51 protein-coding genes, 1 tRNA gene and 1 other RNA gene (2 of these 53 only partly in view) are annotated in these 56,767 nt (G+C 68.0%); 31 read left to right on the top strand and 22 right to left on the bottom strand.

The window, feature by feature from the left end:
- From ABTU82_RS00815 to ABTU82_RS00795, 5 genes are all read right to left on the bottom strand, one after another.
- Positions 1-271 carry the start of an ACP S-malonyltransferase gene (locus tag ABTU82_RS00815; RefSeq protein WP_407173266.1) on the bottom strand. The gene continues 650 nt to the left of window position 1, outside the view, so only the first 271 of its 921 coding nucleotides appear in the window; its start codon is at positions 269-271; its stop codon lies off the left edge, out of view.
- 111 nt (positions 272-382) lie between these two features.
- Positions 383-1,582 carry a PucR family transcriptional regulator gene (locus tag ABTU82_RS00810; protein WP_116646505.1) on the bottom strand — a complete coding sequence of 400 codons (1,200 nt, stop codon included), beginning with the start codon at positions 1,580-1,582 and terminating at the stop codon, positions 383-385.
- 31 nt (positions 1,583-1,613) lie between these two features.
- The gene (gene aceE / locus ABTU82_RS00805; protein ID WP_407171042.1) at positions 1,614-4,340 is read right to left on the bottom strand and encodes a pyruvate dehydrogenase (acetyl-transferring), homodimeric type; all 2,727 of its coding nucleotides are present in this window, start codon (positions 4,338-4,340) and stop codon (positions 1,614-1,616) included.
- Positions 4,341-4,458: 118 nt separating this feature from the next.
- Entirely contained in the window at positions 4,459-5,151 is a 693-nt protein-coding gene (locus tag ABTU82_RS00800) for an ABC transporter ATP-binding protein (protein ID WP_116646507.1), read from the bottom strand.
- On the bottom strand, positions 5,148-6,215 hold the full coding sequence (locus ABTU82_RS00795; RefSeq protein WP_407171038.1) for an ABC transporter permease: 1,068 nt from the start codon (positions 6,213-6,215) through the stop codon (positions 5,148-5,150). The genes ABTU82_RS00800 and ABTU82_RS00795 overlap by 4 nt, the downstream gene beginning before the upstream one ends.
- 173 nt (positions 6,216-6,388) lie before the next feature.
- Here ABTU82_RS00795 and ABTU82_RS00790 point away from each other — a divergent pair, with 173 nt between their 5' ends.
- Together ABTU82_RS00790 and ABTU82_RS00785 are read left to right on the top strand one after the other, a co-directional pair.
- On the top strand, positions 6,389-7,573 hold the full coding sequence (locus ABTU82_RS00790) for a sensor histidine kinase (RefSeq protein ID WP_407171035.1): 1,185 nt from the start codon (positions 6,389-6,391) through the stop codon (positions 7,571-7,573).
- Positions 7,570-8,196, top strand: coding sequence for a response regulator (locus ABTU82_RS00785; protein WP_116646510.1), 627 nt, complete (start codon positions 7,570-7,572; stop codon positions 8,194-8,196). The genes ABTU82_RS00790 and ABTU82_RS00785 overlap by 4 nt, the downstream gene beginning before the upstream one ends.
- A 31-nt stretch (positions 8,197-8,227) precedes the next feature.
- Here the strand turns inward: ABTU82_RS00785 and ABTU82_RS00780 are convergent, their stop codons facing one another.
- Positions 8,228-9,073, bottom strand: a complete 846-nt coding sequence (locus ABTU82_RS00780; RefSeq protein WP_407171034.1) for an SDR family oxidoreductase — start codon at positions 9,071-9,073, stop codon at positions 8,228-8,230.
- Positions 9,074-9,852: 779 nt separating this feature from the next.
- A tRNA-Val gene (locus tag ABTU82_RS00775) sits at positions 9,853-9,928 on the bottom strand.
- A 75-nt stretch (positions 9,929-10,003) separates the two neighbouring features.
- On the opposite strand from ABTU82_RS00775, the gene ABTU82_RS00770 reads away from it, so the two are divergent.
- The 3 genes from ABTU82_RS00770 to rnpB all read left to right on the top strand — a co-directional run bounded on the left by ABTU82_RS00770 (position 10,004) and on the right by rnpB (position 12,881).
- Positions 10,004-10,735: a zinc ribbon domain-containing protein gene (locus ABTU82_RS00770; RefSeq protein ID WP_407171032.1), complete on the top strand. Its 732-nt coding sequence runs from the start codon at positions 10,004-10,006 to the stop codon at positions 10,733-10,735.
- 93 nt (positions 10,736-10,828) lie between these two features.
- Positions 10,829-12,472: a bifunctional 3'-5' exonuclease/DNA polymerase gene (locus ABTU82_RS00765; RefSeq protein WP_407173265.1), complete on the top strand. Its 1,644-nt coding sequence runs from the start codon at positions 10,829-10,831 to the stop codon at positions 12,470-12,472.
- 26 nt (positions 12,473-12,498) lie between these two features.
- Positions 12,499-12,881, top strand: an RNA gene (gene rnpB / locus ABTU82_RS00760) — RNase P RNA component class A.
- A 97-nt stretch (positions 12,882-12,978) separates the two neighbouring features.
- Here rnpB and ppgK read toward each other — a convergent pair.
- Complete coding sequence (gene ppgK, locus ABTU82_RS00755; protein WP_407171029.1) at positions 12,979-13,770, bottom strand: polyphosphate--glucose phosphotransferase; 792 nt, start codon at positions 13,768-13,770, stop codon at positions 12,979-12,981.
- Between the two features lie 102 nt (positions 13,771-13,872).
- Between ppgK and ABTU82_RS00750 the strand changes: the two genes are divergently transcribed.
- The 5 genes from ABTU82_RS00750 to gdhA all read left to right on the top strand — a co-directional run bounded on the left by ABTU82_RS00750 (position 13,873) and on the right by gdhA (position 20,203).
- Positions 13,873-14,082: an SPOR domain-containing protein gene (locus tag ABTU82_RS00750; protein WP_116646521.1), complete on the top strand. Its 210-nt coding sequence runs from the start codon at positions 13,873-13,875 to the stop codon at positions 14,080-14,082.
- Between the two features lie 25 nt (positions 14,083-14,107).
- The gene (gene glnA, locus ABTU82_RS00745) at positions 14,108-15,448 is read left to right on the top strand and encodes a type I glutamate--ammonia ligase (RefSeq protein ID WP_116646522.1); all 1,341 of its coding nucleotides are present in this window, start codon (positions 14,108-14,110) and stop codon (positions 15,446-15,448) included.
- Between the two features lie 31 nt (positions 15,449-15,479).
- Positions 15,480-18,476, top strand: coding sequence for a bifunctional [glutamine synthetase] adenylyltransferase/[glutamine synthetase]-adenylyl-L-tyrosine phosphorylase (locus ABTU82_RS00740; RefSeq protein ID WP_116646523.1), 2,997 nt, complete (start codon positions 15,480-15,482; stop codon positions 18,474-18,476).
- Positions 18,477-18,569: 93 nt separating this feature from the next.
- Positions 18,570-18,701 carry a hypothetical protein gene (locus tag ABTU82_RS00735; RefSeq protein WP_276308329.1) on the top strand — a complete coding sequence of 44 codons (132 nt, stop codon included), beginning with the start codon at positions 18,570-18,572 and terminating at the stop codon, positions 18,699-18,701.
- Positions 18,702-18,844: 143 nt separating this feature from the next.
- Positions 18,845-20,203 carry an NADP-specific glutamate dehydrogenase gene (gene gdhA, locus ABTU82_RS00730; protein WP_407171023.1) on the top strand — a complete coding sequence of 453 codons (1,359 nt, stop codon included), beginning with the start codon at positions 18,845-18,847 and terminating at the stop codon, positions 20,201-20,203.
- A 63-nt stretch (positions 20,204-20,266) separates the two neighbouring features.
- On the opposite strand, the gene ABTU82_RS00725 is transcribed toward gdhA, so the two are convergent.
- Complete coding sequence (locus ABTU82_RS00725; protein WP_407171022.1) at positions 20,267-20,614, bottom strand: DUF7882 family protein; 348 nt, start codon at positions 20,612-20,614, stop codon at positions 20,267-20,269.
- Between the two features lie 144 nt (positions 20,615-20,758).
- Here ABTU82_RS00725 and ABTU82_RS00720 point away from each other — a divergent pair, with 144 nt between their 5' ends.
- Entirely contained in the window at positions 20,759-21,127 is a 369-nt protein-coding gene (locus tag ABTU82_RS00720) for a hypothetical protein (protein WP_407171021.1), read from the top strand.
- 173 nt (positions 21,128-21,300) lie between these two features.
- Here the strand turns inward: ABTU82_RS00720 and ABTU82_RS00715 are convergent, their stop codons facing one another.
- The 3 genes from ABTU82_RS00715 to ABTU82_RS00705 all read right to left on the bottom strand — a co-directional run bounded on the left by ABTU82_RS00715 (position 21,301) and on the right by ABTU82_RS00705 (position 24,330).
- Positions 21,301-22,065 (bottom strand): SDR family NAD(P)-dependent oxidoreductase, encoded by a 765-nt coding sequence (locus ABTU82_RS00715; RefSeq protein WP_407171019.1) that lies wholly within the window; start codon positions 22,063-22,065, stop codon positions 21,301-21,303.
- 295 nt (positions 22,066-22,360) lie between these two features.
- A complete protein-coding gene (locus tag ABTU82_RS00710) occupies positions 22,361-23,032 on the bottom strand; it encodes a response regulator transcription factor (protein ID WP_407171017.1) in 672 nt (223 codons plus the stop codon).
- A complete protein-coding gene (locus ABTU82_RS00705; RefSeq protein WP_407171015.1) occupies positions 23,023-24,330 on the bottom strand; it encodes a sensor histidine kinase in 1,308 nt (435 codons plus the stop codon). Before ABTU82_RS00705 ends, ABTU82_RS00710 begins: the two co-directional genes overlap by 10 nt.
- Positions 24,331-24,459: 129 nt before the next feature.
- Between ABTU82_RS00705 and ABTU82_RS00700 the strand changes: the two genes are divergently transcribed.
- The 5 genes from ABTU82_RS00700 (at position 24,460) to ABTU82_RS00680 (ending at position 27,725) form a co-directional block, all read left to right on the top strand.
- Entirely contained in the window at positions 24,460-25,356 is an 897-nt protein-coding gene (locus tag ABTU82_RS00700; protein ID WP_407171014.1) for an ABC transporter ATP-binding protein, read from the top strand.
- A complete protein-coding gene (locus ABTU82_RS00695; RefSeq protein WP_407171012.1) occupies positions 25,353-26,129 on the top strand; it encodes an ABC transporter permease in 777 nt (258 codons plus the stop codon). Before ABTU82_RS00700 ends, ABTU82_RS00695 begins: the two co-directional genes overlap by 4 nt.
- 422 nt (positions 26,130-26,551) lie before the next feature.
- Positions 26,552-27,154 (top strand): helix-turn-helix domain-containing protein, encoded by a 603-nt coding sequence (locus tag ABTU82_RS00690; protein ID WP_407171010.1) that lies wholly within the window; start codon positions 26,552-26,554, stop codon positions 27,152-27,154.
- Between the two features lie 140 nt (positions 27,155-27,294).
- Entirely contained in the window at positions 27,295-27,471 is a 177-nt protein-coding gene (locus tag ABTU82_RS00685; RefSeq protein ID WP_407171007.1) for a hypothetical protein, read from the top strand.
- Positions 27,468-27,725, top strand: coding sequence for a hypothetical protein (locus tag ABTU82_RS00680; RefSeq protein WP_407171005.1), 258 nt, complete (start codon positions 27,468-27,470; stop codon positions 27,723-27,725). Before ABTU82_RS00685 ends, ABTU82_RS00680 begins: the two co-directional genes overlap by 4 nt.
- 100 nt (positions 27,726-27,825) lie before the next feature.
- Here ABTU82_RS00680 and glnA (ABTU82_RS00675) read toward each other — a convergent pair whose 3' ends face one another.
- The gene (gene glnA / locus ABTU82_RS00675) at positions 27,826-29,250 is read right to left on the bottom strand and encodes a type I glutamate--ammonia ligase (RefSeq protein ID WP_116646533.1); all 1,425 of its coding nucleotides are present in this window, start codon (positions 29,248-29,250) and stop codon (positions 27,826-27,828) included.
- Positions 29,251-29,382: 132 nt separating this feature from the next.
- Between glnA (ABTU82_RS00675) and ABTU82_RS00670 the strand changes: the two genes are divergently transcribed.
- Complete coding sequence (locus ABTU82_RS00670; RefSeq protein WP_116646534.1) at positions 29,383-29,775, top strand: RDD family protein; 393 nt, start codon at positions 29,383-29,385, stop codon at positions 29,773-29,775.
- Between the two features lie 7 nt (positions 29,776-29,782).
- Here the strand turns inward: ABTU82_RS00670 and ABTU82_RS00665 are convergent, their stop codons facing one another.
- Positions 29,783-30,493 carry a DUF4191 domain-containing protein gene (locus ABTU82_RS00665; protein ID WP_116646535.1) on the bottom strand — a complete coding sequence of 237 codons (711 nt, stop codon included), beginning with the start codon at positions 30,491-30,493 and terminating at the stop codon, positions 29,783-29,785.
- A gap of 118 nt (positions 30,494-30,611) precedes the next feature.
- Here ABTU82_RS00665 and ABTU82_RS00660 point away from each other — a divergent pair, with 118 nt between their 5' ends.
- Positions 30,612-31,865, top strand: a complete 1,254-nt coding sequence (locus ABTU82_RS00660; protein ID WP_407170999.1) for a hypothetical protein — start codon at positions 30,612-30,614, stop codon at positions 31,863-31,865.
- 37 nt (positions 31,866-31,902) lie between these two features.
- On the opposite strand, the gene sucB is transcribed toward ABTU82_RS00660, so the two are convergent.
- Genes sucB through ABTU82_RS00645 form a run of 3 tightly spaced genes read right to left on the bottom strand, consistent with a single transcriptional unit; the run spans position 31,903 to position 36,551 of the window.
- The gene (gene sucB, locus ABTU82_RS00655; protein WP_407170998.1) at positions 31,903-33,657 is read right to left on the bottom strand and encodes a 2-oxoglutarate dehydrogenase, E2 component, dihydrolipoamide succinyltransferase; all 1,755 of its coding nucleotides are present in this window, start codon (positions 33,655-33,657) and stop codon (positions 31,903-31,905) included.
- 54 nt (positions 33,658-33,711) lie between these two features.
- Positions 33,712-35,085, bottom strand: coding sequence for a dihydrolipoyl dehydrogenase (gene lpdA, locus ABTU82_RS00650; protein ID WP_116646538.1), 1,374 nt, complete (start codon positions 35,083-35,085; stop codon positions 33,712-33,714).
- Positions 35,082-36,551, bottom strand: coding sequence for a leucyl aminopeptidase (locus ABTU82_RS00645; protein WP_407170996.1), 1,470 nt, complete (start codon positions 36,549-36,551; stop codon positions 35,082-35,084). Before ABTU82_RS00645 ends, lpdA begins: the two co-directional genes overlap by 4 nt.
- Before the next feature lie 83 nt (positions 36,552-36,634).
- Between ABTU82_RS00645 and ABTU82_RS00640 the strand changes: the two genes are divergently transcribed.
- The 3 genes from ABTU82_RS00640 to ABTU82_RS00630 all read left to right on the top strand — a co-directional run bounded on the left by ABTU82_RS00640 (position 36,635) and on the right by ABTU82_RS00630 (position 39,808).
- Complete coding sequence (locus ABTU82_RS00640; RefSeq protein WP_407170993.1) at positions 36,635-37,564, top strand: proteasome assembly chaperone family protein; 930 nt, start codon at positions 36,635-36,637, stop codon at positions 37,562-37,564.
- A gap of 213 nt (positions 37,565-37,777) precedes the next feature.
- Positions 37,778-39,097, top strand: a complete 1,320-nt coding sequence (locus ABTU82_RS00635) for an RNA polymerase sigma factor (protein WP_116646541.1) — start codon at positions 37,778-37,780, stop codon at positions 39,095-39,097.
- Positions 39,098-39,109: 12 nt separating this feature from the next.
- Positions 39,110-39,808, top strand: a complete 699-nt coding sequence (locus ABTU82_RS00630; RefSeq protein WP_407170990.1) for a coenzyme F420-0:L-glutamate ligase — start codon at positions 39,110-39,112, stop codon at positions 39,806-39,808.
- A gap of 66 nt (positions 39,809-39,874) precedes the next feature.
- Here the strand turns inward: ABTU82_RS00630 and ABTU82_RS00625 are convergent, their stop codons facing one another.
- The gene (locus tag ABTU82_RS00625) at positions 39,875-40,897 is read right to left on the bottom strand and encodes a sugar-transfer associated ATP-grasp domain-containing protein (protein WP_116646543.1); all 1,023 of its coding nucleotides are present in this window, start codon (positions 40,895-40,897) and stop codon (positions 39,875-39,877) included.
- Between the two features lie 45 nt (positions 40,898-40,942).
- Here ABTU82_RS00625 and ABTU82_RS00620 point away from each other — a divergent pair, with 45 nt between their 5' ends.
- Together ABTU82_RS00620 and ABTU82_RS00615 are read left to right on the top strand one after the other, a co-directional pair.
- Entirely contained in the window at positions 40,943-41,617 is a 675-nt protein-coding gene (locus ABTU82_RS00620; RefSeq protein WP_407170988.1) for an alanine racemase C-terminal domain-containing protein, read from the top strand.
- Complete coding sequence (locus tag ABTU82_RS00615; RefSeq protein WP_407170987.1) at positions 41,614-42,663, top strand: alanine racemase; 1,050 nt, start codon at positions 41,614-41,616, stop codon at positions 42,661-42,663. Before ABTU82_RS00620 ends, ABTU82_RS00615 begins: the two co-directional genes overlap by 4 nt.
- On the opposite strand, the gene ABTU82_RS00610 is transcribed toward ABTU82_RS00615, so the two are convergent.
- On the bottom strand, positions 42,660-42,884 hold the full coding sequence (locus tag ABTU82_RS00610) for a DUF7455 domain-containing protein (RefSeq protein ID WP_121149441.1): 225 nt from the start codon (positions 42,882-42,884) through the stop codon (positions 42,660-42,662). The two genes, ABTU82_RS00615 and ABTU82_RS00610, sit on opposite strands and share 4 nt — an antisense overlap.
- A 168-nt stretch (positions 42,885-43,052) precedes the next feature.
- Between ABTU82_RS00610 and ABTU82_RS00605 the strand changes: the two genes are divergently transcribed.
- Positions 43,053-45,149: a DNA gyrase/topoisomerase IV subunit B gene (locus ABTU82_RS00605; protein WP_407170983.1), complete on the top strand. Its 2,097-nt coding sequence runs from the start codon at positions 43,053-43,055 to the stop codon at positions 45,147-45,149.
- Between the two features lie 99 nt (positions 45,150-45,248).
- Here the strand turns inward: ABTU82_RS00605 and ABTU82_RS00600 are convergent, their stop codons facing one another.
- On the bottom strand, positions 45,249-47,714 hold the full coding sequence (locus ABTU82_RS00600; protein ID WP_407170980.1) for a DNA gyrase/topoisomerase IV subunit A: 2,466 nt from the start codon (positions 47,712-47,714) through the stop codon (positions 45,249-45,251).
- 71 nt (positions 47,715-47,785) lie between these two features.
- Here ABTU82_RS00600 and ABTU82_RS00595 point away from each other — a divergent pair, with 71 nt between their 5' ends.
- Positions 47,786-48,913, top strand: a complete 1,128-nt coding sequence (locus ABTU82_RS00595) for an alkaline phosphatase family protein (protein ID WP_407170979.1) — start codon at positions 47,786-47,788, stop codon at positions 48,911-48,913.
- A 1-nt stretch (position 48,914) separates the two neighbouring features.
- On the opposite strand, the gene sepH is transcribed toward ABTU82_RS00595, so the two are convergent.
- On the bottom strand, positions 48,915-49,931 hold the full coding sequence (gene sepH / locus ABTU82_RS00590) for a septation protein SepH (protein ID WP_407170977.1): 1,017 nt from the start codon (positions 49,929-49,931) through the stop codon (positions 48,915-48,917).
- Positions 49,932-50,137: 206 nt separating this feature from the next.
- Here sepH and ABTU82_RS00585 point away from each other — a divergent pair, with 206 nt between their 5' ends.
- On the top strand, positions 50,138-50,431 hold the full coding sequence (locus tag ABTU82_RS00585; RefSeq protein WP_116646549.1) for a DUF4193 domain-containing protein: 294 nt from the start codon (positions 50,138-50,140) through the stop codon (positions 50,429-50,431).
- Here the strand turns inward: ABTU82_RS00585 and ABTU82_RS00580 are convergent.
- Positions 50,406-50,876, bottom strand: a complete 471-nt coding sequence (locus ABTU82_RS00580; protein ID WP_407170974.1) for a DUF3093 domain-containing protein — start codon at positions 50,874-50,876, stop codon at positions 50,406-50,408. The two genes, ABTU82_RS00585 and ABTU82_RS00580, sit on opposite strands and share 26 nt — an antisense overlap.
- A gap of 33 nt (positions 50,877-50,909) precedes the next feature.
- On the opposite strand from ABTU82_RS00580, the gene dut reads away from it, so the two are divergent.
- From dut to dxs, 5 genes are all read left to right on the top strand, one after another.
- The gene (dut, locus tag ABTU82_RS00575) at positions 50,910-51,365 is read left to right on the top strand and encodes a dUTP diphosphatase (protein ID WP_116646551.1); all 456 of its coding nucleotides are present in this window, start codon (positions 50,910-50,912) and stop codon (positions 51,363-51,365) included.
- Positions 51,362-51,958 carry a DUF3710 domain-containing protein gene (locus tag ABTU82_RS00570; RefSeq protein ID WP_116646552.1) on the top strand — a complete coding sequence of 199 codons (597 nt, stop codon included), beginning with the start codon at positions 51,362-51,364 and terminating at the stop codon, positions 51,956-51,958. The genes dut and ABTU82_RS00570 overlap by 4 nt, the downstream gene beginning before the upstream one ends.
- Positions 51,955-52,716 carry a DUF3159 domain-containing protein gene (locus ABTU82_RS00565; RefSeq protein WP_407170970.1) on the top strand — a complete coding sequence of 254 codons (762 nt, stop codon included), beginning with the start codon at positions 51,955-51,957 and terminating at the stop codon, positions 52,714-52,716. The genes ABTU82_RS00570 and ABTU82_RS00565 overlap by 4 nt, the downstream gene beginning before the upstream one ends.
- A 133-nt stretch (positions 52,717-52,849) precedes the next feature.
- Positions 52,850-55,678, top strand: coding sequence for an aconitate hydratase AcnA (gene acnA / locus ABTU82_RS00560; protein WP_407170969.1), 2,829 nt, complete (start codon positions 52,850-52,852; stop codon positions 55,676-55,678).
- 180 nt (positions 55,679-55,858) lie between these two features.
- Positions 55,859-56,767: the start of a 1-deoxy-D-xylulose-5-phosphate synthase gene (gene dxs / locus ABTU82_RS00555; RefSeq protein ID WP_407170967.1), read on the top strand. 1,047 nt of this gene lie beyond the right edge of the window; the window shows 909 of its 1,956 coding nt (coding positions 1-909); it begins with the start codon at positions 55,859-55,861; its stop codon lies off the right edge, out of view.

The following is a 56,767-nucleotide window of genomic DNA, read 5'->3' as shown; positions in this document are numbered from 1 at the left end:
CCACCGAGTGACCAGCGAATCCGGCCGCCGGCCGTCCGACGCGCGACTGCAGGGCCTCCCAGGAGATGAGGCTCGCCGCGACGATCAGCGGCTGGGCGACGCGGGTGTCGCGGATGCGGTCGGCATCCCACTCGGTGCCGGCGGCGATCAGATCGACCTCGGAGTGCTCGGAGAACGCCTCGAGACGCTCGCGCACTCCGTCGAGTTCGAGCCACGGGGCGAGGAAGCCGGGGGTCTGAGAACCCTGCCCGGGGAAGACGGCGATGATCACGGGATCCATCCTGTCAATATTCGTGGGGAGACATCTGTCGGAAGCGGGACAACAATGCCACGATCCGTTGTCGAGTGTCGATAAGGCGCGCGCCGTGTCGACTCGCTGCGGTCAGGGGGCGTGGCGTCGAAGCGTCGACGGGCGGCGGCGTGTCGCGTCTGTGCCGATGGAACCGAGGATGAGCGCTGTCTGCAGAATGAGTGCCTCGCGGGGTCCCGTCGCATCCCACCCGATGACCTCCGAGACGCGCTTCAGTCGATAGCGCACCGTGTTGGGATGCACGAAGAGTTCGCGCGCGGTGGCTTCCAGCGATCGACCGTTGTCGAGGTAGCTCCAGAGCGTCGCCACGAGGTCGGGGCTGTGCGTGTGGAGTGGACGGTAGATGCGCTCGACCAGAGTGTGCTTGGCGACCGCGTCGCCGGCCAGCGCGCGCTCGGGCAGCAGGTCGTCGGCCTCGACCGGTCGGGGTGCGTGTCGCCATGCGCGGGCCACGGCGAATCCGGCCAGCGCGGCGCGTGCGCTCTGACTGGCTTCGACGAGGGCGGGCACCGTAGGCCCCAACACGAGGTGGCCGTCACCGAACCCTGGTTCGAGGCGGCGGGCGATCTCGTCGAAGGGCAACTCGACGGTGGTCTCGTCGACGCGGCCCGCGAGCTGGGCGCGCCCCACGACCAGAACGAGACGAGATCCCTGCACGCCGATGAGAACGTCGACGCCCAGCTTGCGCGCTGTGCGTCGCACCTGGTCGACATCGAGCTGCGGGGGAGTCGTGCCCACCAGCACAGCGACCTCGCCGTGACCGTGCCACCCGAGGGCTGCGATGCGGCTGGGCAGCTCCTCGTCGGTCTCGCCCGTGAGGATCGAATCGACGACCAACGCCTCGAGCCGGGCGTCCCAGAGCCCGCGCGCCTCGGCGGCACGGGCGTAGACATCGGCGGCGGCGAAGGCCACATCGCGCGAGTAGAGCAGGATCCCTTCGCGAAGCTGACCGCCCTTGCCCCTCACCCGTTCCTCGGTCACTTCGACCGTGACCCGGATGAGCTGCAGCGTCTGCTGCAGGCTGACGCTTCGCAGCAGCTCACGAGGAGCCGCCGCGAAGATGTCGGCCGCGACCCACGGCGTGGAGGTGGGGTCTTCGTACCAGGTGATGAACGAGGTGATGCCCGCCTGCGCGACGAGGCCGACGGCCGATCGTCGCGCAGGCGGCATCTCCGCGTACCAGGGCAGCGATTCCTCGAGCCTGTTCAGAGTCGCGGTCGCCAGGTCGCCCGAGATCCGCTTCAACCAGGCGAGGGTCTCGGTCTTGTCCATCGGGGCGACTCCGCCGCGCGTCACGGGTGGATCAGCTCTCGCCGCCCGCGTTGCCGCTCGTGCCGGCGGTCACATCGTGCAGCTTGTACTTCTCGATCGCCTGCGCGACGAGACCACGGTCGACCGTGCCCTCCTGCGCGAGCGCCTGCAGCGTGCGGACCACGATCGACGGGCCGTCGATCTTGAAGAAGCGACGCGCGGCCGCGCGGGTATCGGAGAAACCGAACCCGTCGGCACCCAGGGTCGAGAAGTTGTGCTGGACCCACGGACGGATCTGGTCCTGCACCGCGTGCATGAAGTCGCTCACGGCGACGACCGGGCCCGGCGTTCCCGCCAGCTTCTCGGTGATGTACGCCTGTCGCGGCTCCTCGTCGGGGTGGAGGAAGTTGTGCTCATCAGCGGCCAGACCGTCGCGGCGCAACTCGGTCCATGAGGTGACCGACCACACGTCGGCCCCCACGCCCCAGTCGTCCTTCAGCAGCTGCTGGGCTTCGAGTGCCCACGGCACACCCACGCCCGAGGCGAGGATCTGGGCGCGTGCGCCGTCCCCCTCACCGGTGGAGATGCGGTGGATGCCGCGGATGATGCCATCGACGTCGACATCGGCCGGCTCGGCGGGGTGCACGATCGGCTCGTTGTAGACCGTCATGTAGTACATGACGTTCGGGTCGGGGTGCTGTCCGCCGTACATGCGATCGATGCCCGAGCGCACGATGTGCGCGATCTCGTACCCGTACGCGGGGTCGTACGACACCGTCGCCGGGTTGGTCGAGGCCAGCAGGTGCGAGTGACCGTCGGCGTGCTGCAGGCCCTCGCCGGTCAGGGTCGTGCGTCCGGCCGTGGCGCCGATGATGAAGCCTCGGGCCATCTGGTCGCCGGCTGCCCACTGGGCGTCGCCCGTGCGCTGGAAGCCGAACATCGAGTAGAAGACGTAGACCGGGATGAGCGGCTCGCCGTGGGTCGAGTACGAGGTACCCGCCGCGGTGAACGCCGCGACGGCGCCCGCCTCGTTGATGCCGACGTGGATGATCTGGCCCTGCGGGCTCTCCTTGTAGGCGAGCAGCAGCTCACGGTCGACCGAGGTGTAGTGCTGACCGTTCGGGTTGTAGATCTTCGCCGTCGGGAAGTAGGCGTCCATACCGAACGTGCGCGCCTCGTCGGGGATGATCGGCACGATGCGGTGGCCGAAGTCCTTGACGCGGAGGAGGTCCTTCAGCAGTCGGACGAACGCCATCGTCGTGGCGATCTCCTGCGTTCCGGAGCCCTTCTTGGGCAGCGCGTAGGCCGCATCACCGGGGAGCTCGAGGCCCACGTGGTGCGTGCGGCGCTCGGGGAGGAAGCCGCCCAGCGCGTTGCGGCGCTCGAGCATGTACTGGATCGCCTCGTCCTTCGGCCCCGGGTTGTAGTACGGGGGAAGGTAGGGGTTCTCCTCGAGCTGCGCATCGGTGATCGGGATGTGCATCACGTCGCGGAACGACTTCAGGTCGTCGAGGGTCATCTTCTTCATCTGGTGGGTCGCGTTGCGACCCTCGAAGTGCGGACCGAGGCCGTAGCCCTTGATGGTCTTCGCGATGATGACGGTCGGCTGACCCTTGTGCTCCTGTGCCGCCTTGAACGCGGCGTAGACCTTGCGGTAGTCGTGGCCGCCGCGCTTGAGGTTCCAGATCTGGTCGTCGCTGTAGTCCTTCACCAGGGCAGCGGCGCGCTCGTCGCGGCCGAAGAAGTGCTCGCGCACGTAGGCGCCGCTCTCGGCCTTGTAGGTCTGATAGTCGCCGTCGGGCGTGATGTTCATCAGGTTCAGCAGCGCACCGTCGGTGTCGCGCTTGAGCAGGTCGTCCCATTCACGACCCCAGACGACCTTGATGACATTCCAGCCCGCGCCGCGGAAGAAGCTCTCGAGCTCCTGGATGATCTTGCCGTTTCCGCGGACCGGGCCGTCAAGGCGCTGCAGGTTCGCGTTGATGACGAACGTCAGGTTGTCGAGTCCTTCGTTCGCGGCGACCTGGAGCTGGCCACGGCTCTCGACCTCGTCCATCTCGCCGTCACCGAGGAACGCCCACACGTGCGAGTCGGAGACGTCCTTGATCCCGCGGTTGGTGAGGTACTTGTTCGACATCGCCTGGTAGATGGCGTTGATCGGGCCGAGTCCCATCGACACGGTCGGGAACTGCCAGAACTCCGGCATCAGACGCGGGTGCGGGTATGACGGGAGGCCGTTGGGCGCCGCGGACTTCTCCTGGCGGAATCCGTCGAGCTGCGCCTCGGTCACACGACCTTCGAGGTACGCGCGGGCGTAGGTGCCGGGGGAGGCGTGGCCCTGCACGAAGATCTGGTCGCCGCCGGACGGGTGGTCCTGGCCGCGGAAGAAGTGGTTGAAGCCCACTTCGTAGAGGGCGGCCGACGAGGCGTAGGTCGAGATGTGACCGCCGACGCCGATGCCGGGGCGCTGCGCCCGGTGCACGGTGACAGCCGCGTTCCAGCGGATCCACGCGCGGTAGCGGCGTTCGACCTCTTCATCGCCGGGGAACTCCGGCTCGTTCTCGGCCGCGATCGTGTTGATGTAGTCGGTCGTCGGAACCATCGGCACCCCGAGGTGCAGGTCCTTCGACTCCTTGAGGAGACTCAGCATGATCTCGCGCGCACGCTGGGGGCCCTTGGCCTCCACCAGCTGCTGGAGCGATTCCTGCCATTCCGAGGTCTCTTCGGGATCGCTGTCCTGCGGCCCCTGCGAGTACGGATCCTGGTCGTGAACAGTCACAGAAGACCTTTCTTCGGCTGGCAGATCATGCCAGACACTCACCATGGCAACGCGGATCGCTTTGTTCGATCCGCACAACGCACCATCGACCAGCCTAGCGAGTCGTGAAGCATCCGGATCATCGCGACAGGTGTGCCGCCTCGACGAGTCGTCCGTCGACGATGTTCTTCACGTCGTGCATGCGGGGCAGATGCACGAGATCGTGGGTCACGAGAAGCGTCGAGGTGCTCGTCTCCCCGCTGAGCTTGAGGATGAGCTCGATGATCTCGGCGCCACGCTCCTGGTCGAGGGCGCTGGTCGGTTCGTCGACCAGCAGAACGCGTGGATCGTTCATCAGGGCGCGCGCGATGTTGACCCGCTGGCGCTGACCTCCCGACATCTGGTGGGGACGCTTGTCGACGTGAGAGAGGAGCCCGACGGCCTCGAGCAGAGCGTCGGCCTTCGTGCGCGCCGCGCTGCGGTTCTTCCGGCCGCGACCGCGGAGTTCGTCCATCACGACGAGCTGCTCGCGCGCCGTGAGCGAGGGGATCAGGTTGGACTGCTGGAAGACGATGCCGATCTTCTCGCGCCGCAGAGCCGTGGCCTCGCTGGCGCTGAGTGCTGTCGCATCGACGTCGTCGATGAGGACGAGACCCGAATCGGGGCGGATCAGCGTCGCCGCGATGGCCAGAAGGCTGGACTTGCCCGAGCCGCTCGGTCCGGTGATCGCGGTCACGGTGCCGGGGCGTGCCGAGAGTGTGACGTGATCGACCGCGGTGATGCGGGAGTCTCCGTCGGGGAAGGTCAGGGTGACGTCGTCGAGTCGGATCATCGGTTGCTCCCGAGTGCTGTGAGGGGGTCGGCGGAGGTGACGGATCGCAGGGCGAACGCCGCCCCGGTGAGACCGAGGGCGATCATGATCACGCCCGGCACGATGGTGGTGAGTGGGCTGAGCAAGAACGGCAGGGCAGAACCCGCCAGGCCGCCCAGGAAGGCGACGAGAGCGAGTCCGACACCGATCCCGATCACGAGCACCACGAGCGCCTGCCCGAGGGCGTCGCGGATGAGCGAAGGCGTGCCCGCGCCGAGGGCTTTGAGAACGGCGATATCGCCCTTGCGCTGCATCGTCCACACGGTGAAGAACGCCCCGATCACGAGCCCGGAGATGCCGAACAGCAGTGCGACCATCAGCAGCAGGGAGCCGATCTCCGAGCGGAACGACGCCAGGGCGGTCAACGATTGCAGCGTCGTCGTCGAGACGGTTGCGGTGGCCGCATCAGCCGCTGCCCAGTCGGGATCGCCGGTGACGGCCATCACCGTGGCGTACGCACCGGGGCTGCCCGTGGCAGCCGACAGCGCCTGCCAATCGTGGAGCGTCATCTGCACGACCGGGGTGTGGCTGTACCAGAGGTCGGCGACGACCGACCCCACGGTGTACGACGTTCCCGCGATCGAGAGGGCGTCGCCCGCGGACACATCGAGCGCCTCGGCGACCGTCTCCGAGACCACGACGGAGCCGTCGCCCCCGACCTGGGCGCCATCGATACCCGCCTGCACACCGAACACGGCGACAGCGGTGCGCGCGTCGCCGGACTCGGCACGGGTCTGGCTCACACCGATCGGCTCGACCCTGTCGACACCGGCCGTCGCCGACCACTCGTCGACGATGCGGGAGCTGACCGCGGAGTCGGCGAACGTCGGTTGCGCATCACCCGACGGCGCCGCGAAGACGATCCGGTCGCCCGGAAGCGCCAGAACGGCAGAGATGTTCTGGGTGGCGAGACCTCCCGTGAGGCCGCTGAGGAATCCGACGAGCACGGTGATCAGTGCGACCACCGAACCTATGAGAATGAACCGTCCGCGAGCGAAGCGGAGGTCGCGGAGAGCGACGAACATGGCAGTCCTTTCCTGCCGCACACGGCGTGAGGGTGCGGCGACGCATTCCACTCTCGCGACCCACGACGCCGTCGACATCGCCCACGGGCACAGCCTCGTCGGGCTGAAATGCCGTCTTCCGGATCGTCCTTTCGAAGGATGCGGGCAACACCCCGCTGCGTAGGATTTCGACCATGCCCCACACCGCGCTGACCCCGGTCTTCGTGGGCTTGCGCGTCGGATTGCATGTCGTCTTCGGGGCACTGACCGTGCTCGTGATGGCGCGAGCGGTGCTGACGCGCGCCGACGCCGAGGCCGCGATCATCGGCATCGCTCTCCTGCTTCTCACGACGTACGCGCTCGGCGCGCTGATAGCTCGCCGGGCACCTCGTCGCCGAACGGGCGGCGCGATCTGGCTGGGCCTTCTCTCCGTCGAGTGGATTGCGCTTCTCTGGCTGACCCCGGAGGCGTCGTATCTCGTCTTTCCGCTGTTCTTCCTCTACCTGCATCTCCTCGGCCGGTGGTGGGGCTCCACCGCCATCGTCATCGCGACGGTGGTCGCGATCTGCGCCCTCGGTCTCCACGGCGGGTGGAGTGTCGGCGGGGTCGTGGGGCCTCTCGTGGGCGCTGCCGTCGCACTGTTGATCGGGCTGGGCTATCAGGCTCTGGCCCGGGAGGCTGAGCAGCGCGACGCGCTCATGCGCGAGCTTCTCGCCACGCGCGACCAGCTCGCCGCCACCGAGCACGAGTCGGGCGTTCTCGCCGAACGAGCCCGGCTCGCCCGTGAGATCCATGACACGGTCGCGCAGGGCCTGTCCAGCATCCAGATGCTTCTCCATGCCGCAGAGCGCGCCGATGCGTCGCGACCCGGCGTCGAACACATTCGTCTCGCGCGGGAGACGGCCGCCGACAATCTCGCCGAGGCCCGCCGTTTCATCCGTGAACTCACTCCGCCCGACCTCGAGGACAGAGGTCTGGGCGGGGCACTGCGTCGCCTCGCCCGCACGCAGTGGTCTGTCGAAGGACTGACGGTCGACGTGCGGGTGGCCGACAGCGTGTCGTTGCCGATGCACGTACAGACAGCCCTCCTACGGGTGGCGCAGGGCGCCGTCGCGAATGCGATCCAGCATGCGGAGGCCCACCACGCCACCATCACCCTTACCGCCGATCGGGAGCGGTTGCGCTTCACGATCGAAGACGATGGCACGGGCTTCGACGCCGAAGAAGCGGCGAACGCATCGCGGAGTCGCTCGGACTCGTTCGGACTGCGCGCGACCCGCGAACGCATCGACCAGCTCGGCGGCACCCTGTCGATAGATTCCGCGCCTGACCGAGGCACGACCCTCGCTGTCGATCTCGTTTTGGAGGGGACCGCATGATCCGGCTCGTGATCGCCGATGACCACCCGATCGTGCGGGCGGGAATGGCTGCTCTGTTCGACCTCGAGGATGATCTCGTGATCGTCGGCGAGGCCGCCACGCCCGACGACGCCGTCGCCCTGGCGGAGAGCATGAACCCCGATGTCGTGCTGATGGATCTGCAGTTCGGGTCGGGTTCACAGGGGTCGGGCGCCGAGGCGACGCGCCGCATCCGTGCCCTCGACGCCGCACCGTACGTGCTCGTCGTGACCAACTACGACTCGGACGCCGACATCCTCGGTGCCGTGGAGGCGGGAGCAAGCGGGTATCTGCTGAAGGATGCCCCGCCCCACGAGCTCATCGGAGCCGTGCGGGCCGCAGCGGCGGGGGAGAGCGCGCTGGCGCCCGTGATCGCCTCGCGCCTGCTCGACCGGATGCGCGCGCCCCAGGCGAGCTTGAGTTCGCGGGAGATCGAGGTGCTGGAGCTGGTCGCTTCCGGCCTCTCGAACACCGAGGTGGCCTCGACGCTCTTCGTGAGCGAGACGACCGTCAAGTCGCACCTGGCCCACATCTTCACCAAGCTCGGCGTCGCGTCGCGAACAGCGGCGATCTCTGCAGCTCGGCAACGCGGCATCCTCCGGTGATATCCGGGGACTACGCCGGAGCCGACCCGCGTCACGCGCCGAGGATCGGCTTGCCTCCGGTGACCGGCAGCACGGCACCCGAGATGTAGCTGCCCTCGTCCGACCCGAGCAGTACATAGGCGGGGGCGAGCTCGGCGGGCTGACCCGGGCGACCGAGTGGGGTGTCTTCGCCGAAGGATTCGACCACGTCCGCAGGCATCGTCGAGGGGATGAGTGGCGTCCAGATCGGACCGGGTGCCACGGCGTTGACCCGGATGCCGCGCTCGCCCAGCATCTGCGCCAGCGAAGCGGTCATGCTCGCGATTCCCGCCTTCGTCATCGCGTAGGGGAGGAGCTGCGGAGTGGGGGAGTCCGACTGGATCGACGAGGTGGCGATGATCGCCGACCCCGGCTTCAGCAAGGGGACGGCGGCCTTGGCGAGGTGGAAATAGGCGCTGAGATTCGTGGCCAGGGTGAAGTCCCACTCCTCGTCGGGGATATCGGTGATGTCGTCGCGGTACATCTGGAACGCCGCGTTGCTGATGAGGATGTCGAGCCCGCCCAGCTGCTCGGCCGTCTCGCTCACGACCCGCCGGCATGTCACCGGATCGGAGAGATCTCCGGGCAGGAGGATCGCGCGCCGCCCCGCCTCTTCGACCCAGCGGGCGGTGTCTCGGGCGTCTTCGTGCTCGGAGAGGTACGCGATCGCGACGTCGGCACCTTCGCGCGCGTAGGCGATCGCCACCGCCTTGCCGATTCCGCTGTCCGCACCCGTGATGAGCGCGATTTTCCCGTGCAAGCGGCCCGATCCGACGTAGCTCTGCTCACCGTGGTCGGCGAGCGGCTCGAGCTGCGCCTCCGTGCCGGGGACGTTCTGTTGCTGCGCGGGCTGACTCATGAGACGTTCTCCTTCGGCCTATGGCGAGGGCGATCTCGGACCGGACACGCCCACGTCGCCCACGTTACGGCGGCAGCACCGGCGTCGCCCCGGGGTGTTCCCCGTTGGCGAGATGAGGTAACCGATCGCTCCCGGGCTGCGGCGTGTCCCCCATGTGGGGGACACGGTGACCTAGAGTGGCAACAGCTCAGACGCCGAGACGGTGCACTGGGCTGGACGGCGCCGCACGACCGTGGCCCTCCTGATGACCACGTGTCGTTGTGCCCTCTGCCGACTCCACGCTCGATTGGACGCGGATGCCGACACCGTACCGAGGCGCCCCACCCTCCGCCCGCGGCGCGGGCGTTGAGGCACAGGCCGCCCGTGCGCGGCCGGGCCCTGGTGTCGATGATCCCTGCGGCGAAGCATCCGTTGCGCACCGGGACGGCGAATCTCCCGGTCCGCTCAGCGCGCGGTTCGCGGTGGGTGCCGACGCTCAGCAGATCAGACGTGCCGTCGCACGCGCCGCCTCCGACGCAGCCGCACGGCAGCGGGTCTTGCGCACCGTTCAGACACAGGCGATACGTGCCCTTCTCGAGATCCACCCCGTGCACCCGGTTCGGCACATCGCCGCGGCGCTGGGGATGAGCAAGAACGCGGTCGCGCGCGAACTGCAGACGTTGGCCGACGTTGCCGATCCGATCGAGCCGTGCACCAGCACCCAGGCCGTGCGAGAAGCATGGGCGACGAGAGCCTCGGCCTGACGCAGCGCCGGGTCGATCCGATCGGACGACGAACGATGGTGGGCCCTGCCGGGATCGAACCGACGACATCCACGGTGTAAACGTGGCGCTCTACCAGCTGAGCTAAAGGCCCTCGAGACCATTCTAAACGGGCGCGGCCCTCGAGCCGTGAACGCCCGCGACGCAGACCGGCGGGTAGGTTGGACACGTGAACGCCGACCCCTCAGACCAGCGCCGACTGCTCGACCTCGCCGAGCTCGACGCCCGCATTCGACGGGCTGAGAACACGCGGAAGAACCCGCCGCAGGCCGCGCGCGTGCAGGAGCTGCTCAAGCAGCGCTCCGTGCTTTCGCAGGAGCTCTCCTCGCGGGCCGGTGTGCGAGACGATCTCAAGCTCGAACTGTCGCGCATCGAGAGTGACGTATCGGTCGTCGATGCGCGCAGTGCTCGCGACGCCGGGCGGCTCGCCGCATCCACCAACTCGAAAGAAGCGCAGGGTCTCGAAAGCGAGATCGCCGCGCTCGCTCGGCGCAAGTCCGACCTCGAAGACGCTGAGCTCGTCGTGATGGAGAAGCTCGAAGCGGCCGAAGCGTCGGTCGCCGAGCAGGAAGCCGTTGTCGCCGCGACGAACGAAGAAGGCGCGCGCCTGAGCGCGGAGGCCAAGCAGGTCGTCGCCGACGCGACACGCGAACTCGAGACCGCTCAGCGCGACCGCGGTGCTGTCGCCGGTGGCATCGACCCCGCGCTCGTCGCCCTCTACGACCGGCTCGCAACGCGTGGCAACGCCGCGGGGCACCTGCACCGCGGAACGTGCGAGGCCTGCCGCATGGTGCTCTCGGGCACAGACATGAACAAGATCCGCCAGGCGGCCGACAACCTCGTCGTGAACTGCCCCGAATGCGGCGCGATCCTGGTGCGCACCGAAGAATCCGGGCTGTGAGCCCCCACTCCGGTGACGCGCGCTGACCCGCGCCCCCATTGGATCGTTCTCGGGCGCGACGACGGCGACACGCTCTGGGCTTCGCTCGATGCGATGGGCGCGACGATCGCCACGGAGCGCGTGCGCTCCACTGATCTCACGACCCGGATCGCGCGCGAGGAGTCGCTCGGCTCGGTGCGGTGGGTCTGGAGCGACACCCCCGCGTGGTACCCGTCGTTGCTCGCCGCAGGGGTGAGGATCGCGCGCTGCCACGACCTGCGCCTCTGTCACGCCATCTTGCGCGACTCGGAACTCGTCGCCGCCGGCCACCCGGTGCGGTCGGCGCGCGCCTGGGACGCCGCAGGAGTCGACGGAACGGATGCTGCGCCCGCACTGTTCGATCTGCCCTCGGGCGCCGACGCGTTGCCGGCGGATCTCGGCAGCGCCCTCGCCGAGTTCGCCCGGCAGCGCGACGCCCTCGACACGGCGTCCGATCCGGGCCGCCTTCGTCTGCTGACCGCTGCGGAGTCGGCGGGTGCGCTGATCGCCTCCGAGCTTCGAGCGGCGGGTCTGCCGTGGAACGCCGCGGAGCACGACCGGATCCTGACCGGGATGCTGGGGGAGCGACCCGCCCACGGCGGCCTGCCCGCAGCCATCGTCGCCAAGGCGGCGGAGGTGCGCAACGCACTCGGCGATCCGCAGGCGAGCCTGGACTCCCAGCCGAAGCTGCTGCGCGCACTCCACCGGGTCGGCGTCAACGTCGAGTCGACCTCGCGGTGGGAGTTGCGTCGGCACGAGCACCCCGTCGTCGTTCCTCTCATCGAATACAAGCGCATGATGCGCCTTCTCACCGCGAACGGCTGGAGCTGGCTCGCAGAGTGGGTGGACGACGATCGCTTCCGCCCCGTGTATGTGCCCGCCGGGGTCGTCACCGGGCGCTGGGCGTCGTCGGGCGGCGGAGCATTGCAGATTCCGCGTCAGCTGCGCGCGGCCGTGCGGGCCGACCCGGGGTGGAAGCTCATCGTCGCCGACGTCGCGCAACTCGAGCCGCGGGTGCTGGCGGCGATGTCGAGCGACACCGCGCTGGCAGATGCCGCGCGGGGGGCCGACCTCTACGGAGCGATCGCCGAGCGCGGCAAGCTGGAGGGTCGCGAAAAGGCGAAGCTCGCTCTCCTCGGCGCGATGTACGGCGCGACCTCCGGCGAGAGCGGCCGTCTCGTTCCGCAGCTGCGCAGGACGTATCCCCGCGCGATGAAGCTCGTCGACGACGCGGCACGCACCGGAGAAGACGGTGGCGTCGTCTCCACCTGGCTCGGGCGCACGTCGCCGCCGCCGTCGCGCGCCTGGCGCGACCTGCAGTCGGATGCGACGGACGACGCGGCATCGGCTGCCGACACCGACCTCGCCCGTCGGGTCGGCCGAGACCGCGGTCGGTTCACCCGCAACTTCGTCGTGCAGGGCACCGCCGCGGAATGGGCGCTCGCGTGGATGGCCGAGCTGAGGAAGCGTCTCGCGGCGATGCCCATCGTCGAGCCCGAGCGGGCCGCACGCGCTTCGGGTCCGGTCTTCGCCCGGCAGGCGCATCTGGCGTTCTACCTGCACGACGAGGTCGTCGTGCACGCACCGGCCGAGCACGCGGATGCGGCGGCCGACGCGATCGTCGAGGCCGCAGCATCCGCCGGCCGTCTGCTCTTCGGAGGCTTCCCCGTCGACTTCCGACTCGACGTGCACATCGCCGACAGCGCGGAGAAGGCGTGAACGCCGCCTAGACTCGACCACGCGAATGGGTCGGCTGGACGGTCGCGTCACGGGTTCGCCCGTGCCGAGGAACGTCCGGGCTCCACAGGGCAGGACGGTGGGTAACACCCACCCGGAGTGATCCGCGAGACAGTGCCACAGAGAGCAGACCGCCTCATCGGTCCCTGAGCTTGTCGAAGGGGCGATGGGGTAAGGGTGAAAGGGTGGTGTAAGAGACCACCGGGGTCGTGGTGACACGACCCGCACGGTAAACCTCGTCCGGAGCAAGGCCATACAGGGGATGTTGACGCGGCTCGCCGAGTTCCCGGGTAGGCCGCTAGAGCGGCACGGCAACGTGTCGCGTAGAGAGATGACCGTCCACGGGGCTCACGCCCCCGGACAGAACCCGGCGTACAGGCCGGCCCATTCGCACCTCGCCGGTCGTCCCCTTCGACAAGCTCAGGGACCGACCGCTGAGCCCTGCCCGGTGGCTGAGCCTGTCGAAGCATCCGGGCATCCGCCGACCCCTACTTGACGGCGGGCAGCGCCTCCGGAACGGGCACGGCCAGCGACGCGGCACCGATGATGCCGGCGTTATTGCGGTGCACGGCGGGCACGATCGGGGTGTTGAGCTTCAGCAGCCCGAGGAACTCGTCGGAGTGCTTCGAGACGCCCCCACCGACAACGAACAGGTCGGGGCTGAACAGGAACTCGACGTAGTCGTAGTACCACTGCAGTCGCTTCGCCCACTTCTCCCACGACAGCTCCTCGCGCTCCATGGCCGAGTAGGCGGCGTAGCCTTCGGCGTCGCGCTTGTGCTCCGCGCGCTGAAGGTGTCCGAGCTCGCTGTTGGGGATCAGCACGCCGTCGTAGATCATCGCCGAGCCGATGCCGGTTCCGAGGGTGGTGAGAATGACCAGACCCTCGACGCCCTTGGCGGCGCCGTAGCGCACCTCGGCGATACCGGCGACGTCGGCATCGTTGGCGAAGTGGATGCCGCGGCCGAGGCCGTCTTCGAAGAACTTCTCGGCTTCGAAGCCGATCCACGATTTCGACACGTTGGCGGCGGAGAGCGTGCGACCGCTCTTCACGATCGCGGGAAACGCGACCCCGAGCGCGAGGTCGGTGTCATCGGCGACCCCGAGCTTGTCGAGCACCTGCGTCACCGCGTCGAGCACGTCCTTCGGCTCGGCGCCGGCGGGGGTGGGCACCTTGATGCGGTCGCTGAGCAGCTCGCCCTTTTCGAGGTCGACGATCCCGGCTTTGATGCCGGTCCCGCCGATGTCCACTCCGACTGCTTTCGACGCGTTCAATGCCATGCCCCCACCCTATCCAGCGAGAGGTGCGCGATCAGTAGGATCGACAGTGGCCCTTCGGAACCTCGAAGCAGCCCGCGCGCCGTGTGAAACGAGGAGTCTTCCGTGACCGATGACAGCGAGAAGTACTGGTACAACCTGACGACGGGCCAGGTCGAGCGCGGCTTCGCGTCTCCGATGGTCGATCGCGCCGGCCCGTTCGACACCGCCGAAGAGGCGGCGAATGCTCCCGCCCTCCTGCGCGAGCGTTCGCGCGAGTGGGACGAAGACGAGGCCCGCGAGAAGAATTGGGGCGCCGACGGCGCCCAGAAGTAGTCGATCCGTAACCCGAGGGGACACCATGGACAAGCAGCGTGACTTCGTACTGCGCACGATCGAGGAGCGCGGCGTCAAGTTCGTGCGCCTGTGGTTCACCGACGTCATGGGGACCCTCAAGTCGGTCGCCATCGCGCCCGCCGAGGTGGAGGGCGCCTTCGCCGAGGGACTCGGTTTCGACGGCTCGGCGATCGAGGGACTGACCCGCTCCTACGAGTCGGACCTGCTCGCACACCCCGATCCGACCACCTTCCAGACGCTGCCGTGGCGCGGTGAAGTCGACCCGACCGCGCGCATGTTCTGCGACATCACGACCCCCGACGGTCAGCCCGCCGTGGCCGACCCGCGGCACGTACTGAAGCGCACGCTCGCGAAGGCGGCCGACGCCGGGTTCACGTTCTACACGCACCCCGAGATCGAGTTCTACCTCCTGAAGTCGTCCACCCTCGGCGCCAACGGGCAGCCCGAGCCCGTCGACTCCGCCGGATACTTCGATAACGTGCCCGGAGGCACCGCCCACGACTTCCGTCGCCGGTCGGTGCGGATGCTGGAAGACCTCGGCATCTCCGTCGAGTTCAGCCACCACGAGGGCGGGCCCGGCCAGAACGAGATCGACCTCCGTTACGCCGACGCGCTGACGATGGCCGACAACATCATGACCTTCCGCACGGTGATCAAAGAGGTCGCGATCGAGCAGGGCGTCTACGCGACCTTCATGCCGAAGCCGATCAGCGGACAGCCCGGCAGCGGCATGCACACGCACATGTCGCTCTTCGAGGGCGACATGAACGCCTTCTACGAGGAGGGCGCGCAGTACCAGATCTCGAAGGTCGGTCGACAGTTCATCGCCGGCCTCCTGCGCCACGCGAACGAGATCTCGGCCGTGACGAACCAGTTCGTCAACTCGTACAAGCGCCTGTGGGGCGGCGACGAGGCCCCCAGCTTCATCTGCTGGGGCCACAACAACCGCTCCGCGCTCGTGCGTGTGCCGATGTACAAGCCCAACAAGGGCCAGTCATCGCGCATCGAGTACCGCGCGCTCGACTCGGCGGCGAACCCCTACCTCGCCTACGCGCTGATGCTGGCCGCGGGCCTCAAGGGCATCGAAGAGGAGTACGAACTCCCCGCCGAGGCGGAGGACAACGTGTGGTCGCTGACCGATTCCGAGCGCCGCGCCCTCGGATACGCCCCACTGCCGCAGAGTCTCGACGACGCCCTTTCCTACATGGAGGAGTCGGAACTTGTCGCCGAGACGCTCGGTGAGACCGTCTTCAACTACGTGCTGCTCAACAAGCGTCGCGAGTGGCAGCAGTACCGCGCCCAAGTGACGCCGTTCGAGCTGCAGAGCAACCTCGAAATGCTTTGACCCGAGAGACGCGCCTGAGAGGGGTCGGCCGATGACGTCGAGTGATCGGTCGTCCCCTCTCACGGGTCTCGCACGTCGCGGTTTCGCGCGCCTCACCGAGGCCGACGCGCTGCTCGACGAACTCGCCGGTCTTCTCTCGGTCGACCGTGAGGAACTGACCGCAGCCGCTTCCCGCTCCGCCGACCCCGATGAGGCCCTCTCGGGTCTCGTGCGGATCGCCCGCCGTAACGCCGACGCCGTGCGGACGGCGGCGGCGGATGCTGCGGCCTGGCGCGCAATCTGGAACCTCGCCGGCGCCTCGCTCGGTTTTGGCGAGTTCTATCTGCGCCACCCGGAGGAGCTCGTGCACCTGCGCGGAGCGGGCGAGAGCCTGCCTGCCGACGAGGCGATGCGCGCGGCGATGCTCGAGTCGGTCGGAGCCCGCGACGGTTTCGCGGAGAGCGGGGGAGAGGCGGCGTGGGTCGCGCTGCGCGTGCGCTATCGCAGCATCCTGGCCCGTATCGCTGCCTACGACCTGGCACAAGACGACCCCACCGAGGTCGTCGACTCCGTCTCCGCGCGCCTGGCGGATGCTGCCGGCGCTGCCCTCGAGGCCTCGCTCGCCGTCGCCCGCACCCGGGTCTCGGATTCTTCGGCGGGCACGGCCGCCTTTCCGCATGCCCAGGTCGCGGCGACCTGCTTCGCGATCATCGCGATGGGAAAGGCCGGGGCCCAAGAGCTCAACTACGTCAGCGACGTCGACGTCATCTTCGTCGGCGGCACCTCCGACGAAGACGTCGTGAGCGAATCGCGCGCGATCGACATCGCGACGCGTCTGGCGGTGCAGACCATGCGGGGGATCTCGGGCGCCGAGATCGAACCCGGCCTCTGGGAGGTCGACCCGAACCTGCGCCCCGAGGGCAAGCAGGGTGCTCTCGTGCGCACGCTGGACTCCCATCTGACCTACTACGACCGCTGGGCCAAGAGCTGGGAGTTCCAAGCCCTGCTGAAGGCACGCGCCGTCGCCGGCGACACCGACCTCGGCGAACGCTACGTCGCGGCGGTGCAGCCGAAGGTCTGGACGAGTGGCGCTCGAGAGAACTTCGTCGAAGGCGTGCAGAAGATGCGGGAGCGGGTCACCGACCATATACCCGCCGATGAAGTCGCCCGCCAGATCAAGCTAGGACCGGGCGGCCTCCGCGACATCGAGTTCACGGTGCAGCTGCTGCAGCTCGTACACGGCCTGAGCGATGAACGGATCCGCCAGCGCGGCACGCTCGCCGCCCTCGACGCACTCGTCGCGGAGGGATACATCGGGCGCACCGACGCCACCGCGTTCGAACGCGACTACCGCGTGCTGCGGCTTCTCGAGCACCGCCTGCAGTTGCGGGCGCTGCGGCGCACCCACCTCATGCCGATCAAACCCGACGAGCAAAGGGCCCTCGCGCGTTCCTCCAAGCTCGCCGAGACCGGCCAGGGGGTGCTCGACCTGTGGGAAGCGACCAAGCGCGAGGTGCGCGACATCCATGTGCGCCTGTTCTATCGCCCGCTGCTCTCGGCCGTTGCGGCCCTGCCCGAGGCGGAGCGCACCCTCTCGACCGCTCAGGCACATGACCGACTGAGCGCGATCGGCTTCCGCGACCCCGCCGGCGCGCTGCGGCACATCGCCGCGCTCACGACGGGGTTGAGTCGCAAAGCATCCATCCAACGTCACTTGATGCCGGTCATGATCCGCTGGTTCGCCGACGGGGTCGACCCCGACTACGGTCTGCTTGCCTTCCGACGCATCAGCGAACGCCTGGGCAACACCCCGTGGTTCCTGCGGATGCTGCGCGATTCTTCGGCCGCAGCCGAAAGCCTCACTCGTGTGCTGTCCGGCTCGCGGTACATCGGTGAACTGATGGAGTGGATCCCGGAATCGGCCGCGTGGCTCGACGACGAGGAGCTCTTACGACCGCGCAGCGGCATCTCGCTGCAGGAGGAGGCCCGGGCGATCCAGGCACGGCACGCCAGCGTCGACGACGCCATGCGGTCGGTGAGGGCTCTTCGGCGCCGCGAGATGCTGCGCACGGCGATGGCAGGCGTGCTCGGCGTCGTCACGATCGAGGAGCTCGCCAGCGCGCTCACGACGATCACGGAAGTATCCATTCAGGCAACCCTCCGTGCGGTGTGGCACGAGGTGGTGCCGCCCGAAGACGGGGCACTCGATTTCGCGGTCATCGCGATGGGACGCTTCGGTGGCTCCGAACTCGGCTTCGGCTCCGACGCCGACGTCATGTACGTCTACCGGGCGAACGGTGTTCCCGCCCAACGCGCTCACGACCTCTCGGTGAAGCTCGTCGCCGCCATCCGGCAGCAGTCGGAGGATCACCGCCTGCCACTCGACCTCGATGCCGACCTCCGCCCCGAAGGACGCAACGGCCCGATCGCGCGCTCCCTCGAGGCGTATGCCGAGTACTACCGCCGCTGGTCGCTCTCGTGGGAGGCCCAGGCGCTGCTGCGCGCGCGCGGGATCGCGGGAAGCGTGAAGCTGCTCACGGCGTTCTTCGAGATGGTCGACGGGGTGCGTTACCCGCCCGCGATAGATCCGAACGGGCTGCGCGAGATCAAGCGGATCAAGGCCCGCGTCGAGAGCGAGCGGCTTCCGCAGGGCGCCGATCCGTCTCGCCATCTGAAGCTCGGGCCGGGCTCTCTCAGCGACGTCGAGTGGCTCGTGCAGGTGCTGCAGTTGCAGCACGCGCACGAACTCCCAGGCATGCGCACCACGTCGACCCTGCGCGCTCTCGAGGCCGCCCGAGAAGCCGGGTTCATCGAGGATGCCGACGCCGAGCGCCTGCGCGAGACGTGGTTGCTCGCGAGCCGGCTCCGCTCAGCGAACACGCTGCTGTCGGGCCAGACCAGCGACGCCCTGCCCACCGACCGGGCGAAGCTCGACGGGATCGGGCGCATCCTCGAGTACCCGCCGCGCTCTGCCTCCGTGATCGAGGAGCAGTGGATGGGCACGTCGCGTCGCGCGCGACGCGTGTTCGAGCGCCTCTTCTACGGCTGAGCCGTCGCACGTATCACGCATCCGCGCCAGCCCCTCGCCCCATGCCCTTTGGCGGAGTTGGCTGGTGGAACACCACGATCACAGGAGGATGCCATGACTGACAAGAGCAACCCGAACAGCACCGACTCCCTGTCGCAAGACGACGACGCCACCGGCGCTGGCTCGGAATCGCCCGAAGAAGGCGCCGCAGCGATGGACGACGCAGAGGACGCCGTCGAGAACTGACGGAGCGGCGATGGCGGGGGATGCGGTGGGAGCCCCGCCGGCGTCATATTTTCGGACGGGGCCGCTCGTCTGGATAGGGTGAAGTCCGGCAGCCGCACAACCCGAGCGCGGCGGCTCACATCATCCGGCCAGAAAGCTCCACCATGACCGTGACCCCGTCCGCTCTGCCCGACACCGTTCGCAACGTGTATTCGAGCGTCGAGAAGCGCAATCCGCACGAACCCGAGTTTCTTCAGGCCGTCCGAGAGGTGCTCGAGTCCATCGCTCCCGTGCTGGAGCGATACCCCCAGTTCGTCGAGGGCGGCATCCTCGAACGGTTGGTCGAACCCGAGCGTCAGATCCTCTTCCGCGTACCGTGGGTCGACGATGCCGGCCGCTTGCAGGTGAACCGGGGCTTCCGTGTGCAGTTCTCTTCGGTTCTCGGCCCCTACAAGGGCGGTCTGCGCTTCCACCCATCGGTGAATCTGTCGATCATCAAGTTCCTCGGATTCGAGCAGATCTTCAAGAATGCGCTCACCGGGCAGGGCATCGGCGGGGCCAAAGGCGGCAGCGACTTCGACCCGCACGGACGCTCCGACGCTGAGGCCATGCGGTTCTGCCAGTCGTTCATGACTGAGCTCTACCGCCACCTCGGCGAGCACACCGACGTTCCGGCGGGCGACATCGGTGTGGGCGCCCGCGAGATCGGCTATCTCTTCGGGCAGTACCGGAAGATCACGAACCGCCACGAGTCGGGGATGTTCACGGGTAAAGGCGTCCAGTGGGGCGGTGCGGAGGTGCGCACCGAGGCGACCGGCTACGGCGCCGTCTTCTTCGCTCAGCAGATGTTGGCCGTCCACAGCAGATCGCTCGACGGTCTCAGGGTCGGAGTCTCAGGCTCGGGCAACGTCGCGATCTACGCGATCGAAAAGGCCTGGCAGCTGGGTGCAACGCCTGTCACCGCATCCGACTCGTCCGGGTACGTCGTGGACCACGAGGGAATCGATGTCGCGCTCTTACGGCACGTGAAGGAGGTCGAACGCGCGCGGATCCACGAGTACGCGGCGCGGCGTCCGTCCGCTCGGTTCGTCGAGGGGGCCCGCCCGTGGGAGGTCGCGGTCGACATCGCCGTCCCGGCCGCGACGCAGAACGAGCTCGACCTCGACGATGCGCAGACACTCATCGCCAACGGTGTCTGTGCCGTATCGGAGGGAGCGAACATGCCCTCTACTCCCGAGGCCATCGCCGCCTTCCAGGGCGCGGGAGTTCTCTTCGGTCCTGGCAAAGCAGCCAACGCCGGCGGAGTCGCCACATCCGCACTCGAGATGAGCCAGAACGCGGCGCGCCAGAGGTGGAGCTTCGACGACAGCGAGCGTCGGCTCCGTTCCATCATGGCAAGCGTCCACGACGCGGCCTTCGACGCGGCCGAGCGGTACGGTCACCCCGGTGATTATGTGATCGGCGCGAACTCCGCCGGCTTCGAGCGGGTCGCGCACGCGATGCTCGCGCAGGGCGTCATCTGACGCGTGCGGTACACACGCGGCCCGATCATCGAGTTCGGAACGGGGGGCGTCTGAACCCCACCATCAGCTGTCGGCGTTCGACCCTTTACTCGGGGAGGGCTCGGGGATCAGACGAAGACCCCCGGTTCCGTTGGCGAGATCGGCGAGTTGGCTCAGCCACTTGCGGTTCAACGGCAGATCACTGCGCTCGTCAAAACTGAAGTAGAGCGACGAGCTCGATGAAATCCACACCGTGCCGTGGAGACCGGGCTTGGCGAGAGCGTCGTCGCCGTGTACGTCGGGCTCGTTGTCCCAGTTGAAGCCGAAGCTCTCGTTGCGTCGGAGCTTCGTGAGCATGACGGCACGCAGGTGCTCGAGACCCCGATCGTCGATGCGTATGGCGGGCGCAGTGCCGTAGATGAGGTGTCCCATGTGTGTTCCTTCTCGAACAAGCGTGGGGATCGCAACGATCCGCGCGCTATCGAAGGCTACAACACGCGTGTCCGTGAGGCCCTAACGCACGCGGCGTCCAATGGAAAGGGGGCGGGTGTACGCGCGATGGGGGAGTACATGTGGATGATGCACAGGATCCACTACGCGGGCGACTCGTTCCTCACCGGCTCGGACATCGCACGTGCTCTCTTGGAGTATGCGCAGGTGCTCGCATCCGTAGGGCAGGCGGCCACCGTAGAGATCCCGACCCTGTCTGACGACGGCACCCCCGGCCGATCTATCATCCTCATCGGCCCCTCGAGTCAGGTCATCGCCGGAACGGAGGACTCGGCTCATCCTGAAATCCTCGATCCTGACCTGGTCGCGTCGATGGCGTCCAGCGTCGAGCTGCTTCAGCACCCAGCGGGGTCATCGTCAGTCGTCACGGCTCGTACTCGCGCCCGGAACCGGGAGTGGGAGAACGACGAATGGGACGGGCTCGACGTCATCTAGCCCAACGCTCCACGACATCGCGGTGTGCATCGTCGCGGTCGACGCCCTAGTCGACTCCGCTTGTCCTCCGAATGGGGGACGGCCTCATAGCCGGCGTCGTCGATAGCCACGCCGCACGCGGACTCCGCGTGGTATCGCGGAGGTGAGCTTCGTGGAGCCCGAGTCGGGCGCGCTCAGTTGCCTCCGGTAACTCGGAGGTCTGCGCCGGACGTGAATGCGGCGCCCGGACCGAAGAAGTAGGCGACGGCATCGGCGACCTCGTGGGGATGCGCAGCGCGGCGCAGCGGGATGCCGGGGGCGCGCTCTTCGGGAGCGTTCGGGCGCCCGCCATCCGCGTGGATGGTCGTGTACGTGGTGCCGGGTGAGACGGTGTTCACGCGCACGCCCTGCGGGCCGAACTCTTTCGCCAAGCCGGTGGTCATCGCGTTGATCGCGGCTTTGCTCATCGCATACGGCACGTAGGTGTTCGGCGCGCCGCTGGTCGCAGCGCCGGAGGAGATGTTGACGATCGTGCCGCCTTCGCCGCCCCTTTCCGTCGACATCGCTTCGAGCGCTGCACGGGTTACGGCGATGGGCGCGAGGACATTGATGCGCAGCATCCGCTCCACTTCGGCGAGGTCGATGCCGATGTAGTCGCCGATCCGCATGGTGATCCCGGCGTTGTTCACGAGGCCGGTCAGTCGGTCGTACTCGGCGAGTGTTGCCGGGACCACGCCGGCGGCGTCGTCGAGGTCTGCAAGGTCCGCCCGGATGAGCAGCACCCGCGCGCCCAGGGCTCGGCACGCTGCCGCGACGGCCCCGGCTTCATCACGGGCGACCCTGTAGGTCAGGGCGAGGTCATGGCCGTCAGCGGCAAGTCGCTCTGCGATGGCGGCGCCGATACCGCGGCTACCGCCGGTGACGATCGTGACGGGTCGGGGTCCGGTCGATTGCATCATTCGGCAAGCCTACGTTTCGCCGGCGTGCGACCAGGATGCACAGTACGAGGACGCGGGTGCCACCTCCACCGTGTTTCCGCGGGTTGTGGGCCGTTGAAACGTCCTCACACCGGCTCCAACGCCGGAATTGATGATCCTTCTATGCGACCTACGGACGTAAGAGATGAGACCCCGGACGTCTCGGCGCTCGCAGTGACCCGAGCAACGGTGTCTGACGAGTCGCTGCAGGAGTTTCTCGAAGACATCGACAGCATCGTGCGCCTCTAAGGGCTCGGGAGTAACGCGTCGACTCTGCTCACTCGTCGGTGAGCCCCGCATCGTGCACGATGCGAGCGATCTGCACGCGGTTGGTGGCCTCGAGCTTGGCGAACAGGCGCCCGATGTGCGTTTTGACGGTCGCGACCCCCATGTACAGCGATGCCGCGATCTCGGCGTTGGAAAGGCCGCGACCGACGGCGACGGCGACGGCGCGTTCGCGGTCGGTGAGCCGCCCCAAGAGCGCTACAGCGTGGGTGCGCCGGTCGTCGGAGCCGCTGCTGACCGCGGCGATGAGCTGCGCGGTGACGCTCGGCGAAAGGATCGACTCTCCTCTGGCCACCCGGTGCACGCCGTCGACGAGCTCGGTGGGCGAGGTGTCTTTGAGGAGAAAGCCGACCGCACCGTGGCGCAGGGCGTCGAGGACGAGATCGTCGGTGTCGAACGTGGTCAGCACGATGACCCGCGCCGGGTCGGCGCGCGCCGTGAGCGCCTTGGTGGTTTGGAGGCCGTCCAGCCGCGGCATGCGGATGTCCATGAGTACGACGTGCGGGGCAGCGGTTGCGATCATGTCGAGCGCCTCGCGCCCGTCGGCCGATTCGCCGACGATGGTGATCGCCGCATCGCCGCCGAGAATCATCCGGAGTCCTGCGCGAACGAGGGCGTCGTCGTCGACGATCGCCAGGCGGATGCTTCGCTCCGTCACGCCCATGGCAACCTCGCCGTCACGACGAAGCTGCCGTCGCTGTCGATGCCGTGAGCGAGGGTTCCGCCGGCAAGTTCGGCACGCTCCTGCAACCCGGTGAGCCCCATGCCGCTGCCCGCGGTCAAACCCGCGGATGCGTAGCCCACCGAATTGCGCGCGGTGACCCAGAGCTCGTCATCCCGACGCTCTAGGCGCACCGTCACGGGCGCACCGGGCGCGTGTTTGCGGGCATTGGTCAGGGCCTCCTGGATGATGCGGTAAGCGGTGCGCGAGACCGCCTCGGAGAGGTCGTCGAGTGCGAGGCCATCCGCATCCGTCGTCACCTGCATCCCGGCGTCGCGTCCGTCGGCGACGAGGGCGGGCAGCGCCGCGAGCGTGGGCTGCGGCGGTTCCGCGCGCCCCTCGTCCTCGGCAAAGGCGTTCTCCGACGCCCCGCGGGCCTGCGCCCCACCATCGACATCGCGGAGCACTCCCAGAATCTGGCGCAGTTCGGTGAGCGCCAGTTGGGCGTTGTTCTGGATGACCGCCGCGGCCTCCGCCGTTTCGTCGCGGGTGAGGTCGGTGCGGTAGGTGAGGGCTCCGGCGTGGAGGCTCACGAGCGAGATGTGGTGCGCGAGCACGTCGTGCATCTCTCGGGCAATGCGGGTGCGCTCGGCCTCGCGGGCCGAGTCTTCGCGCAGGGCCTGTTCGCGCTCGGCGGTCCTCGCTCGTTCGCGCAGTGAGGCCAGCAGGTCACGGCGCGCGCCGATGTAGAACCCTGTCGACACGCAGATCGCGTACACGGCAACGGCGACGCCGCCCGACGCCCACCGAGAGATGACCTCGCTCGCGACACCCGGCACACTCGGGCGCAGCACGAATTCGTAGAAGAGGGTGCAGACAATCCAGACGAGCCCGACGACGACCACGGGACGCCACCGCCGCCGGGTGCTCATCGACACGATCGCGAGCATGGCGGGGCCCACCGAGAAGACCGAGACGGCCGAGAGGCAGGCGGTCAGCACGGCGACGAGCAGCGGAAAGCGTCGGCGCAGCGGCAGGAGCGCCGTGGCGATCAAACCGAGGACGAGATCGAGGATCGCAAACGCACCGATCGCGGCGTTCTCGTCGGCGGGGAGGCTGTCGGGGTTCGGGCCGATGTACTCGGCCACCGTGAAGATCCAGAAGAGAAGGCCGACACCGAGAGCGACGAGATAGCGCCAGATGCGTGACCACGGTCGAAGCGGTGGGGCGGCGGATGCGGCGGGCAGACGCACCGCGTCTTTCCGGACAGCGCGCACGGGGAGGCTCGGGCGGACGGTCACGTTTCGAGCCTAAGACGCGCGTCGCGACATCCGCTCACCCCTTCGGCTCGGTCGCCTCCGACCAAAGGAGGAGGCGACCGAGACCGCGCTCCGATTTGCGGGGAGCGTAACCGCGCGACGCTGGAACACATGATCACCGCAGAGAACCTCACCAAGAAATACGGCGCGAAGGCGGTTGTCGATGACGTGTCGTTCACGGCCCTCCCCGGCCGGATCACCGGCTTCCTCGGCCCCAACGGTGCAGGTAAGTCGACGACCATGCGGATGCTGTGTGGTCTCGCCGCTCCGACGTCGGGATCCAGCACGGTGTTGGGCGTGCCCTTCCACGCGCTCGACAACCCCGGGCGCGATGTCGGAATGCTGCTCGACGCGAGCGCCCAGCATCCGGGTCGCACCGGTCGCGAGACCCTGGCCATCTCGGCTCACCTCATGGGCCTGCCCGCGAGCAGAGCAGATGAACTCCTCGAGGTCGTCGGGCTCACCACCCGCGAGGGCGCCTCGCGCGTGCGCGGCTACTCCCTCGGGATGCGTCAGCGACTCGGTATCGCCAGCGCCCTGCTCGGCGAGCCGGACGTGCTGATCCTCGATGAACCCTCGAACGGACTCGACCCCGCCGGGATCCGATGGATGCGGGAACTCCTCACCTCCTTCGCCGCCCGCGGCGGCACCGTACTGCTGTCGTCGCACCTGCTGCTCGAGATCGAGGCCGTCGCAGACGACCTCGTCATCATCGGGCAGGGTCGCATCCTCGCCCAGGGGAGCGCCGCCGACCTTCTCGCGACGAAGGGCACGCAGGTGGAGAGCCTCGACAACGCCGAACTCGCCCGAGCCCTCACCACAGCCGGGTTCGAGGTGACGACGACGCCGACGGGGCTGACGACCTCGGCAACCGTCGAGGAGGTCGGGCGGCTCGCCCTCGCCGCCGCGATCGCTGTGACCGACCTTCGTCCCTCGGCGAACGCCGGGCTCGAGGAACTGTTCTTCTCCATGACCGCCCAGCACGGGCGAGAGGATGTGTCCGCATGACCACGCTCACCCCTGCCGTCCCCCGCATCCGCTCTTCTCAGGGGATTCCGTTTCTGAGGCTCTGCGCCGTCGAGCTGCGCAAGCAACTCGACACCCGCGCCGGACTCTGGCTGCTCGTGTCGATCGCCGTGATCAGCGCCGGGTTCATCGCGCTCAACCTGTTCACCGCCGAGTCGGAGTTCGTCACGTGGACGAACCTCACGGGGGCGGCCTCCACCGGGCAGTTGTTGCTGCTTCCGCTGATCGGCGTGATGGCGGCCACGAGCGAGTGGTCTGCGCGCACGGCTCTCACGACCTTCGTGCTCGAGCCGCGTCGCACGCGCGTCAACGCGGCGAAGATCGCCTCGGCCAGCTCACTCGGCGTCGCGATGATGGTCGTGACGCTCGGGGCGAGCGCGCTCGCGAACCTCATCGGCATCGTGTGGCTCGGCGGCGACGGATCGTGGGCGCTCGACGGGGGAGTGGTAGCCGGAACAGCGCTCGCGCTCGTGCTGCTCGTCATTCAGGGGGTCGCGTTCGGGCTCGCGTTCTTGAGCACGCCGATCGCGATCGTGGCGTACCTCGGGTTGCCCACGGTGTGGACGGTGCTCACCCTCACGGTCGAGTCGCTCCGCGAACCCGCGCAATGGCTCGACACGAGCGTGACCTTCACAACCCTCATGACGGGCGAGATGACCGCCGACGACTGGCCGAAGCTGCTGGTGTCGGTGCTGATCTGGGTCGGAATCCCGCTCGCCTTCGGGCTGTGGCGCACGGCTCGACGCGAACCCTGAGGCGGGGTGCCGGGGGAGAGCGCACGTGGAGCGGTCTCGGGTAGCTTTCCCCCATGGGCGCAGACAGGAGTTCGAGAAGGTCGTCGTCCTCAGGGGGTACTCAATGCACCGCGTTTGCCACGCACCAAGTACGTGTCCCTACGCGTTGCTACGCGTGAGACCCCGAAGTACAGCTCGTGTTGGGCGAAGGTGCGGTCAACCCCGTGATTCCGGGGACGCGGGGTATTGATCGGGGTCATATTCGTGGACACTTCGGGTCGTTTCTGGACGCTCAATGGACACCTCGCCGCGAGCAGGCGACTGCTGCTGCTGCTCCGAGACTCCGAACATCTGACCTTCCACTTGCGCCTCGTCCACGCTAGGCGATCATCGGTCTTGGCGAGTGCGTTGATCATCTATGCGTGCACGCATAGCATGGTGTTATGACAAGTCCGTCCACCCTCCTACGCGATGCGCGTCGTCGTGCTGGCATTTCGCAGGCGGAGGTCTCGAGGCGCAGCGGGATCGAGCAGTCGACGATCAGTCGGATCGAGGCGGCGACCTCCGACCCTGGATGGGAGACGATGACCGCTGCCCTGGAAGCGTCTGGGTGGACCGTCAAGATCGAGCGTTCCCCGACTGCGTCGCTCATTCCGACTCGCGAGATCGCAAAGTCGATAAGGGGGTGGTTGCGCAGGGGCGAGGACTGGACCGCGATGCTCGACATGGTTGAGGCTGCCGGTCGTATCCGCGCGCTCGGTGCTCTCCCGGAGGGGGGCCTGCCGCGGTGGGCCGTCGAGGAACCTGCGTCGACCGGTGACCGAAAATGGGACACTCTTCTCGCGACCGGGATGGCCTACTCCATCGAGATGATCGGCGGCACACCGGAACTGTGGATGGACAACGTCCCTCCGTTGAGCGAGCCCACGATGTTGACAAGCGACGATCCGGGTGATGAGTACCGGGCCAGGCTCCGGGCGCAGACTCCGGCGCGATTCCTTGCGAAGAACATCCTCACGCGCGACCGCGACTGGACGACTGCATGACAGAGCTGCGGATGATCCGCGCGGACTAGGTCGGCGGTCTCATCTCTGAGCTCGTCAGCAGATGTGAGGAGCAAGGCGTCCGGGTCGACGCGTACCTCGTCGGTGGCGCTGCCCTGACCCTTCAACTTGAACGCCCGCGGATGACCCCCGACCTGGACGTCCTGCTGCTCAATCCCGACCCGAGGATCATGTCCATTGCGGAAGCGATGGCGGACGAGCTCAATCTCGACCCGGCGTGGCTGAACTCGCGCGCGTTCGCTTTACGACACCTCACGCGCCGCGGTCGCGGCGGTGCTTACCGAGAGGCCGACGAATGAGTGAAGTACTCCGGGTCGATGACATGACCGCGCATCCGGTGTCGGACGACTCCTACGTGGTGATGCTGGGGGATTCAACCAGCGCCACCCTCGGACGAGTGTGGCAGGTCCACCAGTCATGGTGGGCCGCATTCCGATTCCACGCTGTGGTGGACGAATACGGCAACTACTACGGCGACTCCGCGCCGCCGGAGCTGATCGCCATGGTCCCCTCGCTTGAGGATGCTGTGCGCGCGTACGGGCCGCAAACATGAAAGAGCCCCCCGGATCCGTTCCCGGGGGGCTCTTCAGAGGATTCTGCGGACTAAACGCGGACTAGACGCCCGTTCTGCCCCGCAATCCCGGTGGTTGTGGCTAGACGCCGAAGTACAGCTCGTACTCGAACGGGTGCGGACGCTGCGCGATCGGCTGGATCTCGTTCTCGATCTTGTACTCGATCCAGGTGTCGATGAGCTCCTGGGTGAACACGCCGCCGGCGAGGAGGAACTCGTGGTCTGCGCGAAGCGCCTCGAGCGAGTCGAGAAGCGAGTTCGGAACCTGCGGGATGTTCTTGGCCTCTTCGGCGGGGAGCTCGTAGAGGTCCTTGTCGACGGGCTCGTGCGGCTCGATGCGGTTCTTGATGCCGTCGATGCCTGCCATCAGCTGAGCCGCGAACGCGAGGTACGGGTTGCCCGAAGCATCCGGTGCGCGGAACTCGATGCGCTTCGCCTTCGGGTTCGAACCCGTGATCGGGATGCGGATCGCGGCCGAGCGGTTACCGGCCGAGTAGACCAGGTTGACCGGGGCCTCGAAGCCCTTCACCAGACGGTGGTAGCTGTTCAGCGTCGGGTTGGTGAACGCGAGCACCGCGGGCGCGTGGGCCAGCAGACCGCCGATGTACCAGCGCGCGACGTCGGAGAGCCCGCCGTAGCCGGTCTCGTCGTAGAACAGCGGCTTGCCGTCCTGCCACAGCGACTGGTGGGTGTGCATACCCGAGCCGTTGTCGCCGAAGAGCGGCTTCGGCATGAAGGTCGCGACCTTGCCCCACTGCTCAGCGGTGTTCTTGACGATGTACTTGAACTTCAGGATGTCGTCGGCCGCGTGCAGCATCGTGTCGAAGCGGTAGTTGATCTCCTGCTGACCGCCGGTGCCGACCTCGTGGTGCGAACGCTCGAGCTCGAAGCCCGCCTCGATCAGCTTCAGCGTGATGTCATCGCGGAGGTCAGCCGTCTTGTCGACGGGGGAGACCGGGAAGTAACCGCCCTTGTAGGGGGTCTTGTTGGCGAGGTTTCCGCCCTCTTCCTCGCGGCCCGTGTTCCAGGCGCCTTCCTCGGAGTCCACCGAGTAGAAGCTCGAGTTCTGCTTCACCTCGAAGCGCACGTCATCGAAGATGTAGAACTCGGCCTCGGGGGCGAAGAACGCGGTGTCGGCGATGCCGGTGGAGGCGAGGTACTTCTCAGCCTTCTTGGCGACCTGACGCGGGTCCTTCGAGTAGATCTCGCCGTTGCGCGGGTTGTAGATGTCGAAGACCATGACAAGCGTCTTCGCTTCGCGGAACTGGTCGAGGTACGCCGTGGTGACGTCGGGGATGAGCTGCATGTCGGATTCGTGGATGTTCGCGAATCCGCGGATCGAGGACCCGTCGAACAGCTGTCCGACGGTGAAGAACTCCTCGTCGACGGTGGCCGCGGGGATGTTGAAGTGCTGCTGCACACCCGGGAGATCCGTGAAACGGATATCGAGGAACTTGACGTCCTCTTCCTGGATGAAGCGCAGAACCTCGGACGAATCTTTGAACATGAAGACTCCAGAGGTAGCGAATCGGGATGTGCCGGCCGCTAGGCCTGACCAGTCGAACCTATCGGCAGGGCATTGCTCGCCAGTGTCCCATATGTTTCCGGGATGTTACGAGCCCGTGGTTAGGCTTGCCGGATGACCTTCGCCCCGTCCGACTTCCCCGGTGATCGACTCGGATACCCGAAAGAAGGTCCGGGATCGGTCGCGCGCCTCGGTCGACGCGTCGGTGCTCTCTTCATCGACTACGGCGCGGCCTACCTGATCTCGGGATTCTTCGCGTGGGACGCCGTCGCGATCTTCGTGATCTTCGCGGCGATTCAGATCGTCTTCCTGCCGACCCTCCAGGGCAGCCCCGGGCACCGCCTCGTCGGGCTGCGCCTGCAGCGCCTCGACGGCGGCTGGGTGGGGCTGTGGAAACCGGTGATCCGTACCGTGCTGCTGATCCTCGTCATCCCCGCGGTGATCTGGGACGCCGATCAGCGCGGCCTGCACGACAAGGCCGTCGGAACGGTCCTCGTACGCCGCTGACGCAGGATCAGCGCGGACGCGGGGCGCGCGCCTTCGTCGGGTCGATGCCCTTCGGGATCGGCAGCGACGCGAGCGACTGCGACACCGAGTCGACGCGCTTGATGACCGCGGCCATGGACGCACGGTCGACCTTCTTGGGCAGCGACTTGATCGCCGAGGCGAGGTTCTTCACCTCGACATCGTCGTCGCCGTGCCCGAGATAGAGCACCGTCACCGGCACACCAGAGGCCACGCGCTGGATCTTCGAGCGCTCTTCGTTCACCAGACGGGTGAGACGGCCGCGCGAACCCTCGCCGACGAGAACGACGCCACCACGGCCGATGGCACGGTAGACAGCCTCCTGCGTGCGGGGGTTCACACCCACCGGCATCTCGGACGCCTGCCAGTGACGACCGAGCGACGTCGAGAGCACGTGCCCCGCGGCGCCCGGCATGCCGTCGATCTTGCGGTACATGGCCTTGGTCGATAGCCGCGTCATCGTGATCATGGCGGCCAGGATGCCCGCGAGAAGGCCAGTGAAGCCCCAGAGGATGACGCTCCAGATCGCGAACGGCGGGATCAGGAATCCGATGCCGATGCCCAGGGCGATACCCAGAACGACGATGCCCGCCAGCACGTAGGGGAGCCATTTGTAGGCATCCCGCGTGAATGTGAACAGGGTGCGGAGCTGGGAGAAGAAATTGGGGCGCTTCTCAGGAGCGGTGGGTCGAGCGGCCATGGTTCGATTCTAGCTTTCGCGTTGCGTCGTCTCCTCCCCAGCCCTGGAGGGGTGATCGATCATGCACTTCTGAGCATCATCGTCTTCCTCGCGCGACGCGGATGACGAGCATCGGAACATGCTCTCCCCGCCGATCTCGCAGGCATTCGACACCTTCCGCACCGTGCGATCGGTGCAGCCACCCGGGAGTCCGTTCGACGCCAGGATCGCAGAGAGCGTGGACGGGCGAACGATGATGCTCGCCGACCGCTCGGCGGTCGCCGACCTGCCCGGATGGAGTGCGCAAGACCACGCGCATCTTCTCGCGCCGGTCGACATCGTGCGTCGCGCAGACGGTCACGACGCCGTCTTTCCCGTGCTCACCGAGAGTGTGACGCAGTTCTTGCAGAGGCGGCAGGATGCTGGCGCACCGGTCGCCGGCGGAGAAGCCGTCACCATCGCCGTGAGCATCATTCGCGGCCTGTCGGCATCTCTCCTGCGGAACGAATGCGCGGAGGGCGAGTGGTGGCTCACCGACGACGGTCGGCCGCTTCTCGTGGAGGGGGTCGGCCACGAGACCGCTCGCGAAGCGTCCGCGCGTCTTCTGACCACCATGGCAGAGTGCCTGCCCCGCACGCGTGTCGGCGCGACCCTGAATGACGTCGCCGATGCCGTGCGGCAAGCTGATGCAGCGCGGATCGACGCGGAGTGCGAAGACGCGCTCTTCGCGTGCGCCGAGCCGGAGCCCCTGCTGACCGAGGTCTTCGGCCCGCGGCGGGCAAGACATCTCACGCCGACCCCCGAGACCGATCAGCCGCCGCGTGAGCGGTCCCTCTGGCGACGCCTCGCGTTTCACATGGACGCAGACCTCGCCGACACCGCGTCGGACGTGGTGCATGCCATCGTCCGCCGCATCCGTCGATCCCCGTCTCGCCGACGGCCGATCGTCATCGCCGTCGTGATCGCGGGCCTTGTCGTGGTGGCCGGGCTGCTCTGGCCCACCGACGGGGACGACGCCGACCCGGCAGCGGATCCGGCGCCGCAGGCTTCTGCAACCCACACCGACGGCGGAGGGCAGTCGTCGGATGAACCGGCCCCTGTGACTGGCGATCTCGCCGCCGTCACAACCGAGCTTCTCGATCGCCGCATCGCCTGCGGCGACAGCGCGTGTCTGGCGACGGTGCTGGAAGATCCGGCGCGGAAGCTCCCCGCGGGCGTGATCAATCACCCCGCGGAGGCCCGTCGGGCCACGCTCCTCGACGACCTGGGGGGAATCGTCGTCGCCCGGGTCGACTCGCTATCGGGCCGCGGCACGCAGATCATCACGGTCGTCGAGACCACAGACGGATGGCGCATCCGCGACGTACACGACGTCACCGATGCGCCATCCTGAGCCTCGGCGGGGCGGTGAACCCCGGGAGGATCGATTCTCAGATGCCGAGCTGGCCCTCGAACTGGGCGGCCTCCAGGCGCGCCTTGACTGCCCCGAGGAAGCGGGCTGCGTCCGCTCCGTCGATGATGCGGTGGTCGTACGAGAGGGCGAGGTAGACGTACGAACGCACAGAGATGGCGTCCTTCCCGTCGACCGAGACGACACCCGGCTTCTTCACGACCGCGCCGAGGCCGAGGATGGCCGACTGCGGGAGGAAGACGATCGGGGTGTCGAACAGCGCGCCGCGCGAACCGGTGTTGGTCAGCGTGAACGTGCCACCGGCCAGCTCGTCGGGCTTCAGCTTGTTGTCGCGGGTGCGCGCGGCGAGATCGGCGATCTCACGCGCCAGCTCGGCGAGGTTCTTGCCACCCGCGTCGCGGATGACCGGGGTGAGCAGTCCGCGCTCGGTGTCGACGGCGATCGACACGTTCTCCGACTCGGGGTAGACGATGGAGTCGCCGTCGACCGTGGCGTTGACGATCGGGAACGCCTGGAGCGCCTCGATCGCGGCGAGGGCGAAGAACGGCAGGAACGAGAGCTTGTCGCCCGTCTTCTCTTGGAACTGCGCCTTGACCGCGTCGCGGTAGGCCGCGACCTTGGTGACGTCGACCTCGACCACGGTCGTGAGCTGCGCCGTGGCCTGCATCGATGCCACCGCACGCTCGGCGATGACCTTGCGCAGGCGCGACATCTTCTGCGTGGTCCCGCGCAGCGGCGAGACCTCGACCGGCGCCGGTGCAGCCGCGGTCGTCGCGGCAACGGGTGCAGCGGCGGCCGGAGCCTTTGCGGCCTCCGCCGCCTTCAACACGTCTTCCTTGCGGATGCGTCCGCCGACACCGCTTCCGGTCACGGTCGAGAGGTCGACACCCTGCTGGTGGGCCAGACGACGCACCAGCGGCGTCACGTAGGTGACCTCGTCGTTCGACGCGACGACGGAGTCGGCGGGAGCCGGAGCGGCCTCGGCCTTGGGAGCGGGTGCTTCCGCCTTCGGCGCGGGAGCGGCGGGTGCCTCGGCCTTCGGCGCCTCGGCCTTCGGAGCTTCCTCGACGGGCTTCTCGGCAGCCGGAGCCTCGGGCTCGGCGGCGGGAGCCTGGGCCTTCGGAGCCTCGGGCTCGGCCGGGGCCGCGGGGGCCGCGCCGCTGCCGATGCGCGCGAGCGCAGCACCCACCTCGACGGTCTCGTCTTCGGCTACCAGGATCTCCTGTAGCTTGCCCGCGACGGGGGAGGGGATCTCGGTGTCGACCTTGTCGGTCGAGATCTCGAGGAGCGGCTCGTCGACCGCGACATCGTCTCCGACGGCCTTCAGCCACCGGGTGACGGTGCCTTCCGTGACGCTCTCGCCGAGCTCGGGGAGACGCACCTCGGTCGCGTCGCCGGAGTCGGCGGGAGCGGCCTCGGCCTGCGGCTCAGGGGCGGCAGCGGGAGCCTCCGGCTCGGGCTGGGCCTGCTCGGCGGGCTCCTCGGCCGTTTCGGCAGGCGCTTCGTCGGCGGGGGCCGACGACGCCGGGGCGGACGAACCGTCACCGATCTTGGCGAGGATGGCGCCGACCTCGATGGTCTCGTCCTCCTGGACGAGGATCTCTTCGAGGACGCCGCTGACCGGCGAGGGAATCTCGGTGTCGACCTTGTCGGTCGAGATCTCCAGCAGACCTTCGTCTTCCTGGACGGTGTCGCCGACGTTCTTGAGCCAGCGGGTGACCGTTCCCTCGGTGACGCTCTCTCCGAGCGCGGGGAGGACGACGGAAGTGCTCATGAGCTTGTCTCCTTCAAAACCGTAAGTGGTTCTAGCTTAGTGACGCGAAATGCGTCAGAGCGTGTGCAGCGGTTTGCCCGCGAGAGCGAGGAACGCTTCTCCGAGGGCTTCGCTCTGCGTGGGGTGTGCATGGACGAACGGTGCGATGTCTTCTGGATGCGCTTCCCAGCCGACTGCCAACTGCGCCTCGGTGATGAGTTCGCCGACGCGATCGCCGACGAGATGCGCACCGATGATCGGGCCGTCCTTCTTGCGAACGATCTTCACGACACCGGGGGTGCCGAGGATCTCGCTCTTGGCGTTACCCGCCAGGTTGTACTCGTACGCCACGATCGCGTCGGCGCCGTGTGCGGCGACGGCATCTGCCTCCGTGACGCCCACCGACGCGACTTCCGGTCGCGAGTATGCGACGCGCGGGATCTGCTCGTCGGGGATGAGAACCGGCGAACGTCCGGCGATCTCCTCGGCGACGAAGATGCCCTGTTGGAAGCTCCGGTGCGCCAGCTGCGGGCCGACCACGATGTCGCCGACCGCCCAGACATGCGCGACATCTGTCCGGAGCCTCTCATCGGTGCGCACGAAGCCGCGGTCGAGCACGACGCCGGCCTCTTCGTAGCCGAGGCCCTCCGTCGCTGCGGCCCGACCGACGGCCACCAGCACGTAGTCGGCGGTCAGTTCGGTCCCCTCCTCCAGCCGCACGGTGACGGAATCGCCCGTCTGGGTCAGCGAGTCGAAGCGCACGCCGGTCCGCGCGACGATCCCTCGCTTGCGGAACGCGCGCTCGAGAGCCTTGCTGGACGACGCATCCTCGGTCGGCAGCAGTCGATCGAGGGCTTCGACGATGGTGACCTCGGCGCCGAGCGAGCGCCACGCGCTGGCGAACTCGACGCCGATGACCCCGCCGCCCAGAACGACGACGTGGTCGGGGATGACGTCGAGCTCGAGAGCATGCTCACTGGTGAGCACGCGGCCCTCCACCGCCAGGCCGGGCAGGGTGCGGCTGTACGAGCCCGTCGCCAAGATCACATCGCGACCGCGGTAGACGTCGTCGCCGACGCGTACCGCCGGCCCCTCGACGAGAACACCTTCGCCCGAGACGACGGTGATGCCCCGAGCGCTGACCAGCCCCTGGAGCCCCTTGTACTTCTTCGAGACGACGCCCTGGCGGTACTCGCGCACGCCGGCGGCGTCGATGCGGTCGAGGTGCACGTGCACACCCACGGATGCTGCGTCACGCGCGGTGTCGGCGACCTCGCCGGCGTGCAGCAGCGCCTTGGTGGGGATGCAGCCCCGGTGGAGGCATGTGCCGCCCAGCTTGTCTTTCTCCACGATCACGACCGAGGCTCCGAGTTCCGCCGCACGGAGGGCCGCAGCGTATCCACCGCTGCCTCCGCCGAGGATCACGACATCGGCCGTGTGGTCGGTCACCGCTGGGCCTCGGCGGCCAGGAGTTCGATGAGCGATCTCGTCGCCGCCCCGGTCACTCCCTTATCGGTGAACCCGAAGGCGCCGCCCTTGTTCATTCCGACCCCGGCGATGTCGAGGTGCAGCCAGGGGATCCGCGCCGCATCCGCGTCGTCAGACACGCGCCCGACGAACCGCTCGAGGAAGAGGCCCGCGAACATCGTGCCGCCCGCAGGGTCGCCCATCTTGGCGTTCTGCAGGTCGGCGATGGGGGAGTCGAGCTCGTCGCGCATGTGCTCCGGCAGGGGGAGACGCCACGCCAGCTCTGCGGAGCGGTCCGCGGCGGCGAGGTAATCCGCGACAGCGTCGTCGTCGCCCATCACGCCGGTGTGCCTCGTGCCGAGCGCGACGGTGACGGCGCCGGTGAGGGTGGCGATATCGACGACCAGGTCAGGATGCTCGCGGCTCGCTGCCACGAGGCCGTCTGCGAGAACGAGTCGCCCCTCGGCGTCTGTGTTGGTCACCTCGACGGTCTGACCGTCGAGCATCCGCAGCACGTCGCCCGGGCGGGTCGCGCGACCGGACGGCATGTTGTCGGCAATGCAGAGCCAGCCGGTGACCCGCACCGGCAGCTGCAGCGCGGCGGCGGCCCGCACCACGGCGAGAACGGTCGCAGCCCCGCACATGTCGTACTTCATGCCCACCATCGACGCCGCCGGCTTGAGCGACAGACCGCCGGTATCGAACGTGATGCCTTTGCCGACGAGAGCCACGTGGCGCGTTGCGCCGGCGGGCGCGTAGTCGAGACGCACGAGGCGTGGCGGACGGTCAGAGCCCTGCCCGACGCCGAGGATCCCGCCGAAACCGTCGGCGCGCAGGGCGTCCTCGTCCCACACACGCACGTCGACGGCGAGGTCGGCGACGGACGCCTGGGCGCGTTCTGCCAGATCGGCCGGGCCCAGCCACTCGGCCGGAGTGGTCACGAGATCCTTCACGAGGGCGACGGCATCGCCGATGGCCGCCACGGCGGCCACATCCTCGGACGACGGAGCGGCCTCGGTGTGCACGGTGACCTCGGCCGCTCGCGAAGCGGGGGCCTTCATCGCATACCCCGTGAAGCGGTACCCGCCCAGCGCGGCGCCCTCGGCCAGCGGTCGCCAGACGTCGCCGTCCGCGCCGGGAGCGGAGAGAGCAACCCGGTCGAACCCGGTGAGCGATCTGATCCCCGTGCCCGCAGCATCCCGCAACGATCCGGCGTCGTCCTTACGTCCACGCCCGGCTACGGCCAGGGGGAGCTCGACTCCTTCGGCGACGATGCGCTGGTACGAACCCGCGCCGCCGGTGAACCCGATACGGCGCAACTGCGCCGCGAGTCCGGGCCATCCGTCGATCTCTGTGGTGTCGTCGAGATGCGGAAGTACGAGGAGGAGCGCGTCGGCATCGGCCTCGCGGACCGATGAGCTGCTGTGCGCGAGACGGGGAAACGGCATGTCTCCATCCTAAGGAGCGCTGTTCGCTGTCAGCGGGACCCCCGCGCGGGTCCCGTGTCGTGCACGGCTTCTAGAGTGGAGGCATGCCCTCTTCAGCGCCGCTGTTCGAACGCGCCCCCTCGGCGCCGCCGGTGCCGCCGGGTCTGCCGCTCGTGATCGCGCTCACCGGCTTCACCGACGCGGGAGGAGCCGTCGCTCAGGTGGTGGAGTACTTCCGCGACGAGCTCGACCCGTCGCCGGTGTTCGCCTACTCCAACGACGTCCTGCTCGATTACCGCGCCCGACGCCCGATCATCTCGTTCGACGGCGATCGTCTCTCCGACTACCAGCCGCCTCGGCTCGAAGTCTCGCTCGCGCACGACGCTCTCGGACAACCGTTCGTCCTCCTCGCCGGCTACGAACCCGACTTCGCGTGGGACGCCTTCGCCGCCTCGGTCCTCGAGATCGCCGCAACGCTGCACGTCTCCTCGGTCACCTGGGTCCACGCGATACCCATGCCCGTCCCGCACACGCGTCCGGTCGGTACAACGGTGAGCGGCACTCGCGCCGACCTCATCGAGGCGCATTCGGTCTGGCGTCCGCAAACCCAGGTGCCCGCGACGATCGGTCACCTGCTCGAATACCGCTTCGCGGAGTCGGGGGCGCAGATCGCCGGCTTCGTGCTGCTCGTTCCCCACTACCTGGGCGACACCGAGTACCCCGCGGCCGCGTTGGCCGGTCTCGACAGCCTCACCGTCGCCACCGGCCTCATCTTCTCCGGCGACCGGCTTCGCGATGAGAACCGCGACTTCTTGACCAAGGTGCAGGATCAGGTCGAAGCGAGCGACGACCTGACTCGAATGATCGAAGGCCTGGAGGAGCGCTACGACTCCTATATGGCGGGCTCGACACAAGCGACGCCGATCATCCACACCGGCGACCTCCCCAGCGCCGACGAGCTCGGCGCAGAACTCGAGCGCTTCCTCGCCTCACGCCCGTCCGGTGAGGACGAACCGCGAAACGGCCTGGGCTGAGCGGAATATCGCACTGGACCCCGGTGTTATCCGGGGTGTACCCTTCCGCGCGCGTCAGGTCCGCTGCCCAACGTGTGCGACAATGAAGACCCTGACCCGTTGTCGACCGGTCGGCGTGTGCATCCGCTTCGCCGTTCGGACTTGACAAGGGTCTTACTAGTGTCCGAGAACGTCCGGCGGCAGCCGACGGACCTACCCGGCGAAAGGCGAAACGTGGCAGGCACGAGCACCAAGACCCGCACCCCGAAGGACACCGACCTCGACGACGTCGAGAGCGAGACCGCGGCAGCGCCCGCGAAGAAGGCCCCGGCCAAGAAGGCCCCCGCCAAGGCGAAGGCAGCCGCCAAGCCGAAGGCAGCGTCGAAGGCGAAGGCCTCCGACGAAGATCCCGAAGACGAGACCGAGCTGGACGGCGAGGTCGAGGTCGACGACTCGGACGACTCCGACGACGCGAGCGACGACGCTCCCGCGGCGGCGACCCCGAAGAAGGCAGACGGAGACGACGACGAGGAAGAGTCGACCAAGCCGGCCTTCACCGAGCCGCTCCCGACGGGGGCGATCGTCATCTCCTCCAGCGACGACGACGAGGTGCCGGTCTACTCGGCGCAGATCACCGGCGCCACGGCCGACCCCGTCAAGGACTACCTCAAGCAGATCGGTAAGGTTCCGCTGCTGAACGCGGCCGAAGAGGTCGAGCTCGCGATGCGTATCGAGGCCGGTCTGTTCGCCGAAGAGAAGCTGTCGCACATGTCGGCCGCCGAGAAGTCGAAGCAGCTCGGCCTCGACCTGCAGTGGGTTGCCCGCGACGGTCAGCGTGCGAAGAGCCACCTGCTCGGCGCGAACCTCCGTCTGGTCGTCTCGCTGGCGAAGCGCTACACCGGTCGTGGCATGCAGTTCCTCGATCTGATCCAGGAAGGCAACCTGGGCCTGATCCGTGCCGTTGAGAAGTTCGACTACACCAAGGGCTTCAAGTTCTCGACGTACGCCACCTGGTGGATCCGTCAGGCGATCACCCGTGCCATGGCAGACCAGGCCCGCACCATCCGCATCCCCGTGCACATGGTCGAGGTCATCAACAAGCTTGCGCGCGTTCAGCGCCAGATGCTCCAGGACCTGGGTCGCGAACCCACGCCCGAGGAGCTCAGCCGCGAGCTCGACATGACCCCCGAGAAGGTCATCGAGGTGCAGAAGTACGGCCGCGAGCCGATCTCGCTGCACACCCCGCTCGGCGAGGACGGCGACAGCGAGTTCGGCGACCTGATCGAAGACACCGAAGCGGTCGTCCCGGCCGACGCGGTCGGCTTCACGATGCTGCAGCGTCAGCTCGAGTCGCTTCTCGATTCGCTCTCCGAGCGCGAGGCCGGCGTGATCCGCATGCGCTTCGGCCTGGGTGACGGGCAGCCTAAGACCCTCGACCAGATCGGCGACACGTTCGGCGTGACGCGCGAGCGCATTCGTCAGATCGAGTCGAAGACCATGGCGAAACTCCGCCACCCCAGCCGGTCGCAGTCGCTGCGCGACTACCTCGAGTAAGCGGGAGCCTTCGTGACCGACGCAGCAAACGCCGGTAAAGCACTCACCACGATCGTCGACGGTTCGTCGTTCGCTCGCATCCCGATCCGCACACGGGTCGTGTTGCCGGGCGACGACCTCGACACGTTCCTCCGCGAGTACGCGGTGGGGGCCGTCGTGGCCGGAGACATCCTCTTCGTGACCGAGAAGATCGTCGCGATCACCCAGGGTCGTTCCTACCTGGTCGAAGACATCACGCCTCGCCGCCTGGCGCTGTTCCTCTCCAAGTACGTCACGCGCACGCCGTACGGCATCGGCCTCGGCATGCCCGAGACGATGGAGATGGCGCTCCGTGAGTGCGGCACGCCCCGCATCCTCTTCGCTGCCGCGGTCTCTGCGGTGACGAAGGCGTTCGGGCGCAAGGGCGACTTCTACCGCATCGCGGGAGACAAGGCCCGCGCGATCGACGGCCCGACCAAGGGCACCATCCCGCCGTACAACAAGGCGGTGGTACTGGGACCCGAGCGCCCGCGCGAGGTCGCGTCGCACGTCAAGTCAATGCTCCCGGTCTCCGCCGAGGTGGCCGTGGTCGACATCAACGACCTGGGCGGCAACATCCTCGGCTCCACCCTCGACAAGGCCGGTGAGCGACGCCTCCTGGCAATCCTGTCGGACAACCCTCTCGGCCAAGGGCACGAGTCGACACCGCTCGGTGTGGTCCGCAAGGTCTGACACACGACGAAGCCCCGTTCTCGTCATCCCGCATCGGGATGTCGGCAACGGGGCTTCGTGGTTTCGTCAGAAACCGATCGCGGCCTGGTAGCGGGGCTTGTGACCGGTGCGGATGCCGGTGACGCTGGGCTTGTTCTCGTACACTCCTGCGCCCCAGTTGCCCTCTACGAGCACCGGACCGTCGGCCGTCACGACGATGTCCCACCCCACGTACTGCACCTGGGGGACCACGCGCGCGACGCGGTCGACGAACGCGCGCACCTCGTCTATCAGTGGCAGTTGGAAGTCTGCGATACGGAAGCCCGAGTCGGGGTGCGTCTCGTGCACGTGACCGTGCGAGTCGTACCCGGGACCGACTGCTCGGCCCGATTCGTCGAGCATCGTGTAGAAGCCTCCGAAGGTCATCTGGTCGCTGACCGCGCCGCGACCGAACTTCTGCGCCATGGCGAGGATGTGGGTGCGCTGACCGTCGAAGAATGCTGTCACCCGGGTCGTATTCACGGTGCCGGGGCAGACGGCGGCGAGGTCGGGATGCTGCGAGATGACCTCTTCGATGAGCAGCTCGCCCCGCTCCCACAGGCCGCGGTGGAACTGCGACCAGTCCTCGACCTCGGCCGCGTGATAGCGGTGCACCCCGGTGCCGGCCTGACCGACGGGCTCCTTCGTCACGATCGTGCCGAGCCGCTCGGCGAACGCTTTCACCTCGTCGGCGTTGTCGGCCGTCACCACCATCCAGTCGCGGTGCAGATGCTCGCTGAAGACCTGGTCGAACTCGACCTTGTCCTGGAAGATGTGCCGATAGTCGGGGTGGTCGTACTTCTGCGAGATCTGGTTCGAGACGGGGTGCGTCATGTACGTGGCCCGCTCGGCACGGGTCAGGATCGAGAAGTCGTAGTCGACGTAATCCTGGAACCCGACATTGCGGAAACCCGCCTGCCAGAGCATGTCGGCGACGATGAACGGCGTCCACTTCCCGTGGTCGCGCGAAGCCTCGCGCGCACGCTCGAAGACGGATCCGACGTCGATGCGTCGGGCGCGCCCGACGAGGTAGCGAAGGCGGGGCGCGAGGGCGAAGCCCTGGTCTGGCATACGAGCTCCGGGGTCGGCGGACGAGACCCCGTTAGTCTAGTTGTCGTGACTGGGGCCTTCCGTGAGAGAGCAGAGAGCCGGCCCGATCGCACTCCGCTCGCCACCGTCTCGAGGGCCGCGCTGATGCAGAACGCCGTCTCCTCCCAGGCCCGCACGTACTCCTCCCGCCTCCTTCGATCAGACGCCTGGGGCCACGGCACCGATGTCGTCGTCGATGTCCTGTCGGAAGCCGGGCTCACTCCGGCCGATCCAGCTGACGCGGCGGCGCCCGACCCCGTCGACCCCGTCGCGCTCTTCGGGCTTCCCGGTGCCCCCGCAGCATCCACCCCCGCGCTGCGGTTCAGCGGGGCGGTCCTCGCGACGAAGAATCTCCGCGCCGGCGAGGGCGTCTCGTACGGGTACCTCTACCGCGCGGCAGCCGACACCCGCATCGCACTCGTGACCGGCGGGTACGGGCAGGGGGTCGTGCGCTCCCTGGGCGGCTCCGTCGCCGTGACGATCGGTGGGCACCGCCGTCCGATCGTCGGACGGGTCGCGATGGACGTCTGCGTCGTCGAGATCGCGGATGCTGCGATCCAGCGCGGCGACGAGGCCGTCTTCTTCGGCGATCCCGCCCGCGACGAGCCGTCGCTGGGGGAGTGGTGCGCCGCGACCGGTCTCTCCGGTGGCGAACTCGTCACCGCCGCGGGACTGCACGCTGCACGACGGGTCATCGCGTGAGCGCCGCACTGCACGTCGATCTCGATCTCTTCGCGGCGAACCTCGCGCGGGTGCGGCAGACCGTCTCGCCGTCCGAGCCCATGCTCGTCGTCAAGAACGACGCCTACGGTCACGGCCTCGTGCCCATCGTGCGTCGCGCCGCCGCGGAGGGATTTCGCTGGTTCGGCGCCTTCGACGTCGGCACAGGGCGCGTCGTGCGCCGCGAGCTCGGCGAGGTGGCCCGCATCTTCGTGTGGATGACGGCGACAGCCGACGACGCCGTCGACGCCGTCCACGACGACCTCGATATCGGCGTGGGAGATGCCGCGTCACTCGAAGACGTCGCGGCGGCGGCTCGGACGCTCGCACACCGGGCCCGCGTCCACCTCAAGATCGACACCGGTCTGCACCGCAACGGCGTGCGGCCCGAGGAGTGGCCCGCGTTCGTGGCGCGGGTCGCCGCGCTCGTCGCGGAGGGCCTCGTGGAGGTCGTGGGTGTCTGGAGCCACATCGCGGAAGCATCCGACGTCGACGACGACGACGCCCGGCGCATCTTCGACGCGGCGGTGGCGGCGGCCGAGCAGGCCGGTCTCCGTCCGTCGCATCGACACCTGGCGGCGAGCGCGGCCTCGTTCGCCCGTGCGGAGTTCCGGTACGACCTGGTGCGGATCGGCGCGTTCGCCTACGGCGTGCGCTCAGCGGGCGGGATAGACGAACGCGATCTGGGCGTGCGTCTGATCTCAAGCCTTCGCGCAGAGGTCACGAGTGTCGACGACGATGGCGCGCATATCGGGCTCGGGGCCCTCGACGGCCTTCCCAGCACGCTCGGCGGTCGTGTCGAGGTGCTCACGCCGGCCGGTGTTCGCCGACTCGAATCCGTCGGCGAGGACTCGCGCATCGCGGCATGGCCGTCGGCATCGGTCGGGGACGCGGTGACCGTCTTCGGCGGCGGTGACAACGAGAAATCCCCCACCGATCTCGCCGAAGCGATCGGATCGGTGGGGGAGGAGATCCTCGTGCGACTCTCGCCGCTGGTCCCTCGTCTGTACGAGGGACGAGTCGACTAGACGCTCTCGCTGAGACGAGCGGTCTCGTCATGCCACGAGGTGGCGATGCTGCGGAGCTTCTCTTCGTACTTGCGACCGTGGTGTGCGCAGAACAGCAGCTCGCTGCCGTTGACCTCGGCGGCGATGTAGGCCTGCGCGCCGCAGGAGTCGCAGCGGTCGGCTGCCGTGAGTCGGTAGTCGAGGACGGCGGTGTTCTCAGTCGGTGTCGATGTGGTGCTCATCTCGGTGCCTCCTCGGTGCAACGCGTTCGGGTGCGTGCATGACATGTAACCACGGGTATCCGGGGGGTATGCCGTCGCGTCCCGACATTTCGCTCTACGCGTACGCGGGAATGCCCACCCGTGTGTCCTCGAGCCGCGTGTCAGGCCCCACGGTTATCGTTGGAGATTGTGACAGCCGAGTACTCCGCCCATCATCTGCAGGTCCTGGAAGGGCTCGAGGCGGTGCGCAAGCGCCCCGGCATGTACATCGGATCGACCGACTCGCGCGGTCTCATGCACTGCCTGTGGGAGATCATCGACAACTCCGTCGACGAAGCACTGGGCGGGCACGGTGGTCGAATCGACATCGTGCTGCACACCGACGGCAGCGTCGAGGTCCGCGACCGGGCCCGCGGCATCCCGGTCGACATCGAACCCCGCACCGGCCTGTCCGGCATCGAGGTCGTCTTCACCAAGCTCCACGCCGGCGGCAAGTTCGGCGGCGGCTCATACGCCGCCTCGGGCGGGCTGCACGGTGTCGGCGCTTCTGTCGTCAATGCTCTGTCCGAACGCCTCGACGTCGAGGTCGACCGGGGCGGCAAGACCTGGGCGATGTCGTTCCACCGCGGCGAGCCCGGCTCGTTCGCCGGTGATGCGCCCGACTCCGCGTTCAGCCCCTTCGATAAGAAGAGCGAACTGCGGGTCGTCGGCAAGGCGCCCAAGGGCGTGACCGGCACACGCATCCGGTACTGGGCCGACCGGCAGATCTTCACCAAGGACGCCTCGTTCAACCTCGAGGAGCTCGAACAGCGAGCCCGGCAGACGGCCTTCCTCGTGCCCGGTCTCGAGATCGTCATCCGCGACGAGCGCCCCTCGACCGGCGCCGACGGTGTCGTTTCGGCCGAGCCCGTCGAGACCACCTACCGCTTCGACGGCGGCATCTCGGAGTTCGCCGAGTTCCTCGCTCCCGACGCGGCCGTCACCGACACCTGGCGCCTCAGTGGAACGGGGTCGTTCGTCGAGACGGTCCCGGTGCTCCAGCCCACCGGCGCCATGGTGCCGACCGAAGTGCAGCGCGAGTGCGAGGTCGATGTCGCCCTGCGATGGGGCACCGGCTACGAGACGCGCGTCCGCTCGTTCGTCAACATCATCTCGACGCCCAAGGGCGGCACGCACCAGCAGGGCTTCGAGGTCGGGCTGATGAAGGTGCTGCGCAGTCAGGTCGAGCAAAACGCCCGACGACTGAAGGTCGGCAACGACAAGATCGACAAGGACGACATCCTCGCCGGACTGACTGCCGTCCTCACGGTGCGCCTGCCCGAGCCCCAGTTCGAGGGTCAGACGAAAGAGATCCTCGGCACGCCCGCGGCGCGTCAGATCGTGTCGAACGTGGTCGCGAAAGAGCTGGCCGCGCGCTTCGCGTCGCCGAAGCGCGACGACAAGACGCAGACCTCGCTCTTGCTCGACAAGGTCGTCTCCGAGATGAAGGCGCGCATCTCGGCCCGCCAGCACAAGGAGACCCAGCGGCGAAAGAACGCGCTCGAGTCCTCGTCGCTGCCGGCGAAGCTCGCCGATTGCCGAACGAACGACGTCGACGCGTCCGAACTCTTCATCGTCGAGGGCGATTCGGCGCTCGGCACGGCCAAGCTGGCGCGCAACAGCGAGTATCAAGCGCTGCTGCCGATCCGCGGCAAGATCTTGAACGTGCAGAAGGCGTCGATCAGCGACATGCTCTCGAATGCCGAATGCGCCTCCATCATCCAGGTCATCGGTGCAGGATCGGGTCGCTCGTTCGACCTGGAGTCGGCACGCTACGGCAAGATCATCCTGATGAGCGATGCCGATGTCGACGGCGCCCATATCCGCACCCTTCTGCTCACCCTCTTCTTCCGCTACATGCGTCCGCTGATCGACGAGGGCCGGGTGTACGCCGCCGTCCCACCGCTGCATCGGGTCATCGTGATGAACCCGGGCTCGAAGCCGAACGAGACGATCTACACCTACTCGGAGCAGGAGCTCCACGGCCTGCTCGCGAAGCTCGGCAAGTCGGGCAAGCGCTGGCAGGAACCCATCCAGCGATACAAGGGCCTCGGCGAGATGGACGCCGACCAGCTCGCCACGACCACGATGGACCGCGGCGGTCGGTTGCTCCGGCGCGTGCGCATGCAAGACGCCGAGGTCGCCGCATCCGTCTTCGAGTTGCTGATGGGCAACGATGTGGCTCCTCGCAAGGAGTTCATCATCGATTCGAGCGATCGACTCGCGCGCGAGCGCATCGACGTCTGAGCCACGCCGACGAACGACACGGGTCGGGCGTCGAACGGATGCTGCGCGGTCGACCTCCATCGGAGCCGTCACCGACGTGCGGCGCGCGGCACCGACCCGTCAGCGAACGACAGTGCCGATGGCGCCCACCGAGCCGTCGAGCGCGGAGCCCGACGCATCGCGCTTCGCCCCGGCATCAGGCAACGCGCGCGTGGAGCCGTCCGGCCCGACCGCGCGCGGCTCTTCTCCGACCCAGGCTCGCACGAGCGCATCTTCGCCGCGGAGGAAGCGCTGGGCACGCACACCGCCGGTGGCGCGCCCCTTGGGCGGATACTCGGTGAACGCAGAAACCTTCGCCGACCCCGCGTCCGTGCCGGGGAGGGCCGTCGAGTCACCGGCGACGGTGACGACGACGGTCTGCGCAGCCGATGCGGGGACGACGGCGAACGCGACGACCTCGACGCCGGAGGACAGCCGGATACCGGCCATGCCCCCCGCCGATCGACCCTGCGGTCGCACCGCGGAGGCATCGAACCGCAGCAGCTGCGCGTCGGCCGCGACGAAGACGAGCTCGGCATCGTCGGGGGCGGGAGCCGCGCCCACCACGCGGTCGCCGGGCTTGAGCGCGATGATCTCGACATCGGGCTTGTTCGTGATCTCCGACGCCGCGACGCGCTTCACCACGCCGTGCGCGGTGCCGATCGCGAGCGGCGGGGCCTCGTCGAGCGGCACGATGGCGACGACGTGCTCGCCGCCCGGGAGCCCGAGGTACTGGTCGACGCGCGTGCCGGCGGCGAGCTGCACCGAGTTGGCGGGGACGGAGGGAAGATCCACCGGGGTGAACCTCACGAGGCGCCCCTTCGTGGTCACGGCCCCCAGGTCGCCTCGGGTCGTGCTGTCGACGGCGGAGCGGATGGCGTCGTGCTTCGACCTGCGCGAGGGCGCCACGATGCCCCCGTCCGGGGCGTCGGCGACGAGCTCGGCACGCACCATACGACCCGTGGCCGAGAGGAAGACGCGGCAGGGGGCGTCGGCGATCTGGAGGTCGGCGGCGGCCGCGGCCTTCGCGGAGCGCGGCACGACCGGTCCGCCGTTGAGGAGCATCGTGCGTCGCGGCGTGCCGTAGGCCTCGGCCGCGGCTTCGAGCTCGCGGGCGACCTGTGCGTGCAGCAGCGCCGTGCTCGAAAGCAGCTCGATGAGCTGCGCGATCTCGGCCTTGAGCGCATCGCGCTCGGCCTCGAGTTCGATGCGCGAGAACTTCGTCAGTCGGCGAAGACGTAGTTCGAGGATGTACTCGGCCTGAGCCTGCGAGAGGTCGAACACCTCCATGAGGCGCAATCGCGCCGCCTCGCCGTCGTCCGAACCACGGATGACCTGGATGACCTCGTCGATGTCGAGGATCGCGACAAGCAGCCCCTCGACGAGGTGCAGGCGTTCCTGCTTACGGGCCAGGCGGAATTCGCTCCGCCGGGTGACGACCCGGATGCGATGGTCGATGTAGACCCGCAGCAGCTCTCGGAGTCCGAGGGTCTTCGGCTGGCCGTCGACGAGCGCGACGTTGTTGATGCCGAACGAGTCCTCCAACGGCGTCAGGCGGTAGAGCTGGTCGAGCACGGCCTGCGGGTCGAAGCCCGTCTTGATGCCGATGATGAGACGCAGCCCGTTGTTGCGGTCGGTGAGGTCGGTGACGTCGGAGATGCCGGTCAGCTTCTTCGCGGTGACCGCGTCCTTGATCTTCTCGACGAGGCGTTCGGGGCCCACGAGATACGGAAGCTCTGTGACGACGAGCCCGGTACGACGCGGGCCGAGAGATTCGATGGAGACCTTGGCGCGGGTGCGGAAGGTTCCCCGACCGTTCGTGTAGGCGTCCTTGATGCCGTCGAGCCCCACGATGATGCCACCGGTGGGGAGGTCGGGGCCGGGGACGAACTCCATCAGCTCTTCGACACTGGCTTCGGGGTTCGCCAGCAGATGCACCGCTGCGGCGACGACCTCGATGAGGTTGTGCGGCGCCATGTTCGTCGCCATACCGACCGCGATGCCGGTCGCCCCGTTCACGAGGAGGTTGGGGAACGCGGCCGGGAGGACCTCCGGCTGCTGAAACTGTCCGTCGTAGTTCGGGATGAAGTCGACGACGTCTTCGTCGAGGTTCTCGGTCAGGGCGAGCGCCGGCGGTGCGAGCCGCGCCTCGGTGTAGCGGGACGCGGCGGGTCCGTCGTCCAGCGAACCGAAGTTTCCGTGCCCGTCCACGAGCGGCACGCGGAGGGTGAACGACTGGGCGAGACGCACCAGTGCGTCGTAGATCGGCGAGTCTCCGTGGGGGTGGAGCTTTCCCATGACTTCGCCGACGACGCGCGCGCTCTTCACATGGCCGCGGTCGGGACGCAGGCCCATCTCCGCCATCTGATAGAGGATGCGTCGCTGGACGGGCTTGAGTCCATCGCGGGCGTCGGGGAGTGCGCGCGAGTAGATGACCGAGTAGGCGTACTCGAGGAACGACCCCTGCATCTCGGTCGACACATCGACGTCTTCGATGCGTTCGACGACGTTCGCGGCAGCTGCGGGGGAGGGCCGGGATGCAGGCATGTACCTCTTGCCTCGGGAATGGTTCGGGTCGGGTCCGACGCGTGCAGCTCGCGTGTGCGAGACTGACCGGGATGTCACTCAGCCTACCGGCCGACCCCCCGCACGCCCGGAGCCTCACCGGTGTGGCCACCGAGTCGATCGCCGCACTCACCGGTGAATCCGAATGGTTCGCCCCCGCCCGCAGCGTCGTGATCTGCGTGGTCGACGGGCTCGGATCGCTGAACCTCTCCGCCCGCAAGGGGCACGCCCGATTCCTGTCCTCGCTCACGACGAAGCGCGACGTCGCGCGCACCGTGTTCCCGTCCACGACCGCCGCGGCCCTGACGAGCCTGCTCACCGGCACGCCGCCGGGCCAGCACGGGATCGTCGGCTACCGCCTGCGCATCCCCGGCACCGACCTCCTGCCGAACCAGCTGAAGGGCTGGGAGACTGACGGACTCGACCCCGAGACCTGGCAGCGCGAAGAGCCCCTCATGCAGCGGGAGTCCCGACGCGGGCGACCGTGTTTCGTCGTGTCGCGGCCCGAGTACGTCGGCACGGGGTTCACCGAGGCCACCCTGCGGGGCGCCGAGTTCTTCAGCGCGGTCGATCTCGCCGAACGCGTGGCCATCGCCGCCGACCTCGCCGCGCGGCACAGCGGCGCCCTCGTCTACCTCTACGCACCCGATCTCGACAGCGTCGGCCACAAACTCGGATGGGAGTCGGAGGCGTGGAGCGCGACCCTCGAGACGGTGGATGCTGCGGCACGCCGCCTGTCGGAGGCACTGCCCGGCGACGTGGGCGCTCTCGTCACCGCCGACCACGGGATGGTCGACGTCCCCCGTCACCGCCAGCTGCTGCTCACGGCAGACAGCCCCCTGATCGCGGGCGTCGCCGGCATCGGCGGCGAACCGCGGATGCTGCACCTCTACACCGACCTCGACAGCTCTCGCGAGGTGCACGCCGAATGGCTCGCATCCGAGTCGAAGAGATCGTGGGTCATGACGCGTGACGAAGCGATCGATGCGGGCCTGTTCGGCCCGGTCGCCGCGGCGGTACGCGACCGCATCGGTGACGTCGTCGTCGCCGCGCGGTCGGCTGTGGCGTATTACGACGACCGGCTCACCGACAAGGGCCCGCAGAAGATGGTGGGCCAACACGGCTCACTCACCGCAGAAGAGCGGGTCGTGCCCCTTCTCCGCCTGGGCGCGTTCGCCTGAGCTACGCGTCGTCGGAACGAGCGCCGAAGACGATCTCGTCCCAAGACGGCATAGAGGTGCGGCCCTTGCGTCGGGTCGCAGCATCCGTCTGCTCGGGCTCAGGCGCCGGCTCGGGCGGAGACTGCTCGTAGCCCGGTTCGAGCGCGTCGAAGAGAGCGACCGGTGCCACGGTGCGGGTCGGTGCGGTGTCGGAATCGGTTCCGGGCAGCGGTTCGCGCTGCCCGCGACGGCGACGGAGCGCTTCGAGGAGGTCGGCCGTCTCGGACGACGTCACGGGAGCGTCAGGAGCACGCTTGATCGCAGCATCCTGCACGGCGGGCGTGGCGTGCGAAGGAGTCTCGGGCGCGAGGTCGACCTCGGGCTCGATGAGACGACGAGGGCCGAAGGCTCCGCTGTCGAACCGTGTGTCGTCCTTCGCAAGCGGGGTATCGAGCGCGCGGAGACGGGGGATGAGGCCCTCCGGCAGCGAACCCTGACGCGACAGCTGGATCGCATCGGAGTTCTGGGGGGACAGCGAGCTCCGCCGGGGCTCGAAGCCCCATCGGGCGTCGTGGTCGACCTCGTTGGCCGTGAACTCCAGCTTCACGATCCACCCGTTCGGTCCGCGCCAGCTCGTCCAGCGCTCGTTGCTCGCGCCGGCTTCGGCCAGCTTCGCCCTCACGGCCGCGCCGAAGGTCACCGGGGCGTCGTGCTCGAGGTCGCCGCCCAGCAGCACGGGCACAGCGAGAGCCTGGCCCACGACATGCTCACGCTCGGCCAGGACGGGGCGCTCGAAACGCACCACGTCTTCCAGCCGCGCCCCGAGGAGCGTGGCCACCTCCGGAGCGGAGAGCCCGGAGCGGATGTGCGCCTGGATCTCGCGAGGACTGGCGCGGGGAACGCGCTCGTCGCGATCGCGTCGGGTGCGGCGCAGTTCGGCGCGCAGCACTTCGTCGACGGGCAGCGTGAAGCGCTCGCCCGATTCGGTCGCGAGCACGAGGACGTCGTCCTCGGTTCCGATGACCTTGAGCTGTTCCATGCGGAAACACCCCTTCGTTCTGCGGTTAGCGCCCATGGTCGCACGCACGACCCCCGAGTCCGGGAATATCCGGGGCGCGCCGCGAGTTTCATCGCAACGCCTGAGGCTGATCCGAGCGCATTTGCGAAACGGACGCCGTTCATGCAAACTGTGGCCGCCCGTTCGGGCGACACATCCCGCATCACCGGAAGTAGAGACGTTCACGCATGGCCACCGATTACGACGCACCGCGCAAGACCGAGGACGACAGCGAGTCGATCGAGGCCCTCAAGGAGCGCGTGCCCGACAAGATGTCGGGGTCGGTGGATGTCGAGGATTCCGACAACCCCTCCGGCTTCGAACTCCCGGGCGCAGACCTTTCCGACCTCGAGCTCGACGTCGTCGTGCTGCCCCCTCAGGAAGATGAGTTCACGTGCATGAACTGCTTCCTCGTGAAGCACCGCTCGCAGATCGACCACGAAGACGGCCCCGGCTTCATCTGCGTGGAGTGCGCTGCCTGAGCTGAGCACGACGGACGCCGGCCGCGAGGCGGTCGGGCGTCCGAGTAGAAACGACCCATACGGGAGTGGGATCGTCGGGATCGGTGACGGGGATGGTCACGACACCGTCGATCCCCCCGCGGATGAGCATCCACGAACGCGGGTCGAGTCCCGCCCCGCGTGCAGCCCGGGCGTCGAGGCCCTCCGTCGGCACCGGATCGCCCAGCAGGGCGACGTCGATGTGCGCCTTGCCCGCGCGCAGCATGTCTCCGTCGATCTCGATCACGGGGGAGAGCAGCACGAAGGCGATGACGATCGCCACGCCGACCACCACTCCCACGACGAGAGCCAGGGTCGTGTCGATCGGGGCGAACACGAGAGCCGCCATCGGGGCGCAGACGGCGGCGGCAACCAGCACCCAGAGCGACGGGCTGAGCCGTTCGCGATAAGCGGGTCGTTCACGCATGCTGCACCCTCTTGCCTGCATTACCCTCGTGGGGTGACCGAAACCGTGGACGTCCCCATTATCGCGGCCGAACCTCCGGTGTACGCACATCCCGGCGACGCCGGCGCCGACCTGACGTCCGCGGAGAGGGTGTCGTTGGCGCCCGGTGAACGCGCCCTCGTCGCCACGGGCGTGAGCATCGCGCTCCCCGACGGGTACGTCGGTTTCGTCGTTCCTCGTAGCGGTCTCGCGGCGAAGCACGGCATCACCATCGTCAACGCCCCCGGCACGATCGACGCCGGCTACCGCGGCGAGATCAAGGTCGCCCTCCTCAACACCGACACGACCGAGCGCTACGACGTCGCCCCCGGCGACCGGATCGCGCAGCTCATCGTCATGCCCGTTCACCGGGCGACGTTCGTGCCGGTCGACGAACTGCCCGACAGCGTCCGCGGGAGCGGCGGCTTCGGGTCCACCGGATACCAGACGCGGGAAGAAGGCACGGCATGAGCGATGTGTCCACGGGCGAGACGCCCGATCAGTCACCTCTGGGCGACCGGAGCGTAGACGGGCCTTTCGACGAGTCGGAGGCGAACCCCGTCCGGCCCTACATCGACCTCGGCGGGATCAAGATCCTCCCGCGCGAGGGGCTGAACCTCCGCCTCGAGGTCGAGGAGCAGACCAAGCGCATCGTCGCCGTCGGACTCGACTACGCGGACTCCACCTTGCAGGTGCAGCCGTTCGCAGCGCCGCGCACCGCAGGCCTCTGGGAGGAGACCCGCGAGCAGATCCGCGGTCAGGTGCGACAGCAGGGCGGACGTGTCGAGGAGCGCGAAGGTCCCCTCGGACCCGAGCTCCTCGCCGAGGTTCCCGTTCAGGCCGACGGCGCCGGTGCGGGCATGCGACTGGCGCGGTTCGTGGGCGTCGATGGGCCCCGGTGGTTCTTGCGCGGCGTGATCGGCGGTGCCGCAACGAGCGACGTTCAGGCAGCTGCCCAGGTCGAAGACCTCTTCCGCTCGATCGTGGTCGTGCGCGGGGGCGCCCCGATGCCGCCGCGCGACCTCATCCCTCTGCGGATGCCCGCGACCCCCGGCACACCGTGACCGACGAGCCCGGGCACGACGACAAGAAGTCGACGAGCCTCGAGCCGCCCTCCGCGTCCGAGGCTCTGAGCTCGGCTCTGGGCGAAGCGGCGCGTCGAGCCGGGCTCGACCCCGCGAAGCACACCTCGACCGGCGCGGCGGTCTGGTCGGCCATGGGCGGTTGGCGTGGCATTTTCGAGTCCGTCCTGCCCAGTCTTCTGTTCGTCGTGGTGTTCACCACCACGCAGGAGCTGATCCCCGCCCTGATCGCCTCGGTGGGCATCGCCGTCGTCTTCACGATCATCCGTCTCGTGCAGAAATCGCCGCCCTCCGCCGCGATCGGCGGACTGGTTGCGGCCGGTGCGGCCGCCGTTCTCGCGCTCATCACCGGCAACCCGTCAGACAATTTCGTACCCGGGCTCCTCACCAACGCCGGGTACGGTCTCGCGATGCTCGTCTCGGCCCTCGTCGGCTGGCCCATCATCGGACTGGCTGCCGGGTACTTGATGGGCGAGGGCGTGGCATGGCGGAACGATCGCCGAAAGCGCCGCACCTTCTTCTGGCTGACACTCGCGTGGGCAGCGTTGTTCTTCGCCCGGCTGGCGGTGCAGCTGCCGATCTACCTCACGTCGCTCGATCCGGCCAACCGCGAGAGCGCGGTAGCCCTGCTGGGCACCCTCAAGATCGCCATGGGGCTGCCGTTGTTCGCTCCTCTGGTGGCCGTCACGCTCCTCGCCGTGCGAGCTCTGTACGTCAAGACCCACGCCACGGGTTCCTGATATATTTATCTCGACATCAAGATAAATTCCCCACGCTCCACGGTTAGGTCCACCTTGCTAGCCGGTCGTGAGCGACCTGGAGAAGATGGTTCGTGCGGGTAACGCCCGCGCACCGCCGACGAAGGAGACGCACGTGTCCACGGTTGACAGCTTCGGTGCCAAGAGCACCCTGACAGTCGGCAGCACCGACTACGAGATCTTCCGCATCGACACCGTCCCCGGTTACGAGAAGCTCCCGTTCAGCCTCAAGGTGCTGCTGGAGAACCTCCTGCGCACCGAAGACGGCGCCAACGTGACGAAGGAGCAGATCGAGGCGCTCGGCTCCTGGGATGCCGCGGCAGAGCCCGATACGGAGATCCAGTTCTCTCCCGCCCGCGTCGTGATGCAGGACTTCACCGGAGTGCCCTGCATCGTCGACCTCGCCACGATGCGCGAGGCGATGGCGGCCCTCGGCGGCGACCCGTCGCGGATCAACCCGCTCTCGCCCGCCGAGATGGTCATCGACCACTCCGTCATCGCCGACCTGTTCGGCAGTGAGAACGCCCTCGAGCGCAACGTCGAGATCGAGTACGAGCGCAACGGCGAGCGGTACCAGTTCCTCCGTTGGGGCCAGACCGCGTTCGACGACTTCAAGGTCGTCCCCCCGGGCACCGGAATCGTGCACCAGGTCAACATCGAGCACCTCGCGAAGGTCATCTACGACCGCTCGTTCGACGGCGTGCTCCGTGCGTACCCCGACACCTGCGTCGGCACCGACTCGCACACCACGATGGTCAACGGCCTGGGCGTGCTCGGGTGGGGCGTCGGCGGTATCGAGGCCGAGGCCGCGATGCTCGGACAGCCCGTCTCGATGCTCATCCCCAAGGTCGTCGGCTTCAAGCTCACCGGCGCCATTCCGACCGGTGTCACGGCGACCGACGTGGTGCTCACGATCACCGACCTCCTGCGCAAGCACGGTGTCGTCGGAAAGTTCGTGGAGTTCTACGGCGACGGCGTCGCTTCCGTGCCGCTGGCCAACCGCGCCACCATCGGCAACATGAGCCCCGAGTTCGGCTCGACGGCCGCGATGTTCCCGATCGACAGCGTGACGATCGATTACCTGCGGCTCACCGGTCGCAGCGAGCAGTCGCTCGCGCTCGTCGAGGCCTACGCCAAGGAACAGCACCTCTGGCATGACGCCTCCGTCGAACCGGTGTTCAGCGAGTACATGGAGCTCGACCTGTCGACGGTCGTCCCCTCCATCGCGGGTCCGAAGCGTCCGCAGGACCGCATCGAACTGACCAACGCGAAGCAGCAGTTCGAGAGCGACCTGACCAACTACGCCCAGGTCGACCACGATCTGGTCGACCTCGAAGGATCCGAGTCGTTCCCGGCATCCGACCCGCCCTCGAACACACCCGAGGACGAGCACAACGACCACCAGCACACCCACCACAGTCACGCACCGAAGTCGGCGTCGAAGCCGTCGCCGGTGACGCTGGCCGACGGTGAGTCGTTCACGCTCGACCACGGCGCGGTCACGATCGCCGCGATCACGTCCTGCACGAACACGTCGAACCCGTCGGTCATGCTCGCCGCCGGCCTTCTCGCCCGCAACGCGGTGAAGAAGGGCCTCAAAGCGAAGCCCTGGGTCAAGACCACGCTGGCACCGGGCTCGAAGGTCGTCACCGACTACTACGAGAAGGCCGGCCTCACGCAGGACCTCGAGGATCTCGGCTTTTACACCGTCGGCTACGGCTGCACGACGTGTATCGGAAACTCGGGACCGCTGATCGAAGAGGTCTCCGCGGCGATCAACGAGAACGACCTCGCCGTCACCGCGGTGCTCTCGGGCAACCGCAACTTCGAGGGTCGCATCAACCCCGACGTGAAGATGAACTACCTCGCGAGCCCTCCGCTCGTGATCGCGTATTCGCTCGCGGGCTCGATGAACTTCGACTTCGAAACCGACGCGCTCGGCAAGGACACCGACGGCAACGACGTCTTCCTGAAGGACATCTGGCCGGATGCTGCGGAGGTGCAGTCCACGATCGACTCGTCGATCAACGAGGAGATGTTCACCCGTCAGTATGCGACCGTCTTCGAGGGCGACGACCGCTGGAAGAACCTGCCCACGCCGACCGGCGACGTGTTCGAGTGGAACGACGAATCGACCTACGTCCGCAAGCCCCCGTACTTCGAGGGCATGACGATGGAGCTGACACCGGTCCGCGACATCTCGGGCGCTCGTGTCATGGCGACGCTCGGCGACTCGGTCACGACCGACCACATCAGCCCCGCCGGAAACATCAAGGCCGACAGCCCCGCCGGTCAGTACCTCGTCGAGCACGGGGTCGACCGCAAGGACTTCAACTCCTACGGCTCGCGTCGCGGCAATCACGAGATCATGATCCGCGGGACGTTCGCGAACATCCGACTGAAGAACCAGCTGGTCAGCGCTGTCAACGGCGGCGCGGTCGTCGAGGGCGGCTACACCCGCGACTTCACCCAGCCCGGCGGTCCGCAGTCGTTCATCTACGACGCCTGCCAGCACTACGCCGAGCAGGGCACGCCGCTCGTCGTCTTCGGCGGCAAAGAGTACGGCTCCGGCTCGTCCCGCGACTGGGCGGCCAAGGGCACGAGCCTTCTGGGCGTGAAGGCGGTCATCACCGAGAGCTTCGAGCGCATCCACCGCTCGAACCTCATCGGAATGGGCGTCGTCCCGCTGCAGTTCCCGGCCGGACAGAGCTGGGAGTCGCTCGGTCTCGACGGCACCGAGATCGTCTCGATCGAGGGTCTCAAGCAGCTGAACGAGGGCGTCACGCCCAAGACCGTGAAGGTGACCGCGGCGCCGAGCGAGTTCTCGGCCGACGGCAAGGAGACGGTGACGTTCGACGCCACCGTGCGCATCGACACCCCCGGTGAAGCGGACTACTACCGCAACGGCGGCATCCTGCAGTACGTGCTGCGCTCGCTGGTCTGACCGACCCGCCGCCACGAGAAGGGCCCTCGACCTCGGTCGGGGGCCCTTCTCGTGGCACCTGCGAGGGGGCTCCACCCCGCCTGTCAACCGGACGCGCCTTCACTGGCGACCAGCCATGCCCGGATTAGACTGTGTGCTGGTCGCCCGTCGATCCTGAGGATCGACGACGAAAGGAGTCCGATGGCTGTTCTGCCGACGATCACGGGGCCGCGTGACCTCGATGCGTTAGACCTGCCTCAGCTCGAGCAGCTCGCCGGAGAGGTGCGCGAGTTCCTCGTCCAGAACGTCTCCCGTACCGGCGGCCACCTCGGGCCCAACCTCGGCGTGGTCGAACTCACCATCGCGATCCACAAGATCTTCGACTCGCCCCAGGATCCGATCATCTTCGACACCGGACATCAGTCCTACGTGCACAAACTGCTGACCGGACGTCAGGATTTCTCCGCCCTGCGTTCGCGTGGGGGACTGGCCGGGTATCCGCAGCGCTCCGAAAGCATTCACGACGTCGTGGAATCCTCTCACGCGTCGAGTTCGCTCAGCTGGGCCGACGGCGTGTCTCGCGCTCTCACGCGCACCGGACGCCGCGATCGCCATGTCGTGGCCGTGGTCGGCGACGGCGCACTCACGGGTGGAATGACCTGGGAGGCGCTCAACAACATCTCGGACGACAACGATCGCAACCTCGTGATCGTCGTCAACGACAACGGGCGCTCCTACGCCCCGACCATCGGCGGCATGGCCCGCTATCTCAACCGCGTGCGCACCGCCGACGCCTACCGCACTCTTCACCGGAGTTCCGACTCGCTGTTTCGAGCGCTCGGCCCGGCAACGCGCGCGGTGTACCGCGGTGTGCGTGGCGCGACGCACGGTTTTCTCTCGCGTTTCACGAACAACGAGGCGCTGTACTCGAACCTCGACATCAAATACCTGGGCCCCGTCGACGGACACGATCTCGAGACACTGCTCGAGACCCTGACCCTGGCGAAGTCCTACGGTGCGCCCGTCATCGTTCACGCGATCACCGACAAGGGCCGTGGGTACGCGCCGGCCCGCAGCGACGAGGCCGACCAGTTCCACGCGGTCGGCAAG

The sequence above is a fragment of the Microbacterium deferens genome, from assembly GCF_045517775.1.
Lineage (GTDB): Bacteria > Actinomycetota > Actinomycetes > Actinomycetales > Microbacteriaceae > Microbacterium.
This window is presented reverse-complemented; position numbering and strand designations above follow the sequence as displayed.

Excerpts from the sequence above, each read along its gene's own strand:
- ABTU82_RS00810 (WP_116646505.1), bottom strand. The coding sequence starts at position 1,582 with ATGGACAAGACCGAGACCCTCGCCTGGTTGAAGCGGATCTCGGGCGAC.
- ABTU82_RS00800 (WP_116646507.1), bottom strand. The coding sequence starts at position 5,151 with ATGATCCGACTCGACGACGTCACCCTGACCTTCCCCGACGGAGACTCC.
- ABTU82_RS00795 (WP_407171038.1), bottom strand. The coding sequence starts at position 6,215 with ATGTTCGTCGCTCTCCGCGACCTCCGCTTCGCTCGCGGACGGTTCATT.
- ABTU82_RS00790 (WP_407171035.1), top strand. The coding sequence starts at position 6,389 with ATGCCCCACACCGCGCTGACCCCGGTCTTCGTGGGCTTGCGCGTCGGA.
- ABTU82_RS00785 (WP_116646510.1), top strand. The coding sequence starts at position 7,570 with ATGATCCGGCTCGTGATCGCCGATGACCACCCGATCGTGCGGGCGGGA.
- ABTU82_RS00780 (WP_407171034.1), bottom strand. The coding sequence starts at position 9,073 with ATGAGTCAGCCCGCGCAGCAACAGAACGTCCCCGGCACGGAGGCGCAG.
- ABTU82_RS00765 (WP_407173265.1), top strand. The coding sequence starts at position 10,829 with ATGGGCGCGACGATCGCCACGGAGCGCGTGCGCTCCACTGATCTCACG.
- ppgK (WP_407171029.1), bottom strand. The coding sequence starts at position 13,770 with ATGGCATTGAACGCGTCGAAAGCAGTCGGAGTGGACATCGGCGGGACC.
- glnA (WP_116646522.1), top strand. The coding sequence starts at position 14,108 with ATGGACAAGCAGCGTGACTTCGTACTGCGCACGATCGAGGAGCGCGGC.
- ABTU82_RS00740 (WP_116646523.1), top strand. The coding sequence starts at position 15,480 with ATGACGTCGAGTGATCGGTCGTCCCCTCTCACGGGTCTCGCACGTCGC.
- ABTU82_RS00735 (WP_276308329.1), top strand. The coding sequence starts at position 18,570 with ATGACTGACAAGAGCAACCCGAACAGCACCGACTCCCTGTCGCAAGAC.
- gdhA (WP_407171023.1), top strand. The coding sequence starts at position 18,845 with ATGACCGTGACCCCGTCCGCTCTGCCCGACACCGTTCGCAACGTGTAT.
- ABTU82_RS00725 (WP_407171022.1), bottom strand. The coding sequence starts at position 20,614 with ATGGGACACCTCATCTACGGCACTGCGCCCGCCATACGCATCGACGAT.
- ABTU82_RS00720 (WP_407171021.1), top strand. The coding sequence starts at position 20,759 with ATGATGCACAGGATCCACTACGCGGGCGACTCGTTCCTCACCGGCTCG.
- ABTU82_RS00715 (WP_407171019.1), bottom strand. The coding sequence starts at position 22,065 with ATGATGCAATCGACCGGACCCCGACCCGTCACGATCGTCACCGGCGGT.
- ABTU82_RS00710 (WP_407171017.1), bottom strand. The coding sequence starts at position 23,032 with ATGGGCGTGACGGAGCGAAGCATCCGCCTGGCGATCGTCGACGACGAC.
- ABTU82_RS00700 (WP_407171014.1), top strand. The coding sequence starts at position 24,460 with ATGATCACCGCAGAGAACCTCACCAAGAAATACGGCGCGAAGGCGGTT.
- ABTU82_RS00695 (WP_407171012.1), top strand. The coding sequence starts at position 25,353 with ATGACCACGCTCACCCCTGCCGTCCCCCGCATCCGCTCTTCTCAGGGG.
- ABTU82_RS00690 (WP_407171010.1), top strand. The coding sequence starts at position 26,552 with ATGACAAGTCCGTCCACCCTCCTACGCGATGCGCGTCGTCGTGCTGGC.
- ABTU82_RS00685 (WP_407171007.1), top strand. The coding sequence starts at position 27,295 with ATGACCCCCGACCTGGACGTCCTGCTGCTCAATCCCGACCCGAGGATC.
- ABTU82_RS00680 (WP_407171005.1), top strand. The coding sequence starts at position 27,468 with ATGAGTGAAGTACTCCGGGTCGATGACATGACCGCGCATCCGGTGTCG.
- glnA (WP_116646533.1), bottom strand. The coding sequence starts at position 29,250 with ATGTTCAAAGATTCGTCCGAGGTTCTGCGCTTCATCCAGGAAGAGGAC.
- ABTU82_RS00670 (WP_116646534.1), top strand. The coding sequence starts at position 29,383 with ATGACCTTCGCCCCGTCCGACTTCCCCGGTGATCGACTCGGATACCCG.
- ABTU82_RS00665 (WP_116646535.1), bottom strand. The coding sequence starts at position 30,493 with ATGGCCGCTCGACCCACCGCTCCTGAGAAGCGCCCCAATTTCTTCTCC.
- ABTU82_RS00660 (WP_407170999.1), top strand. The coding sequence starts at position 30,612 with ATGCTCTCCCCGCCGATCTCGCAGGCATTCGACACCTTCCGCACCGTG.
- sucB (WP_407170998.1), bottom strand. The coding sequence starts at position 33,657 with ATGAGCACTTCCGTCGTCCTCCCCGCGCTCGGAGAGAGCGTCACCGAG.
- ABTU82_RS00645 (WP_407170996.1), bottom strand. The coding sequence starts at position 36,551 with ATGCCGTTTCCCCGTCTCGCGCACAGCAGCTCATCGGTCCGCGAGGCC.
- ABTU82_RS00640 (WP_407170993.1), top strand. The coding sequence starts at position 36,635 with ATGCCCTCTTCAGCGCCGCTGTTCGAACGCGCCCCCTCGGCGCCGCCG.
- ABTU82_RS00625 (WP_116646543.1), bottom strand. The coding sequence starts at position 40,897 with ATGCCAGACCAGGGCTTCGCCCTCGCGCCCCGCCTTCGCTACCTCGTC.
- ABTU82_RS00610 (WP_121149441.1), bottom strand. The coding sequence starts at position 42,884 with ATGAGCACCACATCGACACCGACTGAGAACACCGCCGTCCTCGACTAC.
- ABTU82_RS00600 (WP_407170980.1), bottom strand. The coding sequence starts at position 47,714 with ATGCCTGCATCCCGGCCCTCCCCCGCAGCTGCCGCGAACGTCGTCGAA.
- ABTU82_RS00595 (WP_407170979.1), top strand. The coding sequence starts at position 47,786 with ATGTCACTCAGCCTACCGGCCGACCCCCCGCACGCCCGGAGCCTCACC.
- sepH (WP_407170977.1), bottom strand. The coding sequence starts at position 49,931 with ATGGAACAGCTCAAGGTCATCGGAACCGAGGACGACGTCCTCGTGCTC.
- ABTU82_RS00585 (WP_116646549.1), top strand. The coding sequence starts at position 50,138 with ATGGCCACCGATTACGACGCACCGCGCAAGACCGAGGACGACAGCGAG.
- ABTU82_RS00580 (WP_407170974.1), bottom strand. The coding sequence starts at position 50,876 with ATGCGTGAACGACCCGCTTATCGCGAACGGCTCAGCCCGTCGCTCTGG.
- ABTU82_RS00570 (WP_116646552.1), top strand. The coding sequence starts at position 51,362 with ATGAGCGATGTGTCCACGGGCGAGACGCCCGATCAGTCACCTCTGGGC.